Annotated in this window: 48 protein-coding genes, 7 tRNA genes and 1 pseudogene (2 of these 56 cut by a window edge); 11 read left to right on the top strand and 45 right to left on the bottom strand. The window is 53.7% G+C overall.

Translation table 11 applies throughout. The features are described 5' to 3' along the window. Window positions 1–1,452, top strand: the 3' portion of a protein-coding gene (locus QEN31_RS16185; RefSeq protein WP_001017750.1) for a J domain-containing protein. It extends 21 nt beyond the left edge of the window; 1,452 of the gene's 1,473 nt are visible here — the last part of the coding sequence; its start codon lies off the left edge, out of view; its stop codon occupies window positions 1,450–1,452. A 21-nt stretch (window positions 1,453–1,473) separates the two neighbouring features. On the opposite strand, the gene hscC is transcribed toward QEN31_RS16185, so the two are convergent. The 12 genes from hscC to miaB all read right to left on the bottom strand — a co-directional run bounded on the left by hscC (window position 1,474) and on the right by miaB (window position 14,852). Continuing rightward, window positions 1,474–3,153 carry a molecular chaperone HscC gene (gene hscC / locus QEN31_RS16180; protein WP_099949693.1) on the bottom strand — a complete coding sequence of 560 codons (1,680 nt, stop codon included), beginning with the start codon at window positions 3,151–3,153 and terminating at the stop codon, window positions 1,474–1,476. Between the two features lie 75 nt (window positions 3,154–3,228). Beyond that, a complete protein-coding gene (locus tag QEN31_RS16175; RefSeq protein ID WP_000498891.1) occupies window positions 3,229–4,467 on the bottom strand; it encodes a hypothetical protein in 1,239 nt (412 codons plus the stop codon). A gap of 31 nt (window positions 4,468–4,498) precedes the next feature. Next, a complete protein-coding gene (gene rihA, locus QEN31_RS16170) occupies window positions 4,499–5,434 on the bottom strand; it encodes a pyrimidine-specific ribonucleoside hydrolase RihA (RefSeq protein ID WP_001207428.1) in 936 nt (311 codons plus the stop codon). A 116-nt stretch (window positions 5,435–5,550) separates the two neighbouring features. Further along, window positions 5,551–6,276, bottom strand: a complete 726-nt coding sequence (gene gltL, locus QEN31_RS16165) for a glutamate/aspartate ABC transporter ATP-binding protein GltL (protein ID WP_000631369.1) — start codon at window positions 6,274–6,276, stop codon at window positions 5,551–5,553. Then, window positions 6,276–6,950 (bottom strand): glutamate/aspartate ABC transporter permease GltK, encoded by a 675-nt coding sequence (gene gltK, locus QEN31_RS16160; RefSeq protein ID WP_000272799.1) that lies wholly within the window; start codon window positions 6,948–6,950, stop codon window positions 6,276–6,278. The genes gltL and gltK overlap by 1 nt, the downstream gene beginning before the upstream one ends. Next, window positions 6,950–7,690 (bottom strand): glutamate/aspartate ABC transporter permease GltJ, encoded by a 741-nt coding sequence (gene gltJ, locus QEN31_RS16155; RefSeq protein WP_000020930.1) that lies wholly within the window; start codon window positions 7,688–7,690, stop codon window positions 6,950–6,952. The genes gltK and gltJ overlap by 1 nt, the downstream gene beginning before the upstream one ends. Window positions 7,691–7,849: 159 nt before the next feature. Beyond that, a complete protein-coding gene (locus tag QEN31_RS16150; RefSeq protein WP_001518176.1) occupies window positions 7,850–8,758 on the bottom strand; it encodes an amino acid ABC transporter substrate-binding protein in 909 nt (302 codons plus the stop codon). A 354-nt stretch (window positions 8,759–9,112) separates the two neighbouring features. Next, window positions 9,113–10,651: an apolipoprotein N-acyltransferase gene (gene lnt / locus QEN31_RS16145; protein WP_001574036.1), complete on the bottom strand. Its 1,539-nt coding sequence runs from the start codon at window positions 10,649–10,651 to the stop codon at window positions 9,113–9,115. A gap of 19 nt (window positions 10,652–10,670) precedes the next feature. Beyond that, window positions 10,671–11,549 carry a CNNM family magnesium/cobalt transport protein CorC gene (gene corC, locus QEN31_RS16140; RefSeq protein ID WP_001278615.1) on the bottom strand — a complete coding sequence of 293 codons (879 nt, stop codon included), beginning with the start codon at window positions 11,547–11,549 and terminating at the stop codon, window positions 10,671–10,673. Window positions 11,550–11,706: 157 nt separating this feature from the next. After that, the gene (ybeY, locus tag QEN31_RS16135; RefSeq protein WP_001077547.1) at window positions 11,707–12,180 is read right to left on the bottom strand and encodes an rRNA maturation RNase YbeY; all 474 of its coding nucleotides are present in this window, start codon (window positions 12,178–12,180) and stop codon (window positions 11,707–11,709) included. Further along, window positions 12,177–13,223: a PhoH family protein gene (locus tag QEN31_RS16130; RefSeq protein WP_001018045.1), complete on the bottom strand. Its 1,047-nt coding sequence runs from the start codon at window positions 13,221–13,223 to the stop codon at window positions 12,177–12,179. The genes ybeY and QEN31_RS16130 overlap by 4 nt, the downstream gene beginning before the upstream one ends. Before the next feature lie 204 nt (window positions 13,224–13,427). Beyond that, entirely contained in the window at window positions 13,428–14,852 is a 1,425-nt protein-coding gene (miaB, locus tag QEN31_RS16125; protein WP_001519200.1) for a tRNA (N6-isopentenyl adenosine(37)-C2)-methylthiotransferase MiaB, read from the bottom strand. 143 nt (window positions 14,853–14,995) lie between these two features. On the opposite strand from miaB, the gene ubiF reads away from it, so the two are divergent. Further along, window positions 14,996–16,171 (top strand): 3-demethoxyubiquinol 3-hydroxylase, encoded by a 1,176-nt coding sequence (gene ubiF / locus QEN31_RS16120; protein WP_000184627.1) that lies wholly within the window; start codon window positions 14,996–14,998, stop codon window positions 16,169–16,171. A 66-nt stretch (window positions 16,172–16,237) separates the two neighbouring features. Here the strand turns inward: ubiF and QEN31_RS16115 are convergent, their stop codons facing one another. The 13 genes from QEN31_RS16115 to nagB form a co-directional block, all read right to left on the bottom strand. Next, window positions 16,238–16,813 carry a hypothetical protein gene (locus tag QEN31_RS16115; RefSeq protein ID WP_023228311.1) on the bottom strand — a complete coding sequence of 192 codons (576 nt, stop codon included), beginning with the start codon at window positions 16,811–16,813 and terminating at the stop codon, window positions 16,238–16,240. A 135-nt stretch (window positions 16,814–16,948) separates the two neighbouring features. Continuing rightward, window positions 16,949–17,023, bottom strand: a tRNA-Gln gene (locus tag QEN31_RS16110). A 43-nt stretch (window positions 17,024–17,066) separates the two neighbouring features. After that, window positions 17,067–17,141, bottom strand: a tRNA-Gln gene (locus QEN31_RS16105). Window positions 17,142–17,187: 46 nt separating this feature from the next. Beyond that, a tRNA-Met gene (locus tag QEN31_RS16100) sits at window positions 17,188–17,264 on the bottom strand. Between the two features lie 15 nt (window positions 17,265–17,279). Further along, window positions 17,280–17,354 (bottom strand) — tRNA-Gln (locus QEN31_RS16095). Between the two features lie 35 nt (window positions 17,355–17,389). After that, window positions 17,390–17,464 (bottom strand) — tRNA-Gln (locus QEN31_RS16090). A 23-nt stretch (window positions 17,465–17,487) separates the two neighbouring features. Further along, window positions 17,488–17,572: transfer RNA gene (locus tag QEN31_RS16085), tRNA-Leu, on the bottom strand. 8 nt (window positions 17,573–17,580) lie between these two features. Next, window positions 17,581–17,657, bottom strand: a tRNA-Met gene (locus QEN31_RS16080). Between the two features lie 221 nt (window positions 17,658–17,878). Then, the gene (gene asnB / locus QEN31_RS16075; RefSeq protein ID WP_000337034.1) at window positions 17,879–19,543 is read right to left on the bottom strand and encodes an asparagine synthase B; all 1,665 of its coding nucleotides are present in this window, start codon (window positions 19,541–19,543) and stop codon (window positions 17,879–17,881) included. 291 nt (window positions 19,544–19,834) lie between these two features. Continuing rightward, the gene (gene nagD / locus QEN31_RS16070; RefSeq protein ID WP_000153143.1) at window positions 19,835–20,587 is read right to left on the bottom strand and encodes a ribonucleotide monophosphatase NagD; all 753 of its coding nucleotides are present in this window, start codon (window positions 20,585–20,587) and stop codon (window positions 19,835–19,837) included. A gap of 46 nt (window positions 20,588–20,633) precedes the next feature. Next, the gene (nagC, locus tag QEN31_RS16065) at window positions 20,634–21,854 is read right to left on the bottom strand and encodes a DNA-binding transcriptional regulator NagC (RefSeq protein WP_000187578.1); all 1,221 of its coding nucleotides are present in this window, start codon (window positions 21,852–21,854) and stop codon (window positions 20,634–20,636) included. A gap of 4 nt (window positions 21,855–21,858) precedes the next feature. Continuing rightward, window positions 21,859–23,013, bottom strand: a complete 1,155-nt coding sequence (nagA, locus tag QEN31_RS16060; RefSeq protein WP_000271186.1) for an N-acetylglucosamine-6-phosphate deacetylase — start codon at window positions 23,011–23,013, stop codon at window positions 21,859–21,861. 59 nt (window positions 23,014–23,072) lie between these two features. Then, window positions 23,073–23,873, bottom strand: a complete 801-nt coding sequence (gene nagB, locus QEN31_RS16055; protein WP_001237059.1) for a glucosamine-6-phosphate deaminase — start codon at window positions 23,871–23,873, stop codon at window positions 23,073–23,075. Between the two features lie 326 nt (window positions 23,874–24,199). On the opposite strand from nagB, the gene nagE reads away from it, so the two are divergent. The 4 genes from nagE (at window position 24,200) to chiQ (ending at window position 30,479) form a co-directional block, all read left to right on the top strand. Beyond that, the gene (nagE, locus tag QEN31_RS16050) at window positions 24,200–26,152 is read left to right on the top strand and encodes a PTS N-acetyl glucosamine transporter subunit IIABC (RefSeq protein ID WP_001023068.1); all 1,953 of its coding nucleotides are present in this window, start codon (window positions 24,200–24,202) and stop codon (window positions 26,150–26,152) included. A gap of 210 nt (window positions 26,153–26,362) precedes the next feature. Next, on the top strand, window positions 26,363–28,030 hold the full coding sequence (glnS, locus tag QEN31_RS16045; RefSeq protein ID WP_001287181.1) for a glutamine--tRNA ligase: 1,668 nt from the start codon (window positions 26,363–26,365) through the stop codon (window positions 28,028–28,030). A 660-nt stretch (window positions 28,031–28,690) separates the two neighbouring features. Beyond that, window positions 28,691–30,097: a chitoporin ChiP gene (gene chiP / locus QEN31_RS16040; RefSeq protein WP_001258803.1), complete on the top strand. Its 1,407-nt coding sequence runs from the start codon at window positions 28,691–28,693 to the stop codon at window positions 30,095–30,097. Window positions 30,098–30,146: 49 nt separating this feature from the next. After that, window positions 30,147–30,479: a ChiQ/YbfN family lipoprotein gene (chiQ, locus tag QEN31_RS16035; protein ID WP_099949692.1), complete on the top strand. Its 333-nt coding sequence runs from the start codon at window positions 30,147–30,149 to the stop codon at window positions 30,477–30,479. A gap of 48 nt (window positions 30,480–30,527) precedes the next feature. Here the strand turns inward: chiQ and tcuC are convergent, their stop codons facing one another. From tcuC to ybfF, 9 genes and pseudogenes are all read right to left on the bottom strand, one after another. After that, window positions 30,528–31,832, bottom strand: coding sequence for a tricarballylate/proton symporter TcuC (gene tcuC / locus QEN31_RS16030; RefSeq protein ID WP_000057014.1), 1,305 nt, complete (start codon window positions 31,830–31,832; stop codon window positions 30,528–30,530). A 50-nt stretch (window positions 31,833–31,882) separates the two neighbouring features. Further along, on the bottom strand, window positions 31,883–33,022 hold the full coding sequence (tcuB, locus tag QEN31_RS16025) for a tricarballylate utilization protein TcuB (protein ID WP_023250133.1): 1,140 nt from the start codon (window positions 33,020–33,022) through the stop codon (window positions 31,883–31,885). Continuing rightward, complete coding sequence (gene tcuA, locus QEN31_RS16020; protein ID WP_000228705.1) at window positions 33,009–34,412, bottom strand: FAD-dependent tricarballylate dehydrogenase TcuA; 1,404 nt, start codon at window positions 34,410–34,412, stop codon at window positions 33,009–33,011. Before tcuA ends, tcuB begins: the two co-directional genes overlap by 14 nt. A 97-nt stretch (window positions 34,413–34,509) precedes the next feature. Beyond that, window positions 34,510–35,436 (bottom strand): tricarballylate utilization LysR family transcriptional regulator TcuR, encoded by a 927-nt coding sequence (tcuR, locus tag QEN31_RS16015; protein WP_000423378.1) that lies wholly within the window; start codon window positions 35,434–35,436, stop codon window positions 34,510–34,512. Window positions 35,437–35,550: 114 nt separating this feature from the next. Continuing rightward, window positions 35,551–36,003, bottom strand: a complete 453-nt coding sequence (fur, locus tag QEN31_RS16010; protein ID WP_000131699.1) for a ferric iron uptake transcriptional regulator — start codon at window positions 36,001–36,003, stop codon at window positions 35,551–35,553. Further along, window positions 35,996–36,081 (bottom strand): annotated as a pseudogene (locus QEN31_RS16005) (fur leader peptide). Before QEN31_RS16005 ends, fur begins: the two are co-directional and overlap by 8 nt. A 203-nt stretch (window positions 36,082–36,284) precedes the next feature. Further along, window positions 36,285–36,815, bottom strand: a complete 531-nt coding sequence (gene fldA, locus QEN31_RS16000; protein ID WP_001018621.1) for a flavodoxin FldA — start codon at window positions 36,813–36,815, stop codon at window positions 36,285–36,287. Window positions 36,816–36,965: 150 nt separating this feature from the next. After that, window positions 36,966–37,259, bottom strand: a complete 294-nt coding sequence (gene ybfE / locus QEN31_RS15995; RefSeq protein ID WP_001040939.1) for a LexA regulated protein — start codon at window positions 37,257–37,259, stop codon at window positions 36,966–36,968. 133 nt (window positions 37,260–37,392) lie between these two features. Next, window positions 37,393–38,163 carry an esterase gene (gene ybfF, locus QEN31_RS15990; protein ID WP_000773245.1) on the bottom strand — a complete coding sequence of 257 codons (771 nt, stop codon included), beginning with the start codon at window positions 38,161–38,163 and terminating at the stop codon, window positions 37,393–37,395. Window positions 38,164–38,347: 184 nt separating this feature from the next. Here ybfF and seqA point away from each other — a divergent pair, with 184 nt between their 5' ends. Together seqA and pgm are read left to right on the top strand one after the other, a co-directional pair. Continuing rightward, window positions 38,348–38,890 carry a replication initiation negative regulator SeqA gene (gene seqA, locus QEN31_RS15985; RefSeq protein WP_000848395.1) on the top strand — a complete coding sequence of 181 codons (543 nt, stop codon included), beginning with the start codon at window positions 38,348–38,350 and terminating at the stop codon, window positions 38,888–38,890. Between the two features lie 24 nt (window positions 38,891–38,914). Further along, window positions 38,915–40,555 carry a phosphoglucomutase (alpha-D-glucose-1,6-bisphosphate-dependent) gene (gene pgm, locus QEN31_RS15980; protein WP_000974372.1) on the top strand — a complete coding sequence of 547 codons (1,641 nt, stop codon included), beginning with the start codon at window positions 38,915–38,917 and terminating at the stop codon, window positions 40,553–40,555. Window positions 40,556–40,670: 115 nt separating this feature from the next. Here the strand turns inward: pgm and QEN31_RS15975 are convergent, their stop codons facing one another. The 10 genes from QEN31_RS15975 to kdpF all read right to left on the bottom strand — a co-directional run bounded on the left by QEN31_RS15975 (window position 40,671) and on the right by kdpF (window position 53,282). Then, entirely contained in the window at window positions 40,671–41,156 is a 486-nt protein-coding gene (locus QEN31_RS15975) for a pyridoxamine 5'-phosphate oxidase family protein (protein WP_000070056.1), read from the bottom strand. A 64-nt stretch (window positions 41,157–41,220) separates the two neighbouring features. Then, a complete protein-coding gene (potE, locus tag QEN31_RS15970) occupies window positions 41,221–42,540 on the bottom strand; it encodes a putrescine-ornithine antiporter (protein WP_000042658.1) in 1,320 nt (439 codons plus the stop codon). Continuing rightward, window positions 42,537–44,735, bottom strand: a complete 2,199-nt coding sequence (gene speF / locus QEN31_RS15965) for an ornithine decarboxylase SpeF (RefSeq protein ID WP_001292402.1) — start codon at window positions 44,733–44,735, stop codon at window positions 42,537–42,539. The genes potE and speF overlap by 4 nt, the downstream gene beginning before the upstream one ends. A 379-nt stretch (window positions 44,736–45,114) precedes the next feature. Further along, window positions 45,115–45,219 (bottom strand): leader peptide SpeFL, encoded by a 105-nt coding sequence (speFL, locus tag QEN31_RS15960; protein WP_015632840.1) that lies wholly within the window; start codon window positions 45,217–45,219, stop codon window positions 45,115–45,117. A gap of 277 nt (window positions 45,220–45,496) precedes the next feature. Continuing rightward, window positions 45,497–46,174, bottom strand: coding sequence for a two-component system response regulator KdpE (gene kdpE / locus QEN31_RS15955; protein WP_064239921.1), 678 nt, complete (start codon window positions 46,172–46,174; stop codon window positions 45,497–45,499). Next, on the bottom strand, window positions 46,171–48,855 hold the full coding sequence (kdpD, locus tag QEN31_RS15950; RefSeq protein WP_000997473.1) for a two-component system sensor histidine kinase KdpD: 2,685 nt from the start codon (window positions 48,853–48,855) through the stop codon (window positions 46,171–46,173). The genes kdpE and kdpD overlap by 4 nt, the downstream gene beginning before the upstream one ends. Next, window positions 48,852–49,436, bottom strand: coding sequence for a potassium-transporting ATPase subunit KdpC (gene kdpC / locus QEN31_RS15945; protein ID WP_001518103.1), 585 nt, complete (start codon window positions 49,434–49,436; stop codon window positions 48,852–48,854). Before kdpC ends, kdpD begins: the two co-directional genes overlap by 4 nt. 8 nt (window positions 49,437–49,444) lie before the next feature. Next, window positions 49,445–51,493: a potassium-transporting ATPase subunit KdpB gene (gene kdpB, locus QEN31_RS15940; protein WP_000088026.1), complete on the bottom strand. Its 2,049-nt coding sequence runs from the start codon at window positions 51,491–51,493 to the stop codon at window positions 49,445–49,447. A 20-nt stretch (window positions 51,494–51,513) separates the two neighbouring features. Continuing rightward, window positions 51,514–53,193, bottom strand: a complete 1,680-nt coding sequence (kdpA, locus tag QEN31_RS15935) for a potassium-transporting ATPase subunit KdpA (protein WP_000730078.1) — start codon at window positions 53,191–53,193, stop codon at window positions 51,514–51,516. Then, window positions 53,193–53,282: a K(+)-transporting ATPase subunit F gene (gene kdpF, locus QEN31_RS15930; protein ID WP_001670793.1), complete on the bottom strand. Its 90-nt coding sequence runs from the start codon at window positions 53,280–53,282 to the stop codon at window positions 53,193–53,195. The genes kdpA and kdpF overlap by 1 nt, the downstream gene beginning before the upstream one ends. Before the next feature lie 336 nt (window positions 53,283–53,618). On the opposite strand from kdpF, the gene QEN31_RS15925 reads away from it, so the two are divergent. Further along, window positions 53,619–53,825: a YbfA family protein gene (locus tag QEN31_RS15925; RefSeq protein WP_000401435.1), complete on the top strand. Its 207-nt coding sequence runs from the start codon at window positions 53,619–53,621 to the stop codon at window positions 53,823–53,825. 111 nt (window positions 53,826–53,936) lie between these two features. Next, window positions 53,937–55,358, top strand: coding sequence for a deoxyribodipyrimidine photo-lyase (gene phrB / locus QEN31_RS15920; RefSeq protein ID WP_001142011.1), 1,422 nt, complete (start codon window positions 53,937–53,939; stop codon window positions 55,356–55,358). A 38-nt stretch (window positions 55,359–55,396) separates the two neighbouring features. Here phrB and QEN31_RS15915 read toward each other — a convergent pair whose 3' ends face one another. After that, window positions 55,397–56,878 carry an MFS transporter gene (locus QEN31_RS15915; protein WP_001041122.1) on the bottom strand — a complete coding sequence of 494 codons (1,482 nt, stop codon included), beginning with the start codon at window positions 56,876–56,878 and terminating at the stop codon, window positions 55,397–55,399. A gap of 328 nt (window positions 56,879–57,206) precedes the next feature. Between QEN31_RS15915 and ybgI the strand changes: the two genes are divergently transcribed. Then, window positions 57,207–57,671, top strand: partial view of a radiation resistance protein YbgI gene (gene ybgI / locus QEN31_RS15910; RefSeq protein WP_000798844.1) — the 5' portion only. The gene runs 279 nt beyond the window's last position; the window shows 465 of its 744 coding nt (coding positions 1–465); it begins with the start codon at window positions 57,207–57,209; its stop codon lies off the right edge, out of view.

Genomic DNA, 57,671 nt, shown 5'->3' with positions numbered 1-57,671 from the left:
CTGGGCATTGAACCTACCACCGATCTGGAATGTATCCGTCAGGCTTATCTTGCCCTGTTGCCCTCATTCCACCCTGAGAGCGATCCGCAGGGTTTTAAGCGATTGCGCCAGGCCTATGAAGAAGCGCAGCACTGGGCCGCCTCGCCTGCGGAGGACGCAAAAATGGAAGAGGTGGGCGACGAACATGAAATACTGGTGGCGTTCAGGGAATTGCTGGCATCAGAGCGCGATCGCTTTCAGCCCTCGGCATGGCAGAAATTTATTCAGCAATTGAACCAGTGTTCAATGGATGAGATAGATAAGCTGCGCTGGCAGTTGTGCGACATCGCCATGAAAACGGAAACGATCTCGCTGTCTTGCCTGGCATTGTTGGCGCAGCGTCTGAACTGGCAGCCGCAGGAAGCAGAAGATGATGCTGATGGAGAAGAGCTGGAAGCATTTCTGGAGACCGTAAAGCGGGGCGATGCGTTTGATCTGCTAAGTCTGGCCAAATTGCCTCTTGTTGTTCAAGACCAAACTGACGCCTACTTTTTTAAGCTTGAGCATATCTGGCGCTTTTATCCCGAACATTTTGCCGACGCTCTACAGGTTCAGGGCGCCTGGATAATTCCCGATGATAAACAGCTGCATCGTAAACTATTACACTGGTTTAGCGCCGAGCAGTGGGGCATGGCGGAACTGGTCGATATTGCTCGTCGCTGGCAGGCCGCGGAGCCGGATAACGAAGATGCGCACTATTACCTGTGCAAACAGCGTTTGCTCTGCGGTGAAGGGGAAAGCCTGTTGGCCGACCTTTGCGATTTCTGGCAGCGTTATCCCTCCACGCAGGCGGACGACCTGTTGCTGGGCTGGTGCCGCCAGCATCGGCCTGATTTCTTCCCGCTGGCGGTGATGGCGGTCGAAGCGCGCTGTATGGCGGATGCCGAATATGTCCCCGGTGAAAGCGCGCGCACGCGTTTACTGTGGGCCGACATTTTGCACAGCGGTAGGTTATCACCGCTGGGGCGTTCATTTGTTGACTCCCTGTTTTATAAGCGAAAAGCGATGGCGTGGGCAAATTCACGGCTGAGTACCCAGGGGGAACCCGAAACGCCGCTGTTGGATCTGTACCGGACGGCGGAGCAGGTGGTGCTGGAAGCGTTTCCCAAAGAAAAGCCCTTTTTTCGCCTGCTGATCCGGCTGGAGGAGGGGCAATCCTGTCCGCTGGAGGCGCTGATAACGCAGGCATTGTCATCTAAAATCGCCATGAAGCCAGGCGATATTCGTGACAAAAAGGAGCTGGCGGAAGAGCTCAGGCTGGCGGCTGAGAAAGAAGAGACAAAATTGTCTTCTGAAGCGAAAACCGAAGCACCCCGTCAGGCGGAATCTGGCGGGGTGATGAAAATCATGAAGATTGTCGGTTTGATCGCGTTGATTGTCTGCGCGTTAAATCGATTCTTCCATTTTTTCTGAACAGGGGTAGTGAAAGCGCCGTTACGGCGCTTTCGGCTCGTCAATACCCAGATATTCACAGGCGCGACGGCGTACGTCATCGACACGCTGCATATCATTAGACAGCAGGGCCGCGTCGAAATCGGTAATAATCTCCCCCAGCATTTCGCGCTCATCGCCTAACGCGCGTGACCACTGCTCCTCTAACTGTGCTTTAAACGTCCGGTTAATCAGCATATCGCGGGGATAAATTTTCAGCGCCAGCAGCCGCTCGCGGCTGGCGTCGATTTGCTGCGTCGTCAGTGAGGTGGCATTGTGACTGATGATTCTGGATTCACTCTTGCCGTCTTCCAGCAGCACGTCAACTTCCAGCAGACCATTAATATCGTAGCTAAAACGAATATCAATGGCCTGAATGTGCCCGTTCGGCTTCAGCATGACGTCAAAAGAATCAATCAGGATATTATTTTTCACCTTATGGCTTTCGCCCTGGTATACCCTGACGCAAATAGAGTCCTGCTCAGGGTGCATGGTGGAGTACGTTTCCTCTTTTGACACCGGAACGGTGGTATTGCGTTCAATGATGGGCGAGAAAATACCAGGCACTCCCTGTCGGTTGACTTCCACGCCCAGCGAGTAGGGGCAGATATCCGTGAGGATCACCTCTTCAACGTCTTCATGGCGCAGGCGACAGGCGGCCTGAGTTGCGGCGCCAAGCGCCACGATGGTGCTGGGATCGTAACTTTGATAGGGCAATTTACCGAATAAGCGCACCGCGATGCGTTGCACCAGCGGCATCTGTGACGCGCCGCCGACCAGCACCAGGCTGTCAATTTGCTCCGGTTTGAGTCGGGAGTCGCGCAGCGCCTGCTCAATGGGCGTGCGCAGCCGGTTGAGCAACGGTAGCCACAGGGCTTCCAGCTCATCGTCATAAAACGTGCTTTCCAGAACGCTCTCCTGATAAAGCCAGCTCATGCGCAGCGGGGAGCTGCTGGCGCATTTTGCGGCTTCAACACAGGCATACAGCGCAGCCAGATCGCTATCCGTCAGCGCTGATTTATCGAGGTTCCAGCGTTTCAGCACTTCATCAAGCAACAAATGCGTGAAATCTTCGCCGCCGAGGTAGTTATCGCCAGCGGAGGCGTGAACTTCGATAATCGGCGTAGCGTATTCCAGAACGGTCACATCAAAGGTTCCGCCCCCCAGATCGAAAACCAGCGAACGGCTATTTTGCTGCGTATGCAGGCCATAAGCCATTGCCGCCGCCGTGGGTTCATTGATCAAGCGCACGGCGTTTAACCCCGCAAGCTCAGCGGCAAGGCGTGTATGCTTACGCTGCTCATCGCTGAAATAAGCCGGAACCGAGATCACGACATCCTTGATTGGCTGCTGAAGGTAGTCTTCCGCATCTTCTTTCAGCGAGCGTAAAACCAGCGAAGATAATTCCGGCGCATTAAACGACTCTTCACCCAAATGCCAGTGAGTATTACTGCCCATTGCGCGTTTAAATAAGGCAGCGGTTTTATCTGGATGAGATGTTTTACGGGCTGCGGCAGGTTTTCCCACCAGAATTTGTTTATTTTCATCCATACTAATTATGGATGGTGTTAAATATTCACCAAATTTATTAGGTATTAATTGTGCGGCTCCGTCTTGCCAGACGGCGATTAAACTATTAGTGGTGCCGAGATCGATACCAATCGCTAACGTTGCATTATCCATTGCGTTTAATTTATCGGGAAAGAGAGTTTATAGAATAAAGAACACCACCCTCTGGCGTGGTGATCTTTATCAATGTCACGCCTGGCGAAAGTATTCATCCATAATGTTCGTCAACTCCGGGCGCTCGCCGTCATCATTGATGGCGAAATCGAGGAAAAAAGCATCGGCCTGTGGCGTGCGTTTCTGGGCCAGTAAACGAAACGCCAGCGGGTAGTGGCAAGCATAACCGGGTGCGCGAGTCAGAAAACGGACAAAATCAATCAACAAGGGAGAATGGGTATAAAACAGCGCGCGTAACAGTACGGCGGGAAATCCCTCTTCGGTGATCCCTTGCGCCATGATTTTGTTGAGGCCGGCTTCGCTCAAATCGCCTGCGGCAATAATATCTGCGCAGGCCGCAAGATCGGGATAATGCGTTGCGCAGTTAGCCAATGCGTTCGGCCAGTTGACGCGGGTATAACGTTCGTCATGGCGAGTAAAGTAATCCTCCCAAAGGGATGGCGGTAGTTTTTCGTACTGTATTTTCAGGGGGATGCGGCGCTGAAACTGGGCTTCTTCCAGGCGCTCGCCGTCATAAAATCGCAGGCATTGCTGTCGCGTCTCGTAGCATGTCATCGCCACCGGCTGGCTGATGACCCAGGTCTTCACGGGCCGGCCTTCCAGCGCGGCGGCGGTGGCTTTATGGTGACCATCAAGCAGGACGCAAAGCCAGCTGTCATTCATATACCAGGCCAGCGCGTGGCTCTCTGGCTTATCGCGATAATACCCGGCGCGTTGTGGGTTAAATCGCGATGGGGGCTGGCCTGGCAGTAAAAAACAGGGTTCGCCGGACTGGTAGTGATAGTCCACGTCAGCAATCCACTGCCCTGTGGTCGCGGGATTCGGTTGTTTTTCGTTACCCACCGCCCAGAAAAAATGTCCGTTGCCATCTGTGGGATAAAGTTCGCGTTCCTCCAGTCGGTAATAGCCATCGGCAAAGAGTGAAAACAGCGGCGTCAGGGCGGTAAATGCTTCGTTCAACCCGACTCCTGGCTGATTCCACTCGGCAAGTGAGGATAAAAACTCCGCGGCGCCTTCATCATCATTGCTAAAACCGGCATAAACAAATTCTGCGCAGGTCGGGCACCAGGCTTCAGTGTAAAAACGAATCAGCGGCGAGCCATGCCAGGAAAGCGTATGAATACCGGCGTCAGAGTCGGGATCGTGGATAACGCTGGGACGAAGCAATGCTTTTCCGTTACGTACTGAAAACGTAATATGGGCTACATCGTGCTGTAGCAGGCTGATTTCAGGTCTATTGTTACGCCAAAACATCGCTGTTCATCCCTGGATTCTACTTTGCGCTTTATGCGTAGTATTGCAGCCGTTCCGCCAGCAAATCGACAAATCCCTGGCGGTCTACATCGACCATCACCGTCGCATTCGGCTTATTCCCCGTCAGGAAATAATAATCCACCACCGTCATCCCCTGGGTGTATTTCCCCTGGGTTTCCACGCCGACCCAACGCTCAACGGTGGTGAAAATCTCGGGCTTGAGCAGCCAGGCGATGGTGCACGGGTCGTGCAGCGGTGCGCCGACAAATCCCCATTTTTCGTCTTTGTGGTACTCCATAAAGAAGTCCAGCAGTTCGGCGACGATGGTGGAAATCGGGTTACCGATGGCGCGAAAGCGTTCGATATCGGCGGCGTGAATCTGTGCCTTATGAGTGACGTCCAGCCCGGCCATCACCACCGGAATGCCTGACTGGAAGACAATTTCTGCCGCTTCCGGGTCGACGTAAATATTAAATTCCGCAGCGGGCGTCCAGTTACCCAGCGCCATCGCGCCGCCCATGATCACAATGCGGGCGATTTTCGTATGCAGTTCCGGATGGCTATTCAGCAGCAGCGCCACGTTGGTCTGTGGGCCAGTAGAGACGATGGTGACCGGCTGTGAGCTCTCGCGCAGCGTTTTTGCCATCAGCTCAACGGCAGTGCCGCTTTGCGGGGCGAATGACGGCTCGGGCAGCGCCGGGCCGTCGAGGCCGCTTTCGCCGTGAACGTTATCGGCGATAATCAGTTCGCGCATGAGAGGTTTCACCGCGCCGCCCGCCACCGGAATATCCGGGCGTTTGAGCAGTGTCAGCATCCGCAGCACGTTGCGCAGGGTCTTCTCCGGCGTCTGGTTGCCGGCGGAAGAGGTGATCGCTTTCACTTCCAGTTCAGGGGAGGCGAGGGCGAGAACGAGGGCGATCGCGTCATCATGACCCGGATCGCAATCAATAATAATGGGCAGTGCCATTGTGGCTCCTTGTAAGCGGTACTTTGTGACAAGGTTAACGCCCGGCTGGATACGTTTCGAGAAGCGAAGAAGTAAAGCGTGAGATAGCGCGCACTCTGACGTGCGCGCCGGGAAGATTAGTGCAGGATTTTCGCAAGGAAGTCTTTTGCGCGATCGGAACTGGGGTTAGCGAAGAACTCCTCTTTTGGCGAATCTTCGACGATTTTACCTTCATCCATAAAGATCACCCGGTTAGCCACTTTACGGGCAAAGCCCATTTCGTGCGTCACCACCATCATGGTCATCCCTTCGTTCGCCAGCTCGACCATTACGTCCAGTACCTCGTTGATCATTTCCGGATCGAGTGCGGAAGTCGGTTCATCGAATAACATGGCAATGGGGTCCATACACAGCGCGCGGGCGATCGCCACGCGCTGCTGCTGGCCGCCGGAAAGCTGCGCCGGGAACTTGTTGGCATGCGCAGACAGGCCAACGCGCTCCAGCAGCTTCAGGCCTTTATCGCGGGCGGCGGCCTTATCGCGTTTCAGCACTTTCACCTGCGCCAGCGTCAGGTTTTCGATGATCGACAGGTGGGGAAACAGCTCGAAGTGCTGGAATACCATGCCCACGCGGGAACGCAGTTTCGCCAGATCGGTTTTTTTGTCGTTCACAATAATGCCGTTAACGGTAATTTCGCCTTTTTGCACCGGCTCCAGACCATTGACGGTCTTAATCAGCGTGGATTTACCGGAACCCGATGGCCCGCAGACTACCACCACCTCACCTTTTTTCACTTCTGTTGAACAATCGGTCAGCACCTGAAAGTGACCATACCATTTTGAAACATTTTTCAGGGTAATCATTAAACTGTCCTTTTCTTCAAATAGCTGACCAGCAACGACGCGCTCAGGCTGATAACAAAATAAACGGCGCCGGCGAACAGAATCATTTCGACCTGAGTACCGTCACGCTCGCCGATAGTCGACGCGGTGCGGAAGAAGTCCGCCAGGCTGAGTACATAAACTAAAGAGGTGTCCTGAAATAGCACGATGCCCTGCGTAAGCAACAGCGGCACCATCGCCCGAAACGCCTGCGGCAGAATAATGAGCTTCATCGACTGCCAGTGGGTCATCCCCAACGCCAGCGCGGCGCTGGACTGCCCGCGGGAAATACTTTGAATACCGGCGCGAATAATCTCGGAATAGTAGGCCGCTTCAAACATGGAGAATGCCACCATCGCGGAGATCAGGCGGATATCGGTTTTCGGCGATAGTCCCAGCACGTTTTGCAGAAAGCCGGGTACAATCAGATAGAACCACAGCAGCACCATCACCAACGGGATGGAACGGAAAACGTTAACATACGCTTTAGCAAACCAGGCGATAGGGGCAAAGCTTGAGAGGCGCATGACGGCCAGAATGGTTCCCCAGACTATCCCCACGACAACGGCGGTGACGGTGATCTTCAGCGTGATGACCAACCCGGCCAGCAGGTAAGGCAGTGAGGGGATAATCGAACTCCAGTCAAATTCGTACATTATTTGCTCCCCACGTTGCCCGGCAGGCGGACTTTGCGTTCAACCAGGCTCATGACCAGCATGATAACGGCGTTAATCAGCACATAGGCCAGCGTAATGGCGGTGAAGGATTCCCAGGCGTGCGCCGAGTAATCCAACAGTTTGCCTGCCTGCGCCGCCATATCCACCAGGCCGATGGTTGAGGCAATAGCCGAGTTTTTCACCAGGTTCATCATCTCTGACGTCATTGGCGGCACGATAACGCGATAGGCATTCGGCAGCAGGACATAGCGATAAGCCTGCGGCAGCGTTAGCCCCATCGCCAACGCCGCGTTCTTCTGCCCGCGAGGCAGAGACTGAATCGCGGCGCGCACCTGTTCGCAAACGCGGGCGGCGGTAAACAGTCCCAGACAGATCATTGAGGAGAGGAAAAACTGAATATTGGGATCGAGTTCTGCCTTAAACCACATGCCAAGATCTTCCGGCAACAGTTCAGGCACCACCAGGTACCAGGTGAAGAATTGCACGATCAGCGGCACGTTACGGAACAGTTCTACGTACAACGTGCCCAGTCCGGAGAGGAAACGGTTGGGAACGGTACGTAAAATGCCGAAAATAGATCCTACCAGGAAAGCGATAATCCAGGCGGTAATCGAAAGGGCTACGGTGACCTGAAAACCACTCCATAGCCAGCCGAGATAGGTGGTGTTGCCGAAGGGGGCTTCCTGTAAAAAAATACCCCAGTTCCAGTCTATTGACATACATCTACTCCGAAAAAAAAGGGTAGCAGCGCTACCCTCGAAGATTGTTGCCCGGCGATTTGCGGCTTCAGGCCCGATGGGGAACGACCATCAGGCTTATAGTCTGTCCGTGCTGAGCGACAATCGAGAGGACAGGAGTCCCGTCCCATTTAGTTTTAGTTAGTTAAGCGCTTTATCATTCGGTGCTTTGAACAGGGCTTTCATCTCGTCAGACAACTCGAAATTCATGTTCAGGTTTTTCGGTGGGATCGGATTTTTAAACCACTTATCAAACCACTTTTCCGCTTCGCCGGAGGTTTGCGCCTGGGCGATGGTATCGTCCATCAGCTTTTTAAACTCAGGGTCGTTTTTACGCAGCATACAGCCGTAGGCTTCCTGGGACTGCGGTTTACCGACAATCTCCCAGTTATCCGGTTTCTTGGCTTTGGCGCGCTCGCCGGCCAGCAGCGCGTCATCCATCATAAAGGCGACGGCGCGACCGCTTTCCAGGGTGCGGAACGAGTCACCGTGGTCTTTCGCGCTAATAATACGCATCCCCATCTTTTGCTCTTCGTTAAGCTTATGCAGCAGAATTTCAGAGGTCGTCCCGGAGGTGACGACGACCGCTTTGCCTTTCAGATCCGGGAAATCTTTAATATCGCCGCCTTTTTTAGTCAGCAGTCGCGTCCCGACGACGAAAATCGTATCGGAGAAGGCGGCCTGTTTCTGGCGCTCAAGGTTGTTAGTCGTTGAACCACATTCAAAATCGAAGGTTCCGTTTTGCAACAGCGGAATACGGTTTTGCGAGGTGATCGGGATCAGCTTCACCTGCAGATCGGGCTTGTTAAGTTTCTTTTTTACCGCTTCCACAATGGCGTTGGAGTAGTCCTGGGAATAGCCGACCACTTTCTGCTGGTTGTCGTAATAAGAAAAGGGCACAGAAGATTCGCGATGCCCGACGACGATCACGCCATTTTTAGCGATCTTGTCCAGGGTGCTACCAGCGGCAGGCGCGCCATCTTCTGCGTGCGCAAGGCCCGCAGACAGTCCCATGACCAGCATTGCTGTGGTTAGCTTACGTAATTGCATATCCAACTCCTTTATCATCTGCGCCGTCGACGCATTGATAGCTATTGTGATGTTGTTATTGCCTGCAACTTGCGCGTGCAGTGTTATGTGTGTTTGTTAACATTTAGTGTGGCTTGTTGTAAATATTTTGCTGCGATATTGTTTATTTTTGCGAAGTGCGCCGCACCGTTCAGAGGCAAAAATCCTACATTGCACCGTTCAGGTGCTACCGATGATCGATTTTGGTGCGACCAGGTTGCACAAGCAGCCAGAACAGGTTTGCCATGTTTAACAAAGCAATAGACGTGCCAGAATGAGGGAAAAAGGAGGATTTTCAGGCCGGATAAATGAAGCGCTATCCGGCCTGGGGAGAGATTATTTCCGTCGTTGTCGCAGACTCATCACTACCGCGCCAAAAGCAAACAGCGCGGTCAGTACCCATAGCGGCCAGTTGCCGGTACGGGCATAGGGAGTTAACCCCGTGGTTGGCGTGACGTGGGTGGTCAGTACCTGGCGTGTGAACTGCGGGATCATCGCCTGAATTTCGCCCTGCGGGCCAATCACCGCCGTAATACCGTTATTAGTACTGCGCAGCAACGGACGCGCCAGCTCCAGCGAACGCATCCGCGCCATCTGGAAATGTTGCCACGGGCCAATGGACTTACCAAACCAGGCGTCGTTAGAAATCGTCAGCAGATAGTCGGTGTCCGGGCGGAAGTTATCCCGCACCTGTTCGCCAAGAATAATTTCATAACAGATTGCCGCCGTCAGCTTATAGTCGTGCGCATGTAACTGCGGCTGGATATAAGGGCCGCGGCTAAAGGAGGACATGGGCAGATCGAAGAACGGCGCCAGCGGACGCAGGATAGACTCCAGCGGAACGAACTCGCCAAAGGGTACAAGGTGATTTTTATTGTAGCGATTGGGCGAGTCATAACTGTATGGATTATCCTTGCCCAACGTAATAATCGTATTGTAGGTGTCGTATCGATTCTGTTTATTGAGACGCGCATCGACAATACCGGTGATCAGCGTGCTATTTTTTTCGCGTAACATCTCGTCCAGCGAACGAAGGAAGGGCTGCTGATTGATTTCGAGATCCGGAATCGCCGACTCAGGCCAGATAATAATCTGTGATTTGCCTAACTCTGGGCGAGTTTCGTTGAGATAAATTTTTAGCGTATTCAGTAGCTGGTTTTCGTCCCACTTCAGCGACTGCGGAATATCGCCCTGCACCAGCGATACCTGGGTCGCTTTGGTAGGTTCCAGCGTAAACCACTGGATATAACGTAGCGGAAAGGGCAAAGCAAACAGAATCACGGCGACAGCCAGCGGACGCCAGTTCCGCGTCGCCAGTGCCAGCGCTAACAGGCCGCTGACCATCATCAGCAGGAAGTTGATCGCTTCGACGCCCATTACCGGCGCCAGGCCTTTTAGCGGGCCGTCGACCTGACTATAGCCAAATTGCAGCCAGGGGAAGCCGGTCAGCACCCAGCCGCGTAAAAATTCGGTGATTTGCCATATTGCAGGCGCGGCGATAGCGACGCGCAGCCAGTTGGTTTTTGGCCACAGGCGCGACAAAATCCCGGCAAACAGTCCGGTATACAGCGAGAGATAAGCTGCAAGCAGCACCACCAGAAAAACGTTAACCGGGCCCGGCATGCCGCCAAACTGCGCGATACTGACATAAACCCAGTTAATCCCGCTGCCGAAAAGTCCGAGTCCCCAGCAATAGCCGATGGCGGCAGACTGGAGCGGGCGGCGATTAAACGTTAAGGCCTGCAGCCCGATAAGCGACACTATCGCTGCGGGCCAGACGTCATACGGAGAGAAAGCCAGTGTTCCGCAGGCGCCGAATAATAACGCCAGCAGCAGGCGAATACGCTGGCGTTCAATTAACGAGGCAAATGCCATTTTTAGTCCACTATTGCTGTTATTCGTCCAGTTTTGGCTGGGGCGAGTCATCCGGGATCCTGACATGCACCTGAATAATACGACGACTATCGGCCATCGCCACTTTGAACTGGTAACCATCAATGTCAATGGTTTCGCCGCGGGCCGGTAAATGGCCGAACGCCTGCATCACCAGCCCGCCGATGGTATCGACTTCTTCATCGCTGAAGTGGGTGCCGAAAGCGTCATTGAAGTCTTCAATCGACGCCAGCGCGCGAATCGTCCAGGTATGGCGGCTAAGCTGACGGAAGTCGATATCGTCTTCTTCGTCATACTCATCTTCAATTTCACCGACAATCAGTTCGAGGATGTCTTCGATAGTCACAAGGCCGGAAACGCCGCCAAACTCATCGATAACGATGGCCATATGGTAGCGCTGGGAGCGGAATTCCTTGAGCATACGGTCAACCCGTTTGCTTTCCGGTACGACAACCGCGGTGCGTAACACTTTGTCCATGCTGAAGGCTTCGGCATCGCTGCGCATAAACGGCAGCAAATCTTTGGCCATCAGAATCCCTTCAATGTGATCTTTATCTTCGCTGATCACCGGAAAACGCGAGTGGGCGGACTCGATGATAACATCGAGACATTCGTCCAGCGTCTGGTTGCGTTTCAGGGTAATCATCTGGGAGCGCGGGATCATAATATCGCGAACGCGCTGGTCGGCGATGTCCATTACGCCTTCGAGCATATCGCGCGTATCTTCATCGATAAGCTCGTTCTGCCCGGAATCACGGATCAGCGCCAGCAACTCATCACGGTTTTTAGGTTCACCGTGGAAAAGCTGGCTGAGTAGCAGGGAAAAAAATCCCTTTTTACTGTTTACTGTGTCACTACTGTGTGAATTGTCGTCGCTCATGGCGTCGTATGGGTTCTCATGTTAGTTAATACAAAGCTCGTCATGCGTATACTCAGCTGTGACGGCATGTTTTGCCTGATGACGCTACGCTTATCAGGCCTACAAAAGGCATGAATGTAGGCCGGATAAGGCGCAAGCGCCGCCATCCGGCAAGCTACTATTCTGCAATCTTCTCGGCAATGTACGGATCCTCATAGCCCATAGCAAGCATAATCTCCGTTTCGAGAGACTCCATCTCTTCCGCTTCGTCATCGTCGATATGATCGTAACCCAGCAAATGCAGGCTACCGTGTACGACCATGTGCGCCCAGTGCGCCTCCAGTGGCTTGCTCTGTTCTTGCGCTTCCTGCTCCACGACCTGACGGCAAATAATCAGATCGCCCAGTAGCGGCATTTCAATGCCGGGGGGCGCTTCAAACGGGAAGGAGAGAACATTAGTGGGTTTATCTTTCCCGCGGTACGTCAAATTAAGGTCGTGGCTTTCGGCCTCATCCACCAGACGGATTGTGACTTCCGCCTCTTCCTGAAACTGCGGAATAACGCCGTCCAGCCAGCGTTGAAACTGAGCTTCATCCGGCAGGCCCGCGTGGTTTTCACAGGCCAACTGTAAATCGAGGATCACCTGGTTCATTTCTGTTCCTGCTCCTGGGCTTCACGCTTACGCTCTGCCGCCAACGCCGCTTTGCGTTTTTGTTCGGCCTCTTCCCAGGCTTCATAGGCGTTCACAATGCGGGCAACGACCGGATGGCGAACCACGTCTTCGCTGTGGAAGAAGTTAAAGCTGATTTCATCAACTTCCGCCAGCACTTCAATGGCATGACGCAAGCCGGATTTGGTGTTGCGTGGCAGGTCAATCTGCGTCACGTCGCCGGTGATCACCGCTTTCGAGTTAAAGCCGATACGCGTCAGGAACATCTTCATCTGTTCGATAGTGGTGTTCTGGCTTTCATCCAGAATGATAAAGGCGTCGTTTAATGTGCGTCCGCGCATATAGGCCAGCGGCGCGACTTCAATCACATTGCGTTCAATCAGCTTCTCGACTTTTTCAAAGCCGAGCATTTCGAACAGCGCGTCATACAGCGGACGCAGGTACGGGTCCACCTTCTGACTTAAATCGCCTGGCAGAAAGCCGAGTTTTTCGCCCGCTTCCACCGCCGGACGGGTCAGTAGAATACGGCGAATCTCCTGGCGCTCCAGGGCGTCTACCGCAGCGGCGACCGCAAGATACGTTTTACCGGTACCCGCCGGGCCGACGCCAAAGGTAATATCATGATCGAGAATATTGGCGATGTACTGCGCCTGGTTCGGGGTACGCGGTTTAATCACGCCGCGCTTGGTTTTGATATTAATCGCTTTGCCATAGTCAGGCACGCTTTCCGCGCTCTGTTCCAGCACCCGCGCTTCTTTGATCGCCAGATGAATTTGTTCCGGTTCGATATCCTGAGTCTGGCCGCGCATCGGTGCGGTATCGACATACAGACTTCGCAAAATATCTGTCGCCGCGGTCACGCAAATCGGACGACCGGTCAGTTTAAAGTGATTGTCACGGCGGTTGATTTCAATACCGAGACGACGTTCGAGCTGTTTAATATTGTCATCAAACGGCCCGCAAAGGCTCAACAGACGGGCGTTGTCTGCGGGCTCAAGGGTAATTTCGCGAGTGTCTATATTCAAACTGTTCCTCTTGTGTCTGTATCGCCGGACGCTGAACATTTACCGGCATCTAAGGAAATTATTCACGCCATAGGGAAAAGGCGCAAGCATTGCAATGAAGATGGGGATGAAGAGGGAAAATTGCAAGGCCCGTCGGGCGACAGGCCATGACCAGGAAGCCCGACAGGCGTAGCGCCATCGGGCATTATTGCCTTTCCTGCAGGATTAAGGCTGGTAGAATCCTACGCCCAGCTCATTTTCTTTACGGGTACGGGCAATGACGGACTCCGGCGTTTCGGCGACGCGCAGACCCATTTCATCTTCGGTACGCACCACTTTTCCGCGCAGGGAGTTCGGATAGACGTCAGTAATTTCCACATCGACAAACTTACCAATCATCTCCGGCGTGCCTTCAAAGTTCACCACCCGATTGTTTTCGGTACGGCCAGACAGTTCCATAATGTTTTTACGTGACGTGCCTTCCACCAGAATGCGCTGTGTCGTGCCGAGCATACGGCGGCTCCATGCCATCGCCTGCTGATTGATACGCTCTTGCAGAATATACAGACGCTGCTTTTTCTCTTCTTCCGGTACGTCATCAACCATATCGGCAGCCGGCGTTCCCGGACGCGCAGAGAAGATAAAGCTGTAGCTCATATCAAAGTTGACGTCGGCGATAAGCTTCATGGTTTTTTCGAAATCATCGGTAGTTTCGCCTGGGAAACCGACGATAAAGTCAGAGCTTATCTGAATGTCCGGCCGCGCCGCGCGCAGTTTACGGATGATTGCTTTATATTCCAGCGCAGTGTGGGTGCGCCCCATCAGATTCAACACGCGATCGGAACCGCTCTGTACCGGCAGATGCAGGAAACTGACCAGCTCCGGCGTATCGCGGTACACCTCGATAATATCGTCGGTGAACTCAATCGGATGGCTGGTGGTAAAGCGAATACGGTCAATGCCGTCGATGGCGGCAACCAGACGCAGCAGATCGGCAAAGGTGCCGGTGGTGCCGTCGTAGTTTTCTCCGCGCCAGGCGTTAACGTTCTGGCCCAGCAGGTTGACCTCACGCACGCCCTGCGCCGCTAACTGGGCGATTTCGAACAGGATATCGTCTGAGGGACGGCTGACTTCTTCACCGCGGGTATACGGCACCACGCAGTAAGTACAATATTTATTGCAGCCTTCCATGATTGAAACGAAAGCGGTCGGGCCTTCGGCGCGCGGTTCCGGCAAACGATCGAACTTCTCGATTTCCGGGAAGCTGATATCGACCACCGGGCTGCGGTCGCCACGCACGGAGTTAATCATCTCCGGTAGGCGGTGTAAGGTTTGCGGGCCAAAAATAATGTCGACGTAATGGGCGCGTTGACGAATGTGCTCGCCTTCCTGGGAAGCCACGCAGCCGCCGACGCCGATAATCAAATCGGGATTTTTCTCTTTTAACAGTCTCCAGCGACCTAATTGATGGAAGACTTTTTCCTGAGCCTTCTCGCGGATTGAGCAGGTATTCAACAGCAGCACATCCGCCTCTTCCGCCACGTCGGTCAGTTGATAGCCGTGGGTGGCGTCCAGCAGATCGGCCATCTTCGATGAATCGTACTCGTTCATCTGACAGCCCCAGGTTTTAATATGGAGTTTTTTAGTCATCGACTTGCTCTTGCGAAATAGTGGCTGAAAAGCAGGGCGCATAGTGTAATGCTTTGGCGCGGTTGTGACCAGTATGACTGACGTCAGCCCTAATGGGTAAAAAATCCTGTAAACTTGTCTAAAACGTAACAGGATGAATGACCATGACAAATCAACCAACGGAAATTGCCATTGTCGGCGGGGGAATGGTCGGCGGCGCGCTGGCGCTGGGTCTGGCGCAGCAAGGGTTTACGGTGATGGTAATAGAACATGCCGCGCCTGCGCCGTTTGTGGCTGACAGCCAGCCTGACGTGCGGATTTCGGCCATTAGCGCGGCATCCGTGGCGCTGCTCAAGGGACTGGGCGTTTGGGAGGCGGTGCAGGGGATGCGTAGCCATCCTTATCGGCGACTGGAGACCTGGGAGTGGGAAAACGCCCATGTGGTGTTCGACGCCGCTGAACTCAAGCTGCCGCTGTTAGGCTATATGGTAGAGAACAACGTCCTGCAACAGGCGCTGTGGCAGGCGCTGGAAGCGCACCCCGGCGTGACGCTGCGCGTTCCGGCTTCACTGGCGGCATTGCACCGCCGCCACGATGGTTATGCGCTGGAACTGGCCGACGGCGAATGGGTAACGCCGAAGTTAGTGATTGGCGCCGACGGCGCGAATTCGCAGGTTCGGCAAATGGCGGGAATTGGCATTCATGCCTGGCAATATGCGCAGTCGTGTATGCTTATCACCGTTAAGTGTGAAAATGCGCCAGGCGACAGCACCTGGCAGCAGTTTACGCCAACGGGGCCGCGCGCCTTTTTGCCGCTGTTCGACGATTGGGCGTCGCTGGTGTGGTATGACGCTCCGGCACGTATTCGCCAGCTACAGAGTTTATCGATGACGCAATTGCAGGTGGAAATTAACCAGCACTTTCCGGCGCGTCTGGGGGCGGTGATGCCTGTCGCGGCGGGCGCGTTTCCGCTAACCCGTCGTCACGCGTTGCAGTATGTACAACCGGGGCTGGCGCTGGTAGGCGACGCGGCGCATACCATTCATCCGCTGGCCGGGCAGGGCGTCAACCTGGGGTATCGGGATGTTGATGCGTTGATTGATGTGCTGGCGAGTGCCCGTAGCTATGGCGAGTCCTGGGCCAGCCATTCGGTGTTGAAACGCTATCAGACGCGGCGCATGGCAGATAATTTTATGATGCAAAGTGGAATGGATCTGTTCTATGCCGGGTTCAGCAATGAACTGCCGCCGCTGCGTATTTTACGCAATATGGGGCTGATGGCGGCGCAGCGCGCAGGCGTGCTAAAACGTCAGGCGCTGAAGTATGCGTTGGGATTGTAACCCGCTGAATGCCTTACCCGGTTTGTAAAAACGCTCAATTGCAGGTCGGGTAAGCGTATTGACATCTTACTTTACTGCAAATAAAGCACATAAACCTAATTTCCCTTTGAAATCAATTTCATACCAAGGTGATGCCATTTCAATTGTGCATACGTTGTATTGGCAACGTACTACTTTATGTAGCATCAGTAATGTGGAACCCATTGATTTTACAAGAATCGCCAGAGTGATTAATGCGGCGAGAATCCGATACCACGTCAGTGTTGCATGTTGGACATCAAACCACAGAATATAAAAAGTGATGATGTGAAGAATGACTTTGCTGGACAGGGCGCGAATATAGAATCCACGCAGCGCCGTTTTCGAGGAAAACGCGACATTAATCAGCGCGCTTTGTTTTTCTTGCACAGGGATCCCTGGCAGATACACTATCCATTCCGCACTATTCTGGCGCAACATGACGGCCTTTTTCTGGTGCAGTATATGTAGCCTCATTGACACTGCCACGGGGTAAACCAGACCCAAAATAATCAACCAGGCGGCGCTGGCCGTGATATCAATGAAGGTGAAAGCGCAGAGCAAGACGACCATAAAAAATGTTAATGGCCGCAAAAAGAGATACCAACAAAACTGGTAATTCATTGTGAGGTTACCGAACGCTCCCTGTAAGGCTTTATCATAGCGTTTTACTGATAGCAGGGCATTAAGGGGGAAACCTCTTTCGGAATTTATAAACGCAGAAAAGCAAAAAGCTCGCCGAAGCGAGCTTTTTAAAGGTGGCTGGGGTACGAGGATTCGAACCTCGGAATGCCGGAATCAGAATCCGGTGCCTTACCGCTTGGCGATACCCCAATTGTCGTACTTCTTGCGCTCATTAGCAGAGCGTCTTTAAAACTGGCTGGGGTACGAGGATTCGAACCTCGGAATGCCGGAATCAGAATCCGGTGCCTTACCGCTTGGCGATACCCCAACAAATTATTTTCGAACCGGTCGAATACTTCGACGCGTTCTGAATATGGTGGCTACGACGGGATTCGAACCTGTGACCCCATCATTATGAGTGATGTGCTCTAACCAACTGAGCTACGTAGCCAGATGATTTCTTCGATGGCTGGGGTACCTGGATTCGAACCAGGGAATGCCGGTATCAAAAACCGGTGCCTTACCGCTTGGCGATACCCCAATACCGTCGCGGTGAACCGCAAACTCGAAGAAATATGGCTGGGGTACCTGGATTCGAACCAGGGAATGCCGGTATCAAAAACCGGTGCCTTACCGCTTGGCGATACCCCATCCGTACAACGCTTATCGGTGAATGGTGCGGGAGGCGAGACTTGAACTCGCACACCTTGCGGCGCCAGAACCTAAATCTGGTGCGTCTACCAATTTCGCCACTCCCGCAAAAAAGATGGTGGCTACGACGGGATTCGAACCTGTGACCCCATCATTATGAGTGATGTGCTCTAACCAACTGAGCTACGTAGCCATCTTTTTTCGCGTTACCTTATCGGCGTTGCGGGGCGCATTATGCGTATTGAGCCTTGAAGCGTCAACCTCTTTTTCATCGAAAAACGTCGGAAAGTGTCTGTTTGGTTAGGTTGCGAACAGCGTGGCGCAATATTCGGCAATTATTGGTTATTAATCGTTTTTCCGAAAGTGGTTTGCTATAAAAAAAGAGCCACTAAGGGCTCTTTCGTCATCGTTAATTTACTGGTACGCCGACTGATGCACGCCGACCGCGCGGCCTGACGGGTCATCCATCGTTTTGAATGCTTCATCCCACTCAATGGCTTTGGCGGAAGAACAGGCCACGGACGGGCCGCCGGGTACGCATTCCGCCGCGCTCGGCACCGGGAACAATTCTTCAAAAATTTCCCGGTACAAGTACGCCTCTTTAGACGACGGCGTGTTGTATGGAAAGCGGAAGCGGGCGGTTTCCAGTTGTTGATCGGAAATCTGTTTCGCCGCCACTTCTTTCAGCGTATCGATCCAGCTGTAGCCTACGCCGTCAGAGAACTGCTCTTTCTGACGCCACGCGACGCTTGCTGGCAGATAAGACTCGAAACACTCGCGCAGCACGTGTTTTTCCATCTTGCCGTTACCGCACATCTTATCCTGTGGGTTGATACGCATCGCCACATCGAGGAATTTTTTATCCAGGAACGGTACGCGCGCTTCCACGCCCCAGGCGGACATCGCTTTGTTGGCGCGGGCGCAGTCATACATATGCAGCGCCTGTAGCTTACGGACCGTCTCTTCATGTAACTCTTTGGCGTTCGGCGCTTTATGGAAGTACAGGTAGCCGCCAAACACCTCATCGGAACCTTCGCCGGAGAGCACCATTTTGATGCCCATCGCTTTGATCTTACGCGACATCAGATACATTGGCGTTGAGGCGCGGATAGTGGTCACGTCATAGGTTTCAATGTGATAGATAACATCACGAATGGCATCAAGGCCTTCCTGCACGGTGAAGTGAATTTCATGGTGCACGGTGCCGAGGTGGTTAGCCACTTCCTGGGCCGCCTTCAGGTCAGGCGAACCTTCCAGACCGACCGCAAAAGAGTGCAACTGTGGCCACCAGGCTTCGGAGCGCTCCTGATCTTCGACGCGACGGGCGGCGAATTTTTTGGTGATTGCCGAAATAACCGACGAGTCCAGACCGCCGGAGAGCAGCACGCCATAGGGCACGTCGGACATCAGGTGGCTTTTCACGGATTCTTCCAGCGCCTGGCGCAGCGCGTTTTTGTCGGTGACGTTGTCTTTTACCGCATCGTAATCGAACCAGTCGCGCTGATAGTACTGACGAATTTCGCCGTCTTTGCTCCACAGGTAGCTGCCCGCCGGGAACTCTTTAATGGTGCGGCAGACCGGGGTCAGCGCTTTCATTTCTGACGCTACGTAGAAGTTGCCGAATTCGTCATAGCCCATGTAGAGCGGAATAATACCGATATGGTCACGACCAATCAGATAAGCGTCTTTTTCGCTGTCATACAGGGCGAAGGCGAACATCCCCTGTAAATCGTCAAGGAAATCCGGCCCTTTTTCCTGATATAGCGCGAGAATAACTTCGCAGTCGGAGCCTGTCTGGAACGCGTAACGATCGCCATACTCCGCGCGTAACGTTTGATGGTTATAAATTTCACCGTTCACCGCCAGCACGTGGGTTTTTCTGGCGTTATACAGGGGCTGGGCGCCGGCGTTAACATCAACAATCGACAAACGTTCATGTGCGAGAATCGCGTTATCGCAAGCGTAGATGCCGGACCAGTCCGGGCCGCGATGGCGCATCAGGCGTGACAGTTCAAGGGCTTTTTTACGCAGTTCCGCTGCATCTGTTTTGATATCGAATACGCCGAAAATAGAACACATAGCCTTCTCCGTTAATCTGTTGCGTCGTACTTTTTGTGTTTTTGCTTGACTAAAAAATGCCGCAAAGGCGTGGAAGGCGCAAGGGGATTACGGTCTGAAAAATGAAAAATGCAATCGTCATTGTTGATTAGTGAAAAATGATTACGTATTGCGCGGATTTATTGATGGATCTTCAGTTTTATCGTGGTTTAATTGAATTATGTTTTTCCTGATGACGTTTCGCTTATCAGGCCTACAATGTTGTTCGAACCGTAGGCCTGAAAGCGGCGCGTCATCGGGCAGGGGACAGGTTTAGATAACGTCTATCTCGGCGACGGAAGGGTAAATCCAGCTTGGGCGGAATGGCATACTATCAATATCATTGATCGTTGATACGCCTGAAAGCACCAGAATGGTCTCCAGACCGGCCTGGAACCCCGCCAGAATGTCGGTGCGCAGGTTATCGCCGACAATAACGGTCTCTTCCGAGTGCGCCTGCATTTTGTTTAACGCCGCGCGGATGATCCACGGGCTGGGTTTGCCGACATAAAATGGCTTCCGGCCGGAAATTTTTTCAATGCCTGCGCACAGCGCGCCGCAGGCCGGATAAAAGCCGCGACCGTGAGTATCCGGGTTGGTAGCGATAAAGCGCGCGCCATTGGCGACGAAAAATGCTGCTTTATGCATCATGTCCCAGTTGTAGGAGCGGGTTTCTCCAACGATGACAAAATCAGGGTTCACATCGGTAATGGTAAAACCCGCTTTATAGAGCTCGTGAATAAGCGCGCCTTCGCCCACGACATACGCTTTCTTACCTTCCTGACGGCGCAGAAAATCGGCTGTCGCCATTGCTGAAGTATAAAACACGCTGTCCGGCACGTTAACGCCAGCGGTAGCAAAACGGTTCGCCAGATCCTGGCCGGTTTGCGACGGGTAATTGGTCAGCAGCACCAGCGGCAGACCTTTTTCCAGAATCCCCGTCAGAAATTCCGCCGCACCGGGTACGGCTACGTTGTCGTGCATCAGCACGCCGTCGATATCGCAGATTACATTCTTGATGGTCATGAACTACCCAGGGAATTTGTGAATAATCCGATACTATAAGAGCGCATCAGCTTTCCAGCAAACGTTGCAGCAATGTTCCGTTGAGCATGGCGCGTTTAACTAAGGCAAATGCGCCGATAGCAGAACGGTGATCCAGCGTGGAGCGTACCACCGGCAAATTTTTGCGAAATGCCTTTAACGCCTGCGTATTGATACAGCTTTCGATAGCGGGCAACAGGACTTTATCGGCTTCAATGATCTCGCCGGCAATGACGATTTTTTGCGGATTAAACAGGTTGATAGCAATGGCGATCGTTTTGCCCAAATGGCGGCCAACATGCTCAATGACTTCCGAGGCCAGGCTGTCGCCCCGGTTTGCCGCCTTACAGATGGTTTTAATCGTGCAGTCGTCAAGCGGAACACGGCTTTGATACCCTTGTTTAAGCAAATTCAGCACCCGTTGTTCAATCGCCGCATTGGCGGCAATGGTTTCCAGACAGCCGAAATTACCGCAGTGGCAGCGCTCGCCCAGCGGCTCCACCTGAATATGCCCAATTTCACCGACGTTGCCGTTACGGCCAATGAAGATGCGTCCGTTGGAGATAATCCCGGCGCCTGTACCACGATGAACGCGCACCAGAATCGAGTCCTCGCAATCCTGACTGGCGCCGAAGTAGTGTTCCGCCAGCGCCAGGCTACGGATATCGTGTCCCACGAAACAGGTAACGTGAAACCGTTTTTCCAGCGCTTCGACCAGTCCCCAGTTTTCAACCTGAATGTGCGGCATGTAACGAATCACGCCGCTTTCCGGATCGACAAGCCCTGGCAGGATCACCGAGATAGCGATCAATTCACGAATTTTACGCTGACAGCTATCAATAAAGACGGCGATGGTGTTGAGCAGCGCATGTTCCAGCGTCTCCTGGGTGCGCTCCGGTAGCGGATAATGCTCCTCAGCGACCACTTTACTGCTCAGATCGTAGAGCGTTAAAGTGGTGTCATGACGGCCCAGGCGAACGCCAATGGCGTGGAAGTTACGGGTTTCCGTGACGATAGAGATAGCGCGGCGGCCTCCGGTAGAGGCCTGCTGATCGACTTCTTTGATCAGCCCGCGTTCAATGAGTTGACGCGTAATTTTCGTTACGCTGGCGGGAGCAAGCTGGCTTTGCTCGGCAATTTGTATGCGCGAGATAGGACCATGCTGGTCAATCAGGCGGTAAACGGCCGCGCTGTTAAGCTGTTTTACGAGATCAACGTTACCTATCTGAGCTTGTCCGCCTGGTGTCATATTCTCACTTACTCAAGTCAACGACCTCGTCACCATTAACGATGGTCTTGATAATTTTAAAATCGTGGGTGAACGCGGTCAGGTTGGCGACTTTACCCGGCGCAATGCTACCGAGATGTTTATCAACGCCGATAGCGCGAGCCGGATAGAGCGTTGCCATGCGCAGCACTTCATCCAGCGCGATGCCGCAATGCGCGACCAGGTTGCGTACGCCTTCAATCATGGTTAAGGACGAACCGCTCAACGTACCGTTTTCATCCACACACAGTCCATTGCGGTAGTATATTGTTTTACCTGCGAAAATGAACTGCTCAATATTGGCCCCCGCCGGTGCGGTGGCGTCTGTCACCAGACAAAGTTTGTCGCCTTTAAGGCGTTTGGCATTGCGAATGTTGGCGTAGTCGACATGCAGACCATCGGCGATAACGCCGCAATAAATATCCGCTTCGTCCAGAACAGCGCCAGCAAGGCCCGGCTCACGCCCTGTAATGTACGGCATCGCATTAAACAGGTGAGTCGCAAAGGTAATCCCGGCGCGGAAGCCCGCTTTTGCCTCTTTTAACGTCGCGTTGGAGTGACCTGCGGAAACCACAATGCCCGCATTCGCCAGTTTAGCGATTACGTCGGCAGGCACCATTTCCGGCGCGAGTGTAACTTTGGTGATGACGTCGGCATTATCGCACAAGAAATCGACCAGCGCAGCGTCTGGTTTACGCACGAAATCAGGATTATGGGTGCCTTTTTTTACCAGATTAAGCCAGGGGCCTTCCAGGTGGAGACCCAGCGCCTGGTGTGGATGTTTTTCCAGGTATTCGCGCATGACGCGAATGCCCTGTTTCATCAATTCGTCGCTGGTAGTGATAAGCGTTGGCAGAAAGTTAGTACAGCCCGATTTTTCATTGGCTTTCTGCATAATTTCCAGCGTTTCAACGCTGACGGCTTCTGCGGTATCGTTAAACTGCACGCCGCCGCAGCCGTTTAACTGCACATCAATAAAACCGGGGGAGAGAATGGCCCCATTCAATGAGCGTTGTTCTATTCCCGGCGGCAGTTCGGCCATCGGACAAACGCGGTCAATCAGGCCATTAGCGACAACAAGCGCATGGTCATCAAGAATTTCGTGACCGGTAAAGATCCGGCCCTGGGTTAAAGCATACATTCTGACCCCCGATATCAAAAATTTACCGCCCCACATTGACTGGCGGGGCGGAGACAACATTACAGACCTTTAATATTTTCTGCTTCTAATTCATTGAAATATTTCAATGTTTTAACTTTAAGTTCCATTGTGGACGGCTCATCGCATACCACAACCGCTTTCGGATGGAGTTGCAGGCAGCTAATGGTCCACATGTGGTTGACGTTGCCTTCAACCGCCGCCTGCAGCGCCTGGGCTTTCTGATGGCCCAGCACCAGAATCATCACTTCTTCCGCATCCAGCAGCGTACCCACGCCTACCGTCAGCGCGTATTTCGGCACCTGGTTTACGTCGCCGTCAAAGAAGCGGGAGTTCGCTACGCGAGTATCATGGGTTAACGTTTTGATACGGGTACGGGAAGCCAGGGAAGACGCCGGTTCGTTAAAGGCGATGTGACCGTCGTTGCCGACGCCGCCCATAAACAGATGGATTTTACCGTAAGAACGAATTTTTTCTTCATATTGACGGCATTCTGCATCGATATCCGGTGCGTTACCGTTGAGAAGATTGATGTTTTCTGCTGGAATATCAACGTGATCGAAAAAGTTACGATGCATAAAGCTGTGGTAGCTTTCCGGGTGCTCTTTCGGCAGGCCAACATATTCGTCCATATTAAAGGTGACCACATGCTTAAAGCTGACCTCGCCCGCTTTGTGCATCTCAACCAGCGCTTTGTACGCCGTTAGCGGCGTGCCGCCGGTAGGCAGTCCAAGGACAAACGGACGATCGGCGGTCGGTTTGAACGCATTAATACGGTTAACGATATGGCGAGCGGCCCATTTGCCAACCTGTTCTGCGGTACTCAGGGGGATCAGTCTCATTCTTCACCTCAATAATCAATGTCAAAATTTGGCGGATCGTATTAAGCGTAACCTGGATATCCAGGGTTCGTGTTCAATCCGTCCTGATTTTTTGAATCATAAAATAAGTTTTCCGTGTTAGCCAGTGGATGGTGGGGGTAATTACGATATTTAGTGATTATAATCACAAAAAACACCTGTTTAATTTGCGAGGCGAATTAATTTTCCACACACTCTGCAGAAGATGATCTCACCGTTCGATTACAGAACATCACGTTTTTAACGTTTGCAGCACAATAAAAAACGGCTTCAAAGAAGCCATATCGGCGTCTCGTAGGGGGAATAAGATGAATATTTTAGGTTTTTTCCAGCGGCTGGGTAGGGCGTTGCAGCTCCCTATCGCCGTGTTGCCGGTGGCAGCGTTGTTGCTGCGATTCGGCCAACCAGATTTGCTGAATATGCCGTTTATCGCGCAAGCGGGCGGGTCTATTTTCGATAACCTGGCGCTGGTTTTCGCTATCGGCGTGGCATCCAGTTGGTCTAAAGATAGCGCGGGCGCGGCAGCGCTGGCGGGAGCCGTGGGCTACTTCGTCATGACCAAAGCGATGGTGACGATTAACCCGGAAATCAACATGGGCGTGCTGGCGGGGATTATTACCGGTCTGGTCGGCGGCGCGGTTTATAATCGCTGGTCTGGTATCAAACTGCCTGATTTTCTCAGTTTCTTCGGTGGAAAACGTTTTGTGCCGATCGCAACGGGCTTTTTCTGTCTGGTGCTGGCCGCTATTTTCGGTTACGTCTGGCCGCCGGTACAGCATGGCATCCATGCGGGCGGTGAATGGATCGTTTCCGCAGGCGCGCTGGGTTCCGGTATCTTTGGCTTCATCAACCGTCTGCTGATCCCCACCGGTCTGCATCAGGTACTGAACACCATCGCCTGGTTCCAGATTGGCGAATTCACCAATGCCGCAGGCACTGTATTCCACGGCGACATCAACCGCTTCTATGCTGGCGACGGCACGGCGGGGATGTTTATGTCCGGCTTCTTCCCGATCATGATGTTTGGCCTGCCGGGCGCCGCTCTGGCGATGTATTTCGCCGCGCCGAAAGAACGTCGTCCGATGGTGGGCGGTATGCTGCTGTCTGTCGCGATCACCGCGTTTCTGACCGGCGTAACCGAGCCGCTGGAATTCCTGTTTATGTTCCTGGCGCCGCTGCTGTACCTCCTGCACGCCATTTTGACCGGTATCAGCCTGTTCGTCGCGACGTTGCTGGGTATCCATGCGGGCTTCTCTTTCTCGGCAGGCGCGATCGACTATGTTCTGATGTATAACCTGCCAGCGGCCAGCAATAACGTCTGGATGTTGCTGGTGATGGGCGTTGTATTCTTTATCATCTACTTCCTGCTGTTCAGCGCGGTTATTCGTATGTTTAACCTGAAAACGCCGGGCCGCGAAGATAAAGTTGATGAGATGGTAACGGAAGAAGCCAACAGCAACACCGAAGAAGGGTTAACGCAACTGGCGACCAGCTATATTGCTGCGGTTGGCGGTACGGACAACCTGAAAGCGATCGATGCGTGTATTACCCGTCTGCGCCTGACCGTGAACGACTCTGCTCGCGTCAACGATGCGGCCTGCAAACGCCTCGGCGCTTCCGGCGTGGTGAAACTGAACAAACAGACCATTCAGGTTATTGTCGGCGCGAAAGCGGAATCGATTGGCGATGAAATGAAGAAAGTGGTGGCGCGGGGGCCGGTCGCGGCAGCGTCTGCTGATGCGGCTCACGTTGCGACACCTGCTCCGGCGGCCAAACCCCAGGCGGTGCCGAATGCGGTGACTATCGCTGAACTGGTCTCTCCGATTACCGGTGAGGTAGTGGCGCTGGATCAGGTACCGGATGAAGCGTTTGCCAGCAAAGCGGTCGGCGACGGCGTGGCGGTGAAACCCACCGATAAAACCGTGGTTTCTCCGGCGGCGGGTACTATCGTGAAAATCTTCAACACTAACCACGCGTTCTGTCTGGAAACCGAAAAAGGCGCGGAGATCGTTGTCCATATGGGTATCGATACCGTCGCGCTGAACGGTCAGGGCTTCAAGCGTCTGGTCGAAGAGGGTGCGGAAGTCACGGCGGGTCAGCCGGTGCTGGAACTGGATCTGGACTTCCTGAATGCCAACGCGCGTTCCATGATAAGCCCGGTTGTTTGCAGCAACAGCGATGACTTCAGCGCTCTGGTCATCAAAGCGGATGGTCACGTGGTAGCGGGTAAAACGCCACTGTACGAGATCAAGAGCAAATAATCGCTTCCTGGCCGGATAAGGCGTAAGACGCCATCCGGCGATATCACAGGAAACATAAGCGGCAGAGGGAAACCTTCGCCGCTTTTTTTTACCGCAATTAGCCCCAATATTTTCTGCAAAGCCACTTTTTAAGTAACTAAAGGTTGTCAGTCTGTCCGGCTTATAAGATCATATGCCGTTATACGTTGTTTACGCTTTGAGGAATCCACGATGAGTGAGGCTGAAGCCCGCCCGACTAACTTTATTCGTCAGATTATTGATGAAGATCTGGCGAGTGGTAAACATACCACTGTCCATACCCGTTTTCCGCCGGAGCCGAATGGCTATCTACATATCGGCCACGCGAAATCTATCTGCCTGAACTTTGGCATCGCGCAAGATTATCAGGGCCAGTGCAACCTGCGTTTCGATGACACCAACCCGGTAAAAGAAGATATCGAGTACGTTGATTCGATCAAAAACGACGTCGAGTGGTTAGGCTTTCACTGGTCTGGCGATATTCGCTACTCCTCCGATTACTTTGACCAACTGCACGCCTATGCGGTCGAGCTAATCAATAAAGGCCTGGCCTACGTTGATGAGCTGACGCCGGAGCAGATCCGTGAATACCGCGGTACGCTGACCGCGCCGGGTAAAAACAGCCCGTTCCGCGATCGCAGCGTCGAAGAGAACCTCGCGCTATTTGAAAAAATGCGTACCGGCGGTTTTGAAGAGGGTAAAGCCTGTCTGCGCGCTAAAATCGACATGGCGTCGCCGTTTATCGTGATGCGCGATCCGGTGCTGTATCGCATTAAATTCGCCGAGCATCATCAGACCGGCAACAAGTGGTGCATCTATCCGATGTACGACTTTACTCACTGCATCAGCGATGCGCTGGAAGGCATTACTCATTCTCTGTGTACGCTGGAGTTCCAGGATAACCGTCGTCTGTACGACTGGGTGCTGGACAACATCACCATTCCGGTTCACCCGCGCCAGTACGAATTCTCGCGGCTGAATCTGGAATACACCGTGATGTCCAAGCGTAAGCTGAACCTGCTGGTGACCGACAAACACGTCGAAGGCTGGGACGATCCACGTATGCCGACTATTTCCGGTCTGCGCCGTCGCGGCTATACCGCGGCCTCCATTCGGGAGTTCTGCAAACGCATCGGCGTCACCAAGCAGGACAACACCATTGAGATGGCGTCGCTGGAATCCTGCATTCGCGAAGATCTGAACGAAAACGCGCCGCGCGCAATGGCGGTAATCGATCCGGTAAAACTGGTTATCGAAAACTACCCGCAGGGTGAGAGCGAAATGGTTACCATGCCTAACCATCCGAATAAACCGGAGATGGGCAGCCGTGAAGTGCCGTTTAGCGGTGAGATCTGGATCGATCGCGCAGATTTCCGCGAAGAAGCGAACAAGCAGTACAAGCGTCTGGTGATGGGCAAAGAAGTGCGTCTGCGTAATGCCTACGTCATTAAAGCGGAGCGCGTAGAGAAGGATGCCGAAGGGAATATCACCACCATCTTCTGTACCTATGATGCTGATACGCTGAGTAAAGATCCGGCTGACGGGCGTAAAGTGAAAGGCGTAATCCACTGGGTTAGCGCAGCACATGCGCTGCCGATTGAAATTCGTCTCTACGACCGTCTGTTCAGCGTGCCGAACCCGGGCGCCGCGGAGGACTTCCTGTCTGTTATCAACCCCGAATCATTAGTGATTAAGCAGGGGTATGGCGAGCCGTCGCTGAAAGCGGCGGTAGCAGGGAAAGCTTTCCAGTTTGAACGTGAAGGCTACTTCTGCCTCGACAGCCGCTATGCAACGGCCGATAAGCTGGTCTTTAACCGTACCGTGGGCCTGCGTGATACCTGGGCGAAAGCGGGCGAATAAGCACTGCGCCAACAGGCGAATGCTGTAAAAATACCTTGTCAACGCCGCGTTCTGCGGCGTTTTTTCTCTGCATTTCTAAAAGCCTATCCCATTAGGGCTATTTTACTTGCCATTTTGGACCTGGGCAGTGCTCGCCAAAACGCGTTAGCGTTTTGAACGCCGCTAGCGGCGGCCCGAAGGGCGAGCGTAGCGAGTCAAACCTCACGTACTACGTGTACGCTCCGGTTTTTGCGCGCTGTCCGTGTTCAAACTGGCTGCGCCAATAACGCCTGGTGGGATAGGCTCTAAGTCGATTCTCTTTTTTGCGAGGCGAATTAATTATTCTCTGAAAATTATTGATCTGATAAATGATTATTAATCTAAATGTTATAAGCGTCAGGTCAACAGGAGACAATTATTTTCATGCCTATGGAAAACAAGTCAATTTTCTTTCTGGCGGTCTGCTTCCCTCACCAGCAGTTGAATGTAACAGAAAGCAATTAAATATGTGCGGTTGCTCATATTATTACATACTGGTTACAGAAAGAGATTGATAATTCGCATCGCGAAAAATAGTCTATTTAACGTAGTAAATGAGGTTTCTCAGCGCTACTTTTTATTTTTATTTTTTCGCTGTTCGCTTTTGTCGGCAGCAATTTATACGTCAAAGAGGATTAACTTATGCGTACGTTTAGTGGCAAACGTAGTACGCTGGCTCTGGCTATCGCCGGTATCACAGCAATGTCGGGGTGGATCGTTGTTCCGCAGGCGCAAGCCTCCGGCTTTTTCGACGACTCCACGTTAACGGGCGGCATCTATTATTGGCAGCGTGAACGCGATCGCAAAGATGTGACCGACGGCGACAAATATAAAACTAACCTTTCTCATGCGACCTGGAACGCTAACCTGGATTTTCAGTCTGGTTACGCTGCGGATATGTTCGGTCTGGATATCGCGGCGTTTACCGCGATTGAAATGGCAGAAAACGGCGACAGCGGTCATCCAAACGAAATTGCCTTCTCGAAAAAGAATAAAGGCTACGACGAAGACTATTCCGGCGATAAGAGCGGTATCAGTCTTTATAAAGCCGCAGCGAAATTTAAATATGGCCCGGTCTGGGCGCGCGCCGGTTATATTCAGCCTACCGGTCAGACGCTGTTAGCGCCGCACTGGAGTTTTATGCCGGGTACTTATCAGGGTGCGGAAGCCGGCGCCAGTTTTGACTATGGCGATGCGGGCGCGTTAAGTTTTTCCTACATGTGGACTAACGAATATAAAGCGCCGTGGCATACCGAAATGGATAAGTTTTATCAGGCGGATAAAAAAACCAATGTAGATTATCTCCACTCCATCGGCGCGAAGTACGACTTCAAAAATGATCTGGTGCTGGAAGCGGCGTTTGGTCAGTCCGAAGGCTATGTCGATCAATATTTCGCGAAGGCCAGCTATAAATTTGATTTAGGCGGCAATCCGTTCACCACCAGTTACCAGTTCTACGGCGCGCGCGACAAAGTAGACGATCGCAGCGTGAATGATATTTACGACGGTACGGCCTGGCTGCAGGCGTTGACCTTCGGCTACAAAGTCGCGGAAGTGGTTGACCTGCGTCTGGAAGGCACCTGGGTGAAAGCGGACGGTCAGCAGGGCTATTTTCTGCAACGTATGACGCCAACCTACGCCTCTTCAAACGGTCGTCTGGATATCTGGTGGGATAACCGCTCCGACTTTAACGCTAACGGTGAAAAGGCGGTTTTCTTCGGCGCGATGTATGACCTGAAAAACTGGAATCTGCCGGGCTGGGCTGTGGGCGCGTCTTACGTTTACGCCTGGGATGCTAAACCGGCAACCTGGCAAAGTAACCCGGATGCTTACTACGACAAAAACCGCACTATCGAAGAGTCCTCATACAGTCTGGATGCGGTTTATACCCTGCAGGAGGGGCGTGCCAAAGGCACCATGTTCAAACTGCACTTTACCGAATATGACAACCACTCCAATATTCCAAGCTGGGGCGGTGGTTACGGCAACATCTTCCAGGATGAACGTGACGTGAAATTTATCGTTATTGCGCCATTCACTATTTTCTGATGTCAGATGCGGCAGGCTGCCGGCCTGCCGCGCTGTTGAGGAACGACCTATGAAAAAAATTTTACTCATCGCCAGCATGACCGCCGGTTTGACGGCCTGCGCGTCATCACCCGCGCCGGAAGAAGATAGCCGGCTGAAAGAGGCGTACAGCGCCTGTATCAATACCGCACAGGGCTCGCCTGAGAAGACAGAGGCCTGCCAAAGCGTGCTGAATGTCCTTAAAAAAGAGCGCAAACATCAGCAATTTGCTAACGAAGAAAGCGTGCGGGTACTGGACTATCAGCAGTGCATTCAGGCGACGCGCACGGGTAACGATCAGGCGGTCAAGGCTGACTGCGATAAGGTCTGGCAGGAAATTCGCAGTCATAATAACGTGCAATAAAACCCTGCCTTGCCACCCACGGGCGAATGTTTTCCGCCCGTGGTTTTTTCAGGCTTTATTTTCTGCCGCGATATAGCCGCGACTCAGACGTACAAACAGCATCGCCGTCGCGGCAAGTCCACATAACGCCGCGCACATCAGCCACCAGCCGGGCGAGCTTTTATCGCCGGTTAACTTTACCAGCGCGGTAGAGATGGCCGGCGTCAGGCCGCCAAAAATCGCCGTCGCCAGGCTAAAGGCCAGCGAGAAACCAACGGTACGCACATAGACTGGCATCACTTCGGTTAACGCCGCGACCATTGCGCCGTTATACATGCCAAAAAAGAAAGAGAACCACAGCAGTACCAGCGTCATGCGGGTAAAGTCGGGCGCGGCGGTCAGCCACTGCATGACGGGCCAGGTGGTGATCAGCGCCAGCAACGTAATGCCCATTAACACAGCGCGACGGCCAATCCGGTCGGAAATCGCGCCGCCAATGGGTAACCAGATAAAATTGGACACCCCCACTAACATGGTGACGATCAAACTGTCCCGCGCGCTGAGATTAAGCACGGTTCTGCCATAGGTCGGCGTATAAACGGTGATAAAATAAAACGTTGTGGTGGTCATCGCCACCAGCAGCGTTCCGGCTGTAATAATGCGCCAGTTTTTGGCAATAGTTGCAAAAATTTCCCTGGTGTCGGGGCGATGCTTGCGTTGTAAAAACGCTTCTGTTTCTTGTAATGAACGACGTAAAACAAAAATCAGCGGAATGATCATACAGCCGATAAAGAACGGAATTCGCCAGCCCCACTCCGATATCGCGTCGTGTCCCAGCGTGATATTCAGGCTATAACCAATCAACGCGGCGACAACGATCGCGACCTGCTGACTGGCGGATTGCCAGCTGGTATAAAACCCTTTATTGCCTGGCGTTGCGATTTCGGACAGATAGACCGAGACGCCGCCTAACTCAACGCCCGCAGAAAATCCTTGTAATAACCGGCCCAGCAGCACCAACGCAGGCGCTGCCAGGCCGATCGTTTGGTAGCCGGGGACGAGGGCGATGAGCAACGTACCGCAGCCCATAATCGCCAGCGTCACCATCAGCCCTTTACGACGTCCGATTCTGTCAATATAGGCGCCAAGCACAATCGCGCCGACGGGGCGCATTAAAAAACCGGAGCCAAAGACGGCAAAGGTCAACATTAATGAGGCAAATTCGCTTTCCGCCGGAAAAAACGTTCTGGCGATATAGGTGGCGTAAAATCCGAACAAGAAAAAATCAAACTGTTCAAGAAAATTGCCGCTTGTCACGCGCAGTATTGCGCCGAACGTGCCGGCGCGCGATGTTGCAGGTGTGTGTTGTGCCATAGGGTTTGCTCTCCACTGTCTTTATTGTTTTATGGGTAAGATGTTGCGGGTCAGTTGCCTGTATCCCCCGCATGTTTTCCGCGTCGCTTCTCAACTGCCCATTTGAGTAAGGCCGCGCAGCGGAAAAATCCGTGGGCGAATTTTCCGTAGGGAAGGGTGAGAAAGAGCGCCATCACCACGCCTAAATGGAGCGCCAGCAGTATGCCCATTCCGCTGGTGTCTCTGCCTGCCAGCAGCGCCAGCCCGGTAAGGCTGGTTAAGAACAGCAGCAGAATAAAGCCGCGATCCATGGGGTTCTGGCGCGCATCGCCATGTAACGGCGACCGCCGCAGATTGAGCCACAGTAGCCCGGCCGGGCCGATAAGCAGACCGATACCGCCCAGCGTGCCGAGCATGACCGGCAGGCTAAAGAACGGGTAGGGCGCTTCCCAACCGGCGACGTAGTGATAGCCCGTCGCCACGATCGTGGCGGCAAAACAGAGCATAAAACCGTAGAAGGTAAAGTGATGAAAGCGACGGCGCAGCAGCGTGAATGCATCGTCCGCTTCGTTACAGCCTTTGCCGTGACCGCCGTCGAGATATTTCAGCGTTAACGCATTGTGCGACGCTTCGGCAATCTCCACCGAACGCGGTACGCCCGGCGAGATCTCACGCCAGAAGCGGATTACGCCCGCCATAAGCAAACCGATTGCCAGCACAAAAACTGAGCCAAACATCCATGCCAGCAGGCTATGCGGAAAAATTTGATAGAAGTCACCGGCCAGCGGCGGATGAATCAGCGACCCTTTCAGCGCCATCGCCAGTAATAAAAAGAGCGTCAGACCGACTATCAGCGCCAGCGCGACGGTGATCCCCGCCCGGCGGTATAACGCGCCAAAAGCGGCGGGCTGGGCATACTGTTGATACGTCTCCAGGCGGGCTTGCGCCATCGCTTTCGGCACGTTAATGGCAAATTCATGGGGCGGCGCGTACTGGCACGCGTGCAGGCAGGCGCCGCAGTTATGACATAAATTCGCCAGATAATGAATATCGGCTTTACCGAATTCGAGCCGCTGGGTCATCGCCGGAAATACTGCGCAAAAACCTTCGCAGTAGCGACACGCGTTACACACTTGCATGACGCGTTCGACCTCGGCTTCCGGTTCGGTAAGCACGGTGGCCTCAATGATTAATTTTTCAAGCTGTTTCATGCTGCGCCTCCTTGTGTGCCGCGCGGGCGGCTTCTATCCCCGCAATGCGGCCAAAGGTTGTGCCGATAGACATGCCTACGCCTGCGGTATACCCCTTGCCCAGAACATTTCCTGCCATCATCTCGCCGGCAACAAACAGGTTGCGGCTTGGATGACCGGCAAAATGCACCGCGGCACGTTCGTTAACTTTCAGACCCAGGTAGGTAAACGTGATGCCGGGTCGCAGCGCATAACCGTAGTAGGGCGGCGCATCAAGCGGGCGCGCCCAGTGGGTTTTCGCCGGCGTCAGGTTTTTAGTAGCGCAGTCATCAAGCAAGGTATGATCAAAATGACCGGGCTGGCAGGCCTGGTTATACTGCGTGACGGTATGGGTAAATTTTTCCGCGTCCAGCCCCAACTGGCAGGCCAGCTCAGCCAGCGTATTGGCCTGCGCGCCAGGAAAAACCGGCGGCATAAAGTGGCCGATGGCTTTGCTGTCAATAATCGAATAGCCAATTTGTCCTGGCTGTTGAGCAACCAGCCGCCCCCAAATGGCGTAACGCTTCGGCCAGAAATCTTCGCCTTCATCATAAAAACGTTCGGCGTCGCGATTCACGACAATACCCAGCGATACGCAATCCACGCGAGTACAAATACCGCCGTCGTACAGCGGCGCCCTGGCATCAATCGCTACGCAGTGCGACTGGGACGGATCGCCAATGATATCCGCGCCGGCATCCATCATAAATTTGAGTAATACGCCCTGGTTAAAACGCGTGCCGCGAATCAGAAAATTATCCGCGGGCCATTCGCCGCGGGCGTTTTCTCCCCAGGCTTCCCGCAGCCATTCACGGTTTGATTCGAAACCGCCAGCCGCTAATACGCAGGCTTTGGCGGTAATACGTTCGCTACCCGCCAGCGCTGCCACGAATTCGCCGTCATGAAGTTCAAGCGCGTGAACCGGCGTGTTATAGCGAATCTGTACGCCCAGCCGTTCGGCGCTACGGTAATAGGCATTGACGAGCGCTTTCCCGCCGCCCATAAAAAACGCATTGGTGCGCGCAACGTGGAGCGCACCAGATAATGGCGGTTGAAAGTTAACGCCATGTTTGCGCATCCAGTCGCGGCATTGCGAAGAGGTGCGAATGACCAGCCGCGCCAGCGCCTCGTTGGTGTTGCCGTCGGTGACTCGCCACAGATCCTGCCAGAATTCCTCTTCAGGATAGCTTTCTACCAGCACATCCTGCGGCGCATCATGCATACAGCGCAGGTTTCGTGTGTGCTGAGAATTTCCGCCGCGCCATTCTCGCGGGGCAGCCTCCAGCAGCAGAACCGATGCGCCCGCTTCCCGTGCGGTCAGGGCGGCGCATAATGCGGCATTGCCTCCGCCTATCACCAGTACATCAACCATCTTATACTCCCGTACCATTTAACTATTTGTTAAATTTGTAATTGAAATGTATACGGATAAATAAGCGGCGCGCTATCAGGTAGCGCTAAACAGGGGTTTAGTAAGCGTAAAGGGTTGCGCCTGGCCATTCACCGGCGTCGACTAACTGACGCATAACTTTGGTAAGGACTACTCTGGCGGCAAGGCCGGCGGGCGTCAGTTCATCATCCGACAGGCTGACTAAAAAATTGGGGCGGCTGAGTACCGGATTATGGACGCCGATCACGCGTAGCGCGTCGTTATCCAGATGAGAAATCGCCGCTCCGGGCTGCAACGTGGCGCCAAGACCGTCGCGCACGGCGCGCATCAACAACGCCAGGCCGTCAATTTCCGCGACGATTTCAACGTTAAGCGCATGTTCCTGGCAGACAGCGTCCAGCCTGCCGCGCAGCCCGTGTCCCTGGCTTGGCATAATGAGCGGAATGCCTGCCAGTTGTTCAGGTGTGATCGGGTTATCAGGAAGCGCCGTCAGCAGGGCATGGGAGCCAATCAGAAAAAGCTGTTCTTCAAGGATCGGTCTGGCGCTCCAGCGCAGGATTTTATCTTTTTGAAAGACAACGGCTAAATCAATCTGGCGGGTATTGATCATTCTTTCCAGATTACCGGACAAGCTTTCCACCACATGCAGTCGGACATCGGCATAGTTTTCCTGCATGGCATGGATAAACGGTATACCCAGTATGGAGGCGGTACTGGGAGCCATTCCTACGCTCACATGACCGGAAAGGCGCGCTTCTCTGGCGGCGAGAATCGCGTCGTCGGCATGACGCAGGGCGAGTTGCGCCTGTGAATAAAAGGCCAGCCCGGCGTTGGTTGGCGTTACGCCGCGCGAAGTGCGCTGCAGCAGACGGATGGCGAGCTCGTTTTCCAGACGGGACATCTGTTGACTTAATGCTGAAACGCCAATATCAAGATCCTGTGCGGCGCTGCCCATACTGCCGGTTTCAATAATACGCACGAAATAGCGTAACTGGCGAAGCTCCATTCCTGCTCTCCTGAGATGCGATAGCGTTTTTTACATTAAATCAACATCAAGCGGCAGGAAAGAGGAGGATATAAAAAAGCCAACCGGGCGGTTGGCTCTTCGAAAGATTTACACTTATTTAGTCGCGTCATCGTGCGCGTGCTCGTCTTCGCGGCAGTCGCCTTCAGCGCAGTGGCCGTAAAGATAGAGGCTGTGATTAGTTAAACGAATACCGTGTTTCGCCGCAATTTCACGCTGGCGCGCTTCAATAGAGTCATCACTAAATTCAATCACTTTTCCGCAGTCAAGGCAGATAAGATGGTCGTGATGATGCTGTTGCGTCAGTTCAAAAACGGATTTACCGCCTTCAAAATTATGGCGGGTCACGATACCGGCATCGTCAAACTGGTTCAGCACACGGTATACGGTTGCCAGACCGATTTCTTCACCCATGTCGATCAGGCGTTTGTATAAATCTTCCGCACTGACGTGATGGTTATCTGGTTCCTGAAGAACTTCCAGAATTTTTAAACGAGGAAGCGTTACTTTCAGGCCAGCCTTCTTTAATGCGGTATTGTTGTCAGTCATGCGGAATCTGTCCTGTTGCTAAACGATTCACTTCATTAGAGAAGTGACAGAAATTGCACTCAAGATAATGCGTATCATTATAGGACTGCCATGCCGAAATGAAAACCGCAAGTCTCTCGCAGATGTTAATAAAACTGTGGTTTTGCCTGCAAATTCTGGCGCCACCTGATTACACCCGGACATTGTACAGGGATGGGTGCGAAAGTTACAAATTTGTAGCAATTATTTTGATTGGTCTTGTCTATTGATGCGGCGCAGATATAACGCTGCGCCGCATAAGATTAGGCGTTGAGGATGTCGTCGAGGTGCAATTCAGCCGAAACTTGCTTAACCCATTTTTCAACACGCTCGGCGGTCAGTTCAGGCTGACGGTCTTCGTCAATCGCCAGGCCGACAAAATGATCGTCGTCAGCCAGACCTTTAGAGGCTTCAAAATGATAGCCTGCGGTTGGCCAGTGACCCACAATCGTGGCGCCGCGCGGCTCAATAATGTCGCGAATCGTGCCCAGCGCATCACAGAAGTATTCCGCGTAGTCTTCCTGATCGCCACAGCCAAATAGCGCCACCAGCTTACCGTTAAAGTCAATCTCTTCGAGAGTCGGGAAGAAGTCATCCCAGTCACATTGCGCTTCGCCATAGTACCAGGTTGGGATGCCCAGCAGCAGAATGTCATACCCTTCCAGGTCTTCTTTACTGCTTTTTGCAATGTCATGCACATCGGCAACGTCTTTACCAAGCTGTTTTTGAATCATTTTTGCGATATTTTCGGTATTACCGGTGTCGCTGCCGAAAAAGATGCCAGTGATTGCCATGAGTAAAATAACCTCTTGAAACTTATTGAAATGGTGGTGGCGAATTGCCCACGGATAAGGGCAATCATAGCAGAACAGGCAGATATGCGGAAACAGCAATCACGCGGGACTGCACGCTCTGCTACACGAAATATGAAACAAAACTTATTTTCAGACTAAACCCTGGCCGCGCAGCGCCATAAGCTGCTTCATTAATATTTCTTCAATGAGCTCGCTGCGGCTAATGTTGCGCGCTTCGGCCAGCTCATTCAGCGCGTCAACCGCTTGTGCGTTGAGTTTTAATTCGACACGCTTGAGGCCACGAACTTTGTCGCGTTTTAACTGGTTGCGCTTGTTGATGCGTAACTGTTCATCGCGCGAAAGCGGATTCGTTTTAGGTCGTCCCGGGCGACGCTCGTGCGCGAACAGATCTAATGTCGTACGGTCCGTTTGTTCTTTGGCCATGATTTTGGTGACTTCGGGGGAAACAATCAGCCAGGCTTATGCCCGGATGGATAGCGCGCCATCATACATCAGCGAGGAAGCGACGCCAACGCCCGCGCGCGTAATCGCGCACAGGCGATGAGTTTTTAATCAGTTAGCGTTTATCGTGCAGATAACGGCGGATGGCGCGCAGAACCGCCTCAGGTTTTTCGGCATGTACCCAGTGGCCCGCGCCAGCGATCACATGCGCGCGCGCCAAAGGGAATTGCGCCAGCAGCGCGTCGCGGTACGCTTCGGTCACGTACGGCGAGTTACCGCCTGGAATAAACAGTGCCGGATGTTCCCAGGGCGGAATGGTTTCCCAGCCGACGATATGCGGATACTGCTCCCATAATACCGGAACATTAAAACGCCATTCGCCTTCAGCCCAGGATTTTAACAGAAACTGGATCACGCCTTCTTCGTTGAGGTGTTGGCGCATAATCCCTGCCGCCTGTTGGCGGGATGTCGCGTCGGATTCGCTGACGGCATTAATGGCCGCGAAAATGCGATCGTGGCGGCGAACGTGATAATCCACGGGGGCGATATCAATCGCGACCAGACGATCGATGCGATCGGGCGCCAGCGCCGTCAGCGCCATTACCGCTTTTCCGCCCATGGAATGACCAATAAACGTCGCTTTTTCAATCTGCTGCGCGTCAAGCGTATCCAGAAGATCCTGGGCCATTGCCGGATAATCCATGACCGGATCGCGCGGCGATAAACCATGATTGCGCATATCGACCTGAATAATGTCGTGATCGGTCACCAGATCGCGCGCCAGTACGCCGAGGTTGTCCAGGCTGCCAAACAGACCATGAACGAGAACGATGGGGGAATTATTGTGCAGGTTTTGTGCAGATTGCGCTCGGATGTTTAATTTCATGGCAAAGTTCTTTTTTTCGCTCTGTCGGGTTAGGGTATTATGTTGACCATTCTGCCACTGGGCTGCAACCTCTAAGGTTTACTCCGAGTTTTTTTGTCAGCCGGGCTTAACGCTATCCGCTGTTGGGATTTGTTCCTATAATCCCAATGACTTGTATTCAGCAAAGACATCGCACTGGATTAAGATGAAAACGATTGAAGTTGATGATGAACTCTATAGCTATATTGCCAGCCACACCAAGCATATCGGCGAGAGCGCATCCGACATTTTACGGCGTATGTTGAAGTTTTCCGCCACGACACAGCCAACGGCTTCAGCGGTGAAGGGGACGCCTGCGGCGCAACCCGTTGCCGAAGCGAAACCGGTTAACCCGGTAAAAGACAAAGTTCGCGCGATGCGTGAGCTGCTGTTGTCTGACGAATATGCCGAGCAGAAAAAAGCGGTCAACCGCTTTATGCTGATTCTGACTACACTCTATTCACTGGATCACCACGCGTTTGCGGAGGCGACGGAGTCGTTGCATGGCCGCACGCGCGTCTATTTTGCGGCGGATGAACAAACGCTGCTGAAAAATGGGAATCAAACTAAACCTAAGCACGTTCCCGGCACGCCGTACTGGGTGATCACCAACACCAACACCGGCCGTAAATGCAGCATGATCGAACACATCATGCAGTCAATGCAATTCCCGGCGGAATTGATTGAAAAGGTTTGCGGAACAATTTAATCCTTGCATTAGAAGGACCAGGCAATGGCAATCCACAACCGCGCAGGACAACCCGCGCAACAGAGTGATTTGATTAACGTCGCCCAACTGACGGCGCAGTATTATGTACTGAAACCGGAGGCAGGGAATGCAGAACATGCCGTGAAATTTGGCACTTCCGGCCATCGCGGCAGCGCAGGTCGTCACAGTTTCAACGAACCGCATATTCTGGCGATCGCCCAGGCGATTGCTGAAGAGCGGGCGAAAAACGGCATTACCGGCCCCTGCTATGTGGGGAAAGATACCCATGCGCTCTCGGAACCGGCCTTCATTTCCGTGCTGGAAGTGCTGGCGGCAAACGGCGTAGACGTTATCGTGCAGGAAAATAATGGCTTTACGCCAACGCCTGCCGTGTCAAATGCTATCCTGGTCCATAACAAAAAAGGCGGCCCGCTGGCTGATGGTATTGTCATTACGCCGTCGCACAACCCGCCGGAAGATGGCGGTATTAAATATAATCCGCCCAATGGCGGCCCGGCGGACACCAACGTCACTAAAGTGGTAGAAGATCGCGCCAATGCGCTGCTGGCGGATGGCCTGCAAGGCGTTAAGCGCATCTCTCTGGATGCGGCAATGGCCTCGGGCCACGTTAAAGCGGTAGATCTGGTACAGCCATTTGTCGAAGGGCTGGCGGATATCGTTGATATGGCGGCGATTCAGAAAGCCGGTCTGACGCTGGGCGTTGATCCGCTGGGCGGCTCCGGTATTGAATACTGGAAACGTATCGCTGAGCATTACAAGCTTAACCTGACGTTAGTTAACGATCAGGTTGATCAAACCTTCCGCTTTATGCACCTTGATAAAGATGGCGCGATCCGTATGGATTGCTCCTCCGAATGTGCGATGGCGGGTTTGCTGGCGCTGCGTGACAAGTTTGACCTGGCCTTCGCCAACGACCCGGACTACGACCGTCATGGCATCGTGACGCCTGCAGGGCTGATGAACCCGAACCATTATCTGGCGGTCGCCATTAACTATCTGTTCCAGCATCGTCCGCTGTGGGGCAAAGACGTGGCTGTCGGTAAAACGCTGGTCTCTTCCGCGATGATTGACCGCGTGGTGAATGATTTGGGACGCAAGCTGGTAGAAGTGCCGGTTGGCTTCAAATGGTTTGTTGACGGTTTGTTCGACGGCAGCTTTGGTTTCGGCGGGGAAGAGAGCGCGGGCGCTTCGTTCCTGCGTTTCGACGGTACGCCGTGGTCTACCGATAAAGACGGTATCATCATGTGCCTGCTGGCGGCGGAAATCACCGCCGTTACCGGGAAAAACCCGCAAGAGCATTACAATGAACTGGCAGCGCGTTTTGGCGCGCCGAGCTATAACCGTCTGCAGGCGGCAGCGACCTCGGCCCAGAAAGCGGCATTGTCTAAACTGTCTCCGGAAATGGTCAGCGCCAGCACTCTGGCAGGCGACCCGATCACCGCGCGTCTTACCGCAGCGCCGGGTAATGGCGCATCGATTGGCGGCCTGAAGGTAATGACCGACAACGGCTGGTTCGCCGCGCGTCCATCCGGTACGGAAGACGCTTACAAGATCTATTGCGAAAGCTTCCTGGGGGAAGAACATCGTAAGCAGATTGAGAAAGAAGCCGTTGAAATCGTTAGTGAAGTATTGAAAAACGCCTGATGGGCGATATGGAAAGAAAAAGGAGCCGTAAGGCTCCTTTTTTGTATTAACGGCGCTGCGCTTATCAGGCCTGTAAACCGCCTCCAGGCCGGATAAGGCGCTTGTGATATCTGACTTATTCGCTCTGAGTCGCCAGATGTCGGCGGCAGGTGAGGGCGTCGCATTCAATACGCACCACGCAAACCGCTTTCATCATATCTTCCCGATAACTGAAGGTTTTTCCCGGATCGGTCTGGCGCATAATGACGTCCAGGCCGTAGCGCATCTCCTCGCGTGTTTGCAATATCGATGCCAGTCCGGTGGCGAAAACGCTGGTGTAGGCGTAGCTATAATCACAGGGGTCATCGGCACGTAGTAATGCATGGTCGCCGTCCATTTCAATGCATACTGCCGGGTTCTTACGTAACAGACGCATCTTTTTCCCGGTGCGTGCGCCGTGAAAATAAAATATCCAGCGTCCGTTCTGATACTCGTAGCCAAAATTTACGGGGACAACATACGGACAGAGATTGTCGTTAAACCCTATCCGACACACTTCGTGTTTACTGAGAATAGCCAGTATTTCTGCTATATCAGTGACTTCCCGTTCTGGATTACTCATTTCTATTATCTTATTCAAAGTGTGAAAATGCCCGGACTACCGTTACCGCAGCCCGGGCGCGCCATCAGCCGTGTTTATTTTTCAATTCAAAACGCGGTGAGACCAGGCCGTATAACGTCCAGCCGAGGAAGGTCACAATTGAGCCGTACAGCATGGCTTCTTCACCGGAGGAATATAGCGCGTAGAAGCTATACATGGCGCCAACGAAGGCCACGAAGTTAGCGACTTTCGCTTTTGATGACGGCACATTCGCCATTTTCTGAATGATAACCAGCGCGGCCATCGACAGAATATACGGAATAATGTTCGTCACCACCGCCAGGTTAACCAGGACGTTAAACTGACTATTCAGCGACGGGCTAATGGTCATCAGCGACAGGCCAGTCTGAATAATCACAATAATCAACATCCCCTGTACCGGCGCGTCGACTTTCGTTACACGAGAGAAGACTTTCGGGAAATAGCCTTCGTCAGCGGAGGATTTAAAGACCTGAGCGATAGTGAACTGCCAGCCCAGCAGCGAGCCGCAGCAGGACATTACCATCAGCGCCATGATCACTTTACCTACCGCAGGCGTGAACATCTGTGCAAATGCCAGACCAAACGGCGCCGTGGAGTTCGCCAGATCCATGTTCGGCACAATCCCGGCAATCACGTTAGTCGAAACGATATAGATGACCGCCGCGCCCAGCGTACCGCCCAGTACCGCAATGGGGACGTTCTTTTCCGGATTCTCGACCACGTCTGCGTTGGCGCAGGCGGATTCCAGTCCAAGAAATGCCCACAACGTCATGGCGATGGAAGAACCGACCGCGCTAAAGAACGGAACATGGTGCGGGTTCCATGACGCTACGTACATGCTGGGGCTAAACCAGAACCAGCCAATGATGCACAGGCCGACAACCGGAATGATGACGCCCCAAACGGTAACGCTACTGATCTGCCCAGTAATACGCGCGCCGCCAAAGTTTGCGATGGTACAAACCCACAATACGGCGATAGTCGCCAGACCGATCTGGAGCGGCGTCAGCGCGGCGCCGAACAGTTCGGTACCATAGCCGACAGCGGAGATGGCGATAGCCACGTTGGCGATCAGCAGCGAGACGCCGTAGGTATAGTTCGCCATAAAGTTGCCGGATTTACCGAAGGCATATTCGGCGTAACCGCCCATGCCGCCGGATTTACGGCTAAACATACCGCATTTCGCAAACGCCCAGGCCAGTGCCATCGAGCCGACGGCGGTGACCAGCCAGGAGATAATGGATATCGTGCCGACTTCAGACAGTTTGGTCGGTAGCATGATGATCCCGGAGCCCATCATGTTGACCATAGTCAGAATTGTGAGCTGCACGACACCCATTTTATTGGATTTAGGTTTACTCATAATTTTTCCTCCTTCAGCAGGGAGCGCTGCGCGTCACGAGGTTTAATGACGTAGCACCAGACCTGCTTACGGCCGTCGTGTTCTTCGATATAAACGCCCTGCAGTTCAGGCGCAAAGCCCGGCAGCAGGTTGATCCCTTCTTCCAGGGCGCTGAAGTAACGCAGGACAGAACCGCCCCAGATTTCACCCGGAACTACACACAGCACTCCCGGCGGGTAAGGCAGAGCGCCTTCAGCCGCGATACGACCTTCCGCTTCCGGCAGGCGAACCAGTTCGACCTCGCCGCGCAGATAGGCATAGTTGGCCTCTTGCGGATTCATACTGACTTTCGGGAAATGCGATTTACGGAACATCTCTTTTTGCAGCTGTTTCACGTTGTGCCGCGCATAGAGATCGTGCATCTCCTGGCAAAGCTGACGCAGGGTATAGCCGGCATAACGCGCTTCATGCTGTTTGTAGATGGACGGTAATACTTCCGCTAACGGCGCATCAGCTTCCAGCAGTTTTTCGAAACGAGCCAGCAGGGCGACAAGCTGTTGTAACTTCGCCATGTCTTCTGCCGGCGTCAGCAGGAACAGAATGGAGTTGAGGTCGCATTTTTCCGGCACAACGCCGTTCTCGCGCAGGAAGTTGGCGAGGATCGTGGCAGGAACGCCAAAGTCTTCATATTCGCCGCTCGCTGCATTAATGCCCGGTGTGGTGAGCAGCAGTTTGCAAGGGTCGACAAAGTACTGATGTTCGGCATAGCCTTCAAACGCATGCCAGTGTTCTCCCGGAACGAAGTGGAAGAAGCGCAGATCGCTGGCGATCTCTGACGTCGGGTATGACTGCCACGGCTTACCATCAATCAGTTCCGGTACGAACGGACGGATGTGATGACAGTTTTCGAGGATCAATTTACGGGCATCGATGCCGTTAACCACGCAATCCATCCACATATTGCGACCGCTGACGCCTTCGTGCATTTTGGCGTTAACGTCCAGCGCGGCGAACAGCGGATAGAACGGGCTGGTGGAGGCGTGCATCATAAAGGCGTTGTTCATGCGCTTATGCGGAACGTAGCGCGATTGCCCTTTGATATGGCTATCTTTTTTATGGATCTGTGAGGTCTGGGAGAAACCGGCTTGTTGTTTATGAACGGACTGCGTCACCAGAATACCCGGATCGTTTTCGTTCAGTTCCAGCAGCAGCGGCGAACAATCGGCCATCATCGGAATAAATTGTTCATAGCCGACCCAGGCGGAGTCAAACAGGATGTAGTCGCACAGATGACCAATTTTATCGACGACCTGACGGGCGTTATAAATGGTACCGTCGTAGGTGCCTAACTGGATGACGGCCAGACGGAATGGACGTGCTTCGCGGGCACGCTGCGGCGCGACTTCGCTAATCAGCTCGCGCAGGTAATCTTCTTCGAAGCAGTGAGCGTCGATCCCGCCGATAAAACCATACGGGTTACGCGCGGTTTCCAGATAAACTGGCGTTGCGCCCGCCTGCAATAATGCGCCGTGGTGGTTAGATTTGTGGTTGTTACGGTCAAACAGTACCAGATCGCCCGGCGTTAACAGCGCGTTGAGTACGACTTTGTTAGAGGAGGAGGTCCCGTTCAGCACAAAGTAGGTCTTATCGGCGTTAAAGACTTTCGCCGCATGTTGCTGCGCAATGCAAGGCGCGCCTTCGTGAATCAGCAGATCGCCCATCGCCACGTCCGCGTTGCATAGGTCGGAGCGGAAGAGCGTTTCGCCAAAGTATTCCACGAACTGATTACCGGCAGGATGACGGCGGAAGAATTCGCCGCCCTGATGCCCCGGGCAGTCAAATGCGCTGTTGCCCTGGTTGACATAATCCACCAGCGCGCGGAAAAACGGCGGACGTAACTGCGTTTCGTAGTGGCTTGCTGCGGTTTCCAACTGGCGACCATAGAAGGCAGTACGGGATTCATTATATTCGAATACACCAGAGATACGCGGCAAATACTCAGGCGGTACGCGCCCTTCGTCATGAGTCGCGACAAACACGGGAATACCGTAACCCGTTGCGTCGATTTCATCGAGTTTTCCGTGTTCAATGTCGTCGATGGATAACACGATGGCAGCCACGTCGATGAAACGACTCTCATCAACATTTACAATATTACGGTGTGTAGAAAAACAATCCGGGCAATGACGGCTAACGGCAATTTTTAATTCTGACATTTTTCATCTCTTTATTTCAGGTAATAGCAGGCCCTCAATTTCTCGCATGAGAAACTGATTCTTCCGGAAAAAATCAAAGCTATCCCGCTGATAAAAAAATCAGTAAATTAGCTTTATTTTAGATGTAATAAATCCCAACCCGTCCGGTTGCAGGAAATTCAGGATTTAAGGAGTTGAGTACTACGATATACAGGCAGAAACCGCGATAACTAAAATTGCGCCGAGTCGGAATTTCTTCTGTCAAACCACATGGTTAGCTGGCTGGGCGTAAAGGAATTACCGTACTGTCGCTTTTAACAATTCGAGTTATTTAGGCAATAGACCTGAATGACATAAGGGTCGGAAAGACCTGTATGCTGAAGTACCCGTAGCAGAAAAACTACCGGGCATTAAAGAAATGAAAGTCGAAACTATTACGGTGGGCAAACATCATAATATGCGTTGTCCGCCTTATATGGGGCATAAAACGATTATTATTTTCCATTTTGAGGTCCTTTCATTGATTTATTGAAAGCATGGATATTTTATCCAGGAAGCGCCAGCAATCTGTGAACCAGATCAACAAAAAACGATCATTTGAAAAATAATTAGTCGGCGATTATGCATATCGTGCTGTGAAATAACGGATTGTTTCTTAAATGTTAATTATATGTTTTTTATATCCTCCATAAAATATAATATCGCCGCGAAAATAATTATTCGCGACGCCGAAAATAAATGACATAAAAATTAAAAGTTATTTAAAAATAATGAATAGCTATTCACGGCATAAAGCGATAGCCAATTCCGGTTTCGGTAATAAAATGGCGTGGGCGGGTGGGATCTTGTTCCAGTTTCTGGCGTAAATGTCCCATATAGATGCGCAAATAGTGGCTATGCTCCACGGCGTTAGGGCCCCAGACCTGGTTTAATAACTGCCGTTGGGTTAATACCTTGCCGGCATTATTGAGTAATACCGCCAGCAGGCGGAACTCAATCGGCGTCAGATGGATTTCTTCGTCGCCACGGTGGATCAACCGTGCGGCGAGATCGACCGTCACGCCGGAAAAGCGGACGATCGGATCGGCGCTAGAGCTGGCAGCGTGCCGTCGCAGCGCGACACGCAAACGCGCCTGCAACTCGCCAATGCCGAATGGCTTGCTCAGGTAATCATCAGCTCCGGCGTCAAGCGCGGCAATCTTATCGCTTTCTTCGCTGCGGGCGGAAAGGACAATCACCGGTATTGCGCTCCACTGACGCAGGTCGCGAATGAAATCGATTCCGTCGCCGTCCGGCAGGCCGAGATCGAGAATAATCAGATCGGGCTTTCGCGTGGCGGCTTCCAGTAAACCACGTTGTAATGTTTCAGCTTCATACACGCGCAGGCCGTCGCCTTCCAGCGCGGCGCGCAGAAAGCGGCGGATGGCCTGTTCATCTTCAACAATCAGAACGTTTGTCACATATCCTCATGAAAATCATCAAGTTCAGGTGGCTTTCCTTGCGGCAGCGTCACACGGAAACAGGCGCCGCCCTGCGGTCGATTATAGGCGGTAAGCGTGCCGCCGTGTACCTCTACGATAGCATGGCAAATCGCCAGCCCCAGCCCCACGCCGGGGACGGCGGACTCTTTGTTGCCGCGAGCGAATTTATCGAAAATCTTCTGTTCTTGCCCCGCAGGAATACCCGGCCCGTTATCCCAGACATCCAGTTGTAAACGATCGTCCTTAACCGCAGCATCAATGCCGATACTGGCCTGCGGCCCGGCGTACTTAACGGCGTTTTCCAGCAAGTTGATCAGGACGCGCTCAAATAAAGGGCCATCGACATGGATAAGCGTTAACTGTTGCGGCAGCGACAATGTAATCGGATGCAATAAACCCGGCTCTAACATCTGTAACGCGCTACCGACGACCTCTTCCAGCGTCAGCCACTCTTTTTTAAGATTAAACCCGCCGGACTGAATACGCGCCATATCCAGCAAATTATTCACCAGCCGGGTGGTGTTGAGAATATGCTGGCGGATTTCACTGGCCTGACGCGCGTGGGGCGATCCTGCGCTGGCTAGATCCAGCGTCAAAATTTCCGCCTGGCCGAACAATACCGTCAGTGGCGTGCGTAAATCATGCGACAGCGCCGCCAGCAGAGCGTTGCGAATACTTTCGCGCTCGCTGGCGAGACGCGCCTGTTCTTCGCTGGCGGTCAGCGTCAGTCGTTCCAGCGCGTTGGCGACAAGCAGAGTAAATGTTTCCAGCAGGCGTTGCTGCTCCGGCACCATTAACTGACGCAAATTACCCGGTTCGACGATAGCCAGACCGTACGTTTTATCGGCGCTTTTCAGCGGCAGGATTTGATAAGGCACGCCAGGGAGGGTATCGGTGCCTGCGCCGGCAGGCTGGCCTTTATCAAAACTCCAGCGCGCAATTGCGTCGTCCCACGGCGTCATGCCTTGCTGGTGGGTGAGAGGCAGCAACTTACCGTTAGTATCAGGTAATAAAATTTGGCTGCGCGCCTGAAACGTCGAGGCGATAAACCGCTCGCTGGTCGCGGCGATATCATGTTCGCTACGCCCGACGGCCAGCGCTTTAGACATTTCATATAAATGGCGGGTACGCTGTTCCCGATAACGGGCGACGCGCGCCTGATAGCGCACCCCGGCAGTAAGATTGCCAATCACCAGACCAACCGTCAGCATCACGGCAAAGGTCAGCAAATACTGCACGTCCGAAACGGCGAGCGTACCGCGTGGCGCGATAAAAAAGAGATCGAAACTCGCCACGTTAATCACCGTCGCCACCACCGACGGCCAGCGTCCGTAAAGCAGCGCAATCACCACTACGCCCAGCAAATAGAGCATCACCAGATTGGCGGCGTCGAAGGTGACAAGCCACTGCATAGCGATAAGCGTGGTGATGGCGCAAAGCGCTACGGCGACCAGACAGCCCTGAATCTGCCCACGCCATTTCTCTTTAAAAGGTCGGTTATCAGGCGTTTGCGCCAACGCGCGGGCAGGCGGCTCTTCCAGCGCGACGATCACCTGATCGAGATCCGGCGCGCGCCTGGCAAGACGGTCGGCGAAAGCGTCACGTCGCCACCAGCGTCGCGACGCCGGGCGGCCCATGACGATTTTCCCCAGATTATGTTCGCGGGCATAGCGCACGACCGCTTTCTCTTCGGCGGGATCGGACAGGGTGGCGGTTTCCGCGCCAAGCTCCTGCGCCAGGCGCAGCGCGCTTAAAATGGCCCGTCGTTGCTTTTCCGGTAAGCGGTGTAACGTTGGCGTTTCGACATAGACGGCGTGCCAGACGCTGCCGAGCCGGGAGGCCAGACGCGCCGCGGTACGCACCAGTTTTTCGCTGCCGGTGTTATGCCCGATACACAGTAAAATCGCATCGCGGGTATGCCATACTTTTTCTTCGCCCGGATGCGCGCGCCAGGCGCGCATCTGATCGTCCACGCGATCGGCTGTCCGGCGTAGCGCCAGCTCGCGGAGGGCGATCAGATTGCCCTTGCGGAAAAAATGTTCAATAGCGCGTTCCGCCTGGCCGGCTATATACACTTTACCTTCGTTGAGCCGTTGGCGCAGATCGTCGGGCGGCAGATCGACCAGTACGACTTCATCAGCGGCATCAAAAAAGGGATCGGGGACGGTTTCGCGCACCTGAATCCCCGTGACGCCGCTCACCACATCGTTCAGACTTTCCAGATGTTGTACGTTCACGGTGGTGAAAACGTCGATTCCCGCTTCCAGCAGCTCTTCAATATCCTGCCAGCGCTTAGGATGGCGTGAGCCAGGCGCGTTACTGTGCGCCAGCTCATCCATTAAAATCAGCGCCGGACGCCGGGCGAGGGCGGCATCCAGGTCAAATTCGCGAATTTGCCGCCCCCGGTGCGAGTGACGTTTTGGCGGCAGAATGGTCAGCCCGTCAAGTAGCGCGGCGGTCTCTTCACGGCCGTGCGTCTCTACCACGCCGATCACCACATCCAACCCCTGCGCTCGCAGCCGCTGCGCTTGCGCCAGCATCGCCCAGGTTTTTCCGACGCCTGCGCAGGCGCCGAAGAAAATTTTCAACTTCCCCCGGTGGGGCGGGGGCGTTTGTTCCAACAAGCGATCCGGATCAGGACGCAAGGGTTCGTCGTTCATTTCGCTCTGTGTCCCTGTAGCGCATCCAGCGCCAGATTAAGCTCAACAATATTCACCACCGGTTGCCCAAGAAAGCGCGCCAGCGGCCTGTGCGTATATTCTGCAACCAGTTGCGCGACCTGTTCAACGGGAAGCTGGCGAGCCGCCGCCACGCGGGGGATTTGCCATGCCGCGGCGCCGGGCGTCAGATTATTATCCAGCCCGCTTGCCGAGGCCGTCGCCAGCTCAACCGGAACCGCGGAACTCGCCTGGGGGTTAGCGGCGCGTAGCGCGGCGACGCGGGACTGTATTTGCGCATCCAGTTCGGGATTGCTGGCGGCCAGGTTGCTTCCGCCCGACGCCAGTGGATTATAAGGCGTATCGGCGGTGGCGGAGGGCCGGCCATGAAAATAGCCCGCGGCGGTAAACGATTGTCCGATAAGCGCTGAGCCGCGTATCACATTGTCTTTATGAATCAGCGAGCCATTAGCCTGCCAGGGAAACCACCACTGCCCCAGCGCCGTGGTCAGAAGCGGATACACGCCGCCGGTCAATAACAGCAGAAATAACATTGTCGAAAAAGCAGGACGTAAACCGATCATCATACACCTCACGCCAGACCCAGCAGGGTCAGCAGCACATCAATCACTTTGATGCCAATAAACGGCACCACCAGACCACCCAGACCATAGATCCATAAATTACGGCGCAGCATGGCCGATGCGGAAAGCGGCTTATAACTCACGCCTTTTAATGCCAGCGGGATCAGAAAAATAATAATCAGGGCGTTAAAGATCACCGCGCTCAGAATGGCGGAGTTCGGCGAATGCAGCCCCATCACGTTGAGCGCGTTTAGCTGCGGATAGGTAGCGGCAAACGCGGCGGGAATAATGGCGAAATATTTCGCTACATCATTCGCGATACTGAAGGTGGTGAGCGAGCCGCGCGTCATCAGCATCTGCTTACCGATATGCACCACTTCAATCAACTTGGTCGGGTTAGAGTCCAGATCCACCATATTACCGGCTTCTTTCGCCGCCTGGGTGCCGGAGTTCATCGCCACCGCGACGTCAGCCTGCGCCAGCGCCGGGGCATCGTTAGTGCCGTCGCCGGTCATGGCGACCAGCCGTCCTTCCGCCTGATATTGGCGGATCAGCGCCAGCTTGGCTTCCGGCGTGGCTTCGGCAAGAAAATCGTCCACACCGGCCTCGGCGGCAATCGCTGCCGCCGTCAGGCGGTTATCGCCAGTGATCATCACCGTTTTAATGCCCATCTTTCGTAGCTGGGCGAAACGTTCTTTAATGCCGCCTTTAACGATATCCTTGAGGGCGATAACACCCAGTACGCGCGCGCCTTCCACTACCACCAGCGGCGTCGCGCCCAGACGCGCCACGTTCTCGACGTTTTGCTCGACATCGGCGGGAAAATGGCCGCCATTGCTCTCGACATGACGCCGAATCGCGTCCACTGAGCCTTTACGGATCATCCGGTTATCGATATTAATCCCGCTCATGCGGCTTTGCGCGGTAAACGGAACAAAGGTGGCATGAAGCGACTGCACATCGCGTTCACGCAGGTTAAAGCGCTGTTTGGCGAGGATCACAATGCTGCGGCCTTCCGGCGTTTCGTCGGCCAGCGAAGCGAGCTGCGCGGCGTCAGCCAGCGTGCGTTCGTCCACCCCTCGGGCGGGAATAAAATCGGACGCCTGGCGGTTGCCGAGCGTGATAGTGCCGGTTTTATCCAGTAGTAACACGTCGACATCGCCCGCGGCTTCTACGGCGCGGCCGCTGGTGGCGATGACGTTCGCGCCCAACATTCGGCTCATTCCGGCTACGCCAATGGCGGAGAGTAGCCCGCCGATGGTAGTGGGGATCAGGCACACCAGCAACGCCACCAACACGGTGACGCTGACCGCGTTACCGCCCCAGGCGGAGAAGGGCCACAGGGTGGCGGTCGCCAGTAAAAAGACAATGGTCAGGGCGATGAGCAAAATCGTCAGGGCAATCTCGTTAGGCGTTTTCCGCCGCTGCGCGCCTTCCACCATCGCGATCATCCGGTCAAGAAAGGTTTCACCAGGATTGACGCTACAGGCAATCACCAGCCAGTCGGAAAGAATTCGCGTGCCGCCGGTGACAGAGGCGAAATCGCCGCCGGACTCGCGGATCACGGGCGCGGATTCGCCGGTAATCGCACTTTCATCCACCGAGGCGCCGCCTTCGATGACCTCGCCGTCGCAGGGAATAATATCGCCCGCTTTGACCAGGACAATGTCGCCTTTCCGCAGTTCAGCGGCGGGCACGTTATCGGCCTGCGCATCATGGCGCGGGGCGCGCAGGCGGCGAGCGAACGCGGTCTTTTTCACCCCTTTCAGACTGTTTGCCTGGGCTTTGCTGCGGCCTTCCGCCAGCGCTTCGGCAAAATTGGCGAACAGTACGGTGAACCATAACCACAGGCTGATAATCCCTGTAAACAAGGCGCTTCCCGCTATTTGTCCTGTTACCATAGCGAGCGTTAACAGAGTGGTTAGCACGCTGCCGGCCCAGACCACAAACATCACCGGGTTACGCCACTGGGCGCGTGGGCTTAATTTTTTTACGGCATCCGTTAGCGCCTGTACGAGTAAAACAGGTTCAAACAGCGCCAGTTGCTTGCGACTCATATCAATGTACTCCGCATCGCTCAAGGTAAAGAGAAATGTTCCGCTACCGGGCCAAGCGCCAGGGCAGGAATAAACGTCAGCGCGCCGACCAGCAGTACCGTGCCGATGAGCAGTCCAATAAATAGCGCGCCGTGGGTCGCCAGCGTTCCCTGACTGGCCGGCTGTACTTTTTTACTGACCAGCGATCCGGCGATGGCCATGACAGGAATAATCACGCCGAAACGTCCGACGAACATGCAGAACGCCAGCAAACAGTTCCAGAAAGGCGAGTTAGCGCTCAGACCCGCAAAGGCGCTACCGTTGTTGTTGGCGGCAGAGGAGACGGCATATAGCACTTCGCTAAAACCGTGCGGGCCAGGGTTCAGCATTGCGCTGCGTCCGGCATCCGTCATCATCGCCAGCGCCGAACCCAACAAGACCAGCATCGGCGTGACCAGAATCGCCAGCGCGGTCATTTTCATTTCGCGCACGTCGATTTTTTTCCCCAGATACTCCGGCGTGCGACCGATCATCAGCCCCGCGATAAACACCGCCAGCAGGACAAACAGCAACATGCCGTACAGGCCTGAACCGACGCCGCCAAAGACCACTTCGCCAATTTGCATCAGCCACATCGGCACCATACCGCCCAGAGCGGTAAACGAGTCGTGCATGGCATTTACCGCCCCGCAGGACGCCGCGGTCGTGACGACGGCAAACAGGCTGCTGGCCAGCACGCCAAAGCGTGTTTCTTTACCCTCCATGTTGACGCTACTGTCCGCGCCTGCCGCCAACAGATGTGGATTTCCCTGAACTTCCGCCCACATCACTACCGCTACGCAGACCACAAAAATGAATGACATTGCCCACAGTAGCGCGCGTCCCTGACGGCGATCGCCCGCCGCTTCGCCAAAGGCAAAACAGAGCGCGGCTGGAATCAAAAATATCGCCAGCATCTGCGCCAGATTAGTGAGCGCGGTGGGGTTTTCGAACGGATGCGAAGAGTTGGCGTTAAAGAAACCGCCGCCGTTGGTGCCAAGCATTTTGATCGCCTCCTGCGAAGCAACCGGCCCCATCGGCAAGAGTTGTTTAGCGCCTTCAAGGGTGGTGATGGGCTGATAAGCCGACAGGTTTTGCGGTACGCCTTGTTGGATAAAAAACAGCGCGATAATTAACGCGACAGGAAATAATATCCATAGCGTAATGCGTACCAGATCCTGCCAGGCATTACCCAGCGTGTGCACATTCTGGCGCGTAAAGGCGCGGATAAGCGCAAAAACCACCGCAATCCCGGTCGCCGCCGACAGGAAATTTTGCACCGTCAGCCCGGCCATCTGGCTAAAGTAGCTCAGCGTGCTTTCGCCGCTGTAGGCTTGCCAGTTGGTATTGGTGACAAAGCTGACGGCGGTATTCAGCGCCAGATCCCAGGACAGCCCCGGTAGCCGCTGCGGATTTAAGGGCAGCCACTCCTGCCAGAACAACAGGCAAAACAGGATGCCCAGTCCCAGCAGATTGAGCGTCAGTAGCGCCAGTAAATACTGACGCCAGTTCATTTCGTGGTCGGTAATGCCAAGAGTCCGCCAGAGGATACGCTCAACGCCAGCCACGCCCGGCAACGGAACGGCGGCGATGAGCCTTGCCAGGCCCGAACCCAACGGTTTCGCCAGTACCAATAAAATCAGTAAAAAACTGGCGATCAGTAAAAATCCTTGCGCGGCCATCAGAACGCCTCCGCATTAATCAGGGCATAGACCAGATAACCTAAAAGTAAGAAAACCAGCACGATGCCGGTTATCACGCCTGCACTCACAGAGCACCTCCAGTGGCATTGTTTTACTCCTGAGAAAGGTAATTTTTTGGCTGCAAAGATTTCGCAAAAATTGGCGGGCGGAGTGTAAAAAAAGTATAAAAATGGCAAAGACCATTATTTAACTAATGATTAGTATTAATTTAACCTTTTTGTAACTAATTTACGCTTTGAATGTAAATCTGCTGGAAAAGCGTGAAAATAAGTGGTCGGATGAGTAGTAAAATTACACCGAAAGCGGTACTATTTTAATCAGGTAACGAGGTTCAATTTTTCGGTGCTATTCACCGATTCAATCTATACCGGGGCGGATAGCGTCGGTATAAAGGGGGGAAACGTATGGAACACTATAAAGACTATCCGGCGCATGTCATTTTTGCCCGTCGTGCTTTCGCGGTGACCGCAGGCGTGCTGGCGTTGCCGGTGATGCTCTTCTGGAAAGACCGCGCGCGTTTTTATAGTTATCTGCACCGTGTCTGGTCGAAAACCAGTGATAAACCGGTATGGATGGCGCAGGCTGAAAAAGCCACCTGCGACTTTTATTAATCGCGACCAGCCTGAAAAAACCGTCAGCCGCCACGCTGGCGGTTTTTTTATGCGCCAGGGTCTACACTGTTTAACGCTATTCGCCGTGACGTTTTATCTTTCAGGAGTTGTATGCCCACCCATTTAGTCTGGTTCAGGCGCGATCTGCGTTTACAGGATAACCTTGCGCTGGCCGCCGCCTGCCGCGATGCATCCGCGCGGGTGCTGGCGCTTTATATTTCCACCCCCGCGCAGTGGCAGGCCCATGATATGGCGCCGCGGCAGGCGGCATTCATCAGCGCGCAGCTCAATGCGCTACAGGCGGCCCTTGCAGAGAAAGGCATTCCGCTGCTGTTTCATGAAGTGGCGGATTTTAACGCCAGTATTGAAACGGTCAAAAACGTTTGCCGACAGCATGACGTCAGCCATCTGTTTTATAACTATCAGTATGAGTTTAACGAGCGTCAGCGTGATGCGGCGGTGGAAAAAACGCTGCCCTCTGTCATCTGCGAAGGCTTTGACGATAGCGTGATTCTGGCGCCCGGCGCGGTGATGACCGGCAATCATGAAATGTATAAAGTTTTTACGCCGTTTAAAAATGCCTGGTTGAAACGGCTAAAAGAAGATATCCCGCCGTGCGTTCCGGCCCCGAAGATCCGGGTGAGCGGCGCGCTTTCTACACCCTTAACGCCAGTCTCGCTTAACTACCCGCAACAGGCGTTTGACGCCGCGCTTTTCCCGGTGGAAGAAAACGCGGTCATCGCGCAGCTACGTCAGTTTTGCGCGCAGGGCGCAGACGGGTATGAGTCACGGCGGGATTTCCCTGCGGTCGACGGCACCAGTCGGCTTTCCGCCAGCCTGGCGACGGGCGGCCTGTCGCCGCGACAGTGCCTGCACCGATTACTGGCGGAGCAGCCGCAGGCGCTGGACGGCGGGCCGGGAAGCGTCTGGTTGAATGAGCTCATCTGGCGGGAATTTTACCGTCATTTAATGACCTGGTATCCGGCATTATGCAAACACCAGCCGTTTATCCGCTGGACAAAACGCGTCGCGTGGCAGGAAAACCCGCACTATTTTCAGGCATGGCAGAAAGGCGAAACCGGTTATCCCATTGTCGATGCGGCGATGCGCCAGCTTAACGCGACGGGCTGGATGCATAACCGTTTACGCATGATTACCGCCAGCTTTCTGGTAAAAGATCTGTTGATTGACTGGCGGTTGGGGGAGCGCTATTTCATGTCGCAGCTTATTGACGGCGATCTTGCCGCCAATAATGGCGGCTGGCAGTGGGCCGCCTCAACCGGTACTGACGCCGCGCCTTATTTTCGTATTTTTAATCCCACGACTCAGGGAGAGAGGTTCGATCGCGACGGCGAATTTATCCGCCAGTGGCTACCGGCATTACGCGATATCCCTGGAAAAGCGATTCACGAGCCGTGGCGGTGGGCGGAAAAAGCGGGAGTCGTGCTTGATTATCCTCGGCCTATTGTGGAGCACAAACAGGCGAGAATCGCAACGCTTTCCGCCTATGAGGCGGCGAGAAAAGGGGCGTGATACAGGCCCGGTAGCGCAAACTACCGGGCATTCTGCTATCAGGATTCGACGGCCAGCGCGCGGCTTTTGAATTTGAAGGACTGATACAGCCAAATCAGCAGGACAACCCCTACGCAGGCTAACGCGCCCCAGGTGATCTGTTCAAAAACATCCACATAGGCGTTGATGGCGTAATTAACCGCGCCGCTGGCGTCGAAGGCGCTTTGCGAGGTCTGGTCAGCGATGACGCCTGCCAGATAGTTAGCTATCGCGCCGGACAGCAGCATATAAATTCCGGTTAATACGCCGGTGACGCCGGGGATGTCAATGCGCGTAATTTGCGACATGGCGACCGGGTCGATAAACAGCTCGGCAAAGCCCATCACCGCCAGTCCCAGCACCATTAGCGGCATTGAAGAGTGTCCGTAAGCGGCGGACCAGCGTGCGCTCAGGGTCAGAATACAGAATCCGGCGCTCATCAGACCGAGACCCAGCGCGAATTTGCCCCAGATACGCACGGTGCGATTACCGCTTACGCTCTCTTTAACCAGCCAGGCCAGGACGACCCCACACAGCATCACGGCAAAGGCGTTCACCGACTGGAACATGGCGGTAGGAACGGAATAGCCCAGAATATCGCGGTTCACAAAGCGGTCGATATACAGACTGATAGAACTGCCGCCCTGCTGGGCAAACGCCCAGAACAGCATACTGAACAGGGTCAGGGTGACAATCAGCCCCAGTTCTTTGCGCTGTTTGGCCGTTTGCGCCTGGTGATAAATTTTTGCCAGCACGACCAGGCCGATCGCGGTCGCCACGATTAAGGCATAGACAGACCATTCTTTCCAGAACAGAACGGTAATCAGCAACGGCGCCGCTACCAGCAAAATTAACAGCCAGCCCCAGTTCGGCAGCAGGTAGTTTCTGGCGCACAACACGGCTTTATTCACGCCGGTGGTGTGGGTGAAATGACGATTTCCACACAGGAAGATCACTAACCCCGCAAGCATACCAATGGCGGCGAGCGCAAAGCCCATCGCCCAACTGTACTCCTCTTGCACATAGCCGCAGGCGATAGGCGCCACGATCGAACCAATATTGCCCGCTGCGTAAAGCAGCGAGAACCCGCCGTCGCGGCGCGGATCTTCCGGCTGGTACAGTTCGCCCAGCAGGCAGCTAATATTCGATTTAAACAGGCCGTAGCCGCAGACAATGATCGCCAGCGACAGATAAAGGAATGTCGGCGCGATCTCACTGGCGCCCAGCACTAAATGACCTATAGCCATTAAAAATGCGCCCAGCATGACTGCCATTCGGTTGCCAAGCACCTTATCCGCCAGATAGCCGCCAAGAATCGGCGTTACGTAGACCAGCGAACAATAAGCGCTGAATAACTCATAGGCGTGGTTATCGTCGTATTTTAGCTGATTGGTGAGATAAAGAATCAGTAGGGCGCGCATACCATAAAAGCTGAAGTACTCCCAAATTTGCAGGGCGACAACGTAGTAAATAGCGCGGGGTTGAGATGCTTGTTTATTCATCGTATTTCCGGGATAGAGGCACTGCGGCAAGAAAGCGGGCATCTCAGATAATGCCTTTCTTTGTGGGCTTATTAAGCCTGCCGCATCGCCGTGTTTCCTTAAAGTTACCAACATGATACAGAACTGATTTTTTCTGCAATATGCGTTCTGATTGCATAAATATACATGAAATCGATCGTGTTTTGCTAAGTAATTTGCGCCAAACCCGGGGGTGATTGTTTCTTGATGTGTCAAACAAATGTTTATCGACGAACGGCTAACGGGAGGCTATGTTAACGGAGGCTGAACCCGTAACGGGAAAGTAGAACGTGGGTTAAAGGGAGCGATGATGAAAAACACCGAGCTGGAACAACTGATTAACGACAAGCTGAACAGTGCGGCAATAAGCGATTATGCGCCGAATGGTTTACAGGTCGAAGGAAAAGAGACGGTACAGAAAATCGTTACCGGCGTGACCGCAAGTCAGGCGCTGCTCGATGAGGCGGTGCGTTTGCAGGCCGATGCGGTCATTGTTCATCATGGTTACTTCTGGAAAGGCGAGTCTCCGGTTATTCGCGGCATGAAACGCCGTCGCTTAAAAACGTTACTGGCAAATGATATTAACCTTTACGGTTGGCATCTGCCGCTGGATGCGCACCCTGAGCTGGGCAACAATGCGCAGTTGGCGGCGCTATTGGGCATTACCGTGAAAGGAGAAATTGAGCCGCTGGTGCCGTGGGGAGAGCTCTCAATGCCGGTGCCGGGGCTGGAACTGGCCTCATGGATTGAAGCGCGTCTGGGGCGTAAACCGCTA

The sequence above is a fragment of the Salmonella sp. SA15303 genome (assembly GCF_029962125.1).
GTDB lineage: Bacteria > Pseudomonadota > Gammaproteobacteria > Enterobacterales > Enterobacteriaceae > Salmonella > Salmonella enterica.
The sequence above is the reverse complement of the archived record's forward strand: the minus strand, read 5'-3'. Positions and strand labels throughout refer to the sequence as shown.

Excerpts from the sequence above, each read along its gene's own strand:
- hscC (WP_099949693.1), bottom strand. The coding sequence starts at position 3,153 with ATGGATAATGCAACGTTAGCGATTGGTATCGATCTCGGCACCACTAAT.
- QEN31_RS16175 (WP_000498891.1), bottom strand. The coding sequence starts at position 4,467 with ATGTTTTGGCGTAACAATAGACCTGAAATCAGCCTGCTACAGCACGAT.
- rihA (WP_001207428.1), bottom strand. The coding sequence starts at position 5,434 with ATGGCACTGCCCATTATTATTGATTGCGATCCGGGTCATGATGACGCG.
- gltL (WP_000631369.1), bottom strand. The coding sequence starts at position 6,276 with ATGATTACCCTGAAAAATGTTTCAAAATGGTATGGTCACTTTCAGGTG.
- gltK (WP_000272799.1), bottom strand. The coding sequence starts at position 6,950 with ATGTACGAATTTGACTGGAGTTCGATTATCCCCTCACTGCCTTACCTG.
- gltJ (WP_000020930.1), bottom strand. The coding sequence starts at position 7,690 with ATGTCAATAGACTGGAACTGGGGTATTTTTTTACAGGAAGCCCCCTTC.
- QEN31_RS16150 (WP_001518176.1), bottom strand. The coding sequence starts at position 8,758 with ATGCAATTACGTAAGCTAACCACAGCAATGCTGGTCATGGGACTGTCT.
- lnt (WP_001574036.1), bottom strand. The coding sequence starts at position 10,651 with ATGGCATTTGCCTCGTTAATTGAACGCCAGCGTATTCGCCTGCTGCTG.
- corC (WP_001278615.1), bottom strand. The coding sequence starts at position 11,549 with ATGAGCGACGACAATTCACACAGTAGTGACACAGTAAACAGTAAAAAG.
- ybeY (WP_001077547.1), bottom strand. The coding sequence starts at position 12,180 with ATGAACCAGGTGATCCTCGATTTACAGTTGGCCTGTGAAAACCACGCG.
- miaB (WP_001519200.1), bottom strand. The coding sequence starts at position 14,852 with ATGACTAAAAAACTCCATATTAAAACCTGGGGCTGTCAGATGAACGAG.
- ubiF (WP_000184627.1), top strand. The coding sequence starts at position 14,996 with ATGACAAATCAACCAACGGAAATTGCCATTGTCGGCGGGGGAATGGTC.
- QEN31_RS16115 (WP_023228311.1), bottom strand. The coding sequence starts at position 16,813 with ATGAATTACCAGTTTTGTTGGTATCTCTTTTTGCGGCCATTAACATTT.
- asnB (WP_000337034.1), bottom strand. The coding sequence starts at position 19,543 with ATGTGTTCTATTTTCGGCGTATTCGATATCAAAACAGATGCAGCGGAA.
- nagD (WP_000153143.1), bottom strand. The coding sequence starts at position 20,587 with ATGACCATCAAGAATGTAATCTGCGATATCGACGGCGTGCTGATGCAC.
- nagC (WP_000187578.1), bottom strand. The coding sequence starts at position 21,854 with ATGACACCAGGCGGACAAGCTCAGATAGGTAACGTTGATCTCGTAAAA.
- nagA (WP_000271186.1), bottom strand. The coding sequence starts at position 23,013 with ATGTATGCTTTAACCCAGGGCCGGATCTTTACCGGTCACGAAATTCTT.
- nagB (WP_001237059.1), bottom strand. The coding sequence starts at position 23,873 with ATGAGACTGATCCCCCTGAGTACCGCAGAACAGGTTGGCAAATGGGCC.
- nagE (WP_001023068.1), top strand. The coding sequence starts at position 24,200 with ATGAATATTTTAGGTTTTTTCCAGCGGCTGGGTAGGGCGTTGCAGCTC.
- glnS (WP_001287181.1), top strand. The coding sequence starts at position 26,363 with ATGAGTGAGGCTGAAGCCCGCCCGACTAACTTTATTCGTCAGATTATT.
- chiP (WP_001258803.1), top strand. The coding sequence starts at position 28,691 with ATGCGTACGTTTAGTGGCAAACGTAGTACGCTGGCTCTGGCTATCGCC.
- chiQ (WP_099949692.1), top strand. The coding sequence starts at position 30,147 with ATGAAAAAAATTTTACTCATCGCCAGCATGACCGCCGGTTTGACGGCC.
- tcuC (WP_000057014.1), bottom strand. The coding sequence starts at position 31,832 with ATGGCACAACACACACCTGCAACATCGCGCGCCGGCACGTTCGGCGCA.
- tcuB (WP_023250133.1), bottom strand. The coding sequence starts at position 33,022 with ATGAAACAGCTTGAAAAATTAATCATTGAGGCCACCGTGCTTACCGAA.
- tcuA (WP_000228705.1), bottom strand. The coding sequence starts at position 34,412 with ATGGTTGATGTACTGGTGATAGGCGGAGGCAATGCCGCATTATGCGCC.
- tcuR (WP_000423378.1), bottom strand. The coding sequence starts at position 35,436 with ATGGAGCTTCGCCAGTTACGCTATTTCGTGCGTATTATTGAAACCGGC.
- fur (WP_000131699.1), bottom strand. The coding sequence starts at position 36,003 with ATGACTGACAACAATACCGCATTAAAGAAGGCTGGCCTGAAAGTAACG.
- fldA (WP_001018621.1), bottom strand. The coding sequence starts at position 36,815 with ATGGCAATCACTGGCATCTTTTTCGGCAGCGACACCGGTAATACCGAA.
- ybfE (WP_001040939.1), bottom strand. The coding sequence starts at position 37,259 with ATGGCCAAAGAACAAACGGACCGTACGACATTAGATCTGTTCGCGCAC.
- ybfF (WP_000773245.1), bottom strand. The coding sequence starts at position 38,163 with ATGAAATTAAACATCCGAGCGCAATCTGCACAAAACCTGCACAATAAT.
- seqA (WP_000848395.1), top strand. The coding sequence starts at position 38,348 with ATGAAAACGATTGAAGTTGATGATGAACTCTATAGCTATATTGCCAGC.
- pgm (WP_000974372.1), top strand. The coding sequence starts at position 38,915 with ATGGCAATCCACAACCGCGCAGGACAACCCGCGCAACAGAGTGATTTG.
- QEN31_RS15975 (WP_000070056.1), bottom strand. The coding sequence starts at position 41,156 with ATGAGTAATCCAGAACGGGAAGTCACTGATATAGCAGAAATACTGGCT.
- potE (WP_000042658.1), bottom strand. The coding sequence starts at position 42,540 with ATGAGTAAACCTAAATCCAATAAAATGGGTGTCGTGCAGCTCACAATT.
- speF (WP_001292402.1), bottom strand. The coding sequence starts at position 44,735 with ATGTCAGAATTAAAAATTGCCGTTAGCCGTCATTGCCCGGATTGTTTT.
- speFL (WP_015632840.1), bottom strand. The coding sequence starts at position 45,219 with ATGGAAAATAATAATCGTTTTATGCCCCATATAAGGCGGACAACGCAT.
- kdpD (WP_000997473.1), bottom strand. The coding sequence starts at position 48,855 with ATGAACGACGAACCCTTGCGTCCTGATCCGGATCGCTTGTTGGAACAA.
- kdpC (WP_001518103.1), bottom strand. The coding sequence starts at position 49,436 with ATGATCGGTTTACGTCCTGCTTTTTCGACAATGTTATTTCTGCTGTTA.
- kdpB (WP_000088026.1), bottom strand. The coding sequence starts at position 51,493 with ATGAGTCGCAAGCAACTGGCGCTGTTTGAACCTGTTTTACTCGTACAG.
- kdpA (WP_000730078.1), bottom strand. The coding sequence starts at position 53,193 with ATGGCCGCGCAAGGATTTTTACTGATCGCCAGTTTTTTACTGATTTTA.
- QEN31_RS15925 (WP_000401435.1), top strand. The coding sequence starts at position 53,619 with ATGGAACACTATAAAGACTATCCGGCGCATGTCATTTTTGCCCGTCGT.
- phrB (WP_001142011.1), top strand. The coding sequence starts at position 53,937 with ATGCCCACCCATTTAGTCTGGTTCAGGCGCGATCTGCGTTTACAGGAT.
- QEN31_RS15915 (WP_001041122.1), bottom strand. The coding sequence starts at position 56,878 with ATGAATAAACAAGCATCTCAACCCCGCGCTATTTACTACGTTGTCGCC.